The organism is Bacillus cereus (assembly GCF_007678085.1).
Taxonomy (GTDB): Bacteria; Bacillota; Bacilli; order Bacillales; family Bacillaceae_G; genus Bacillus_A; species Bacillus_A cereus_BE.
In genome coordinates, this window is the sequence record NZ_VEDW01000002.1 from 234,656 (window position 1) to 291,670 (window position 57,015).

Genomic DNA, 57,015 nt, shown 5'->3' on the forward strand with positions numbered 1-57,015 from the left:
GTAGGGAAATAAACTATGAAATAGTTATAGTTAGGATTCTTTATGCCTACCTGTCCTATTGATTTATTTTCTTACCTTTCAAAAAAGTGGTGGAGAAATCTTCTCCACCGTCTAAAATTAATCATACTTATGTCGATTTTCCGTAATTCGAATATACTCAATATCCATCAAATCTCTAAGCAGTGCACCGTTACTTAGTTCAACTCCATGTTTCTCTTTAAAATGAGTACGAATCGTATCTAACATTTCGATTTCTTTCCCATTCACATCTAAAATAATGCGTTCAGAATCATCCATGTAGCATCCTCCTTTATTAAACATATATATTTTGTCCGTCTATTTCTAAAAAATGTATGTTAATGTAATGTTAGGAAATAAGAAAGGGATGGAAAATGAGACGTATTTATTTTATAGGGCTAATTTTGTACACATTAATTGTATTACACGCTGCATTCCCAAACATCTTTTCATTTAAGGATTTAGAAACAGTACACGTTGGGATATTTATCTTTATTCTATTTATAGTAGACTGCTGTATTTCAATATGGCTTTCGAAAAGAAAACATGTACAAGATAAAAAAGAAATGCAACGAAAAAAGAGAAAACGTTCCTTTTGGATGATGACGTACTGTTTGTCTTTAGTGCTTACTGCTGTCTTTTTTAGTGAACATATTCCATTAGAAAGAGTAAATATTGGATTTGGGGCGTTCGTATTTGCATACTATTTTTTCATGCACTTTCTTCCTTATATGAAAGAAAAGCGAGAAGAAGAGGAAGATCCGCTTGTAGAAGAAGCGAGAGAACGAGAGCATAAGAGAATAGAAGAAGATATACAGAAACTTGGGGAACAAAAATGGTATTTGAAATCTAAAATCATATATGTTCTTTGCTTTATTACGCCGCCAATCGGTTATTTGTATGTATTCTGCCTTCGTAAAAAAATGACAGAAGATGCAAAGCAAGCATACTTAACAGTTGCGACGATTATGATGGCATTATGGTCTTTGAAGTTTCTTCCGCCTTATGTATTAGCAATTACTGTTGTTATTGTGGCTTGTCTTGTATTTATAGTGAAATATGTGAAATGAAAAACACCAAGCCCATGTGGACTTGGTGTTTTATTTATAAATTAAAGCTCACCTTGCTCCTCATCACCACGAACAACAAGGACATCGCATTTCGCATAGCGAATAATATGTTCAGAGACGCTACCAATTAGGAAACGCTCAACAGCATTTAAACCAGTTGCACCACACATAATTAAATCTACTTTATGGTTTGGAGCGATTTCTTTTGAAATTTTAGATTTAGGATTACCAAATTCTAATACAGTTTCAATTTTTTCAAGGCCAGCTTCAAGCGCAGTTTTTTTGTAGTCTTCTAATAAATCTTCTGCAAATAGATTGGCACGTTCAGCAATTGCACGGCTATAAGCTTCTACTGCTGAGTATGCTTTTACATCAACGATATGAGCAATTGTTAATGTTGCATTGTTTCGTTTAGCGACTTGAATTGCTTTTTTAAAGGCTTTTTCTGCTTCTTTAGAACCGTCCACCGCGATTAAAATATTTGTATATGTATTATTCATAGTAAATTCCTCCCAATCATTTTTATTACCTTTTACAACTTTATTATAAAACAAATTTTGGTAATGTGCTTATCGGAAACGTTACAGAATTTTGAAAACTTTGTTTCAATTCATTTTAGTTGTAATTGGTGCAAGAACTTGTTACATATGAACTATAGCAATTTAAAAGGGGGCAGTTTTGTGAGACATGCGCTCATTACAGCCGGTACGAAAGGTTTAGGAAAGCAAGTAACAGAAAAATTATTGGCTAAAGGCTATTCAGTAACAGTAACATATCATAGCGATATAACGGCTATGGAAACGATGAAAGAAACATATAAAAACGTAGAAGAGCGTCTACAATTCGTGCAAGCGGATGTCACGAAAAAGGAAGATTTACATAAAATAGTAGAAGAAGCGATAAGCCGTTTTGGCAAAATTGACTTTTTAATTAATAATGCTGGTCCATATGTATTTGAACGAAAAAAGTTAGTCGATTATGAAGAAGACGAATGGAATGAAATGATTCAGGGTAATTTAACAGCGGTGTTTCATTTGTTGAAACTTGTCGTTCCGATTATGAGAAAACAGAACTTTGGCCGTATTATTAATTACGGATTCCAAGGGGCAGATAGCGCACCGGGATGGATTTATCGTTCAGCTTTTGCAGCAGCGAAAGTAGGACTTGTTTCATTAACGAAAACAGTTGCTTACGAAGAAGCAGAATATGGTATTACTGCAAATATGGTATGTCCTGGTGATATTATTGGTGAAATGAAAGAAGCGACAATTCAAGAAGCACGTCAGTTGAAAGAACGTAACACACCAATTGGTAGATCTGGAACAGGTGAAGATATCGCAAGAACAATTTCGTTTTTATGTGAGGACGATTCCGATATGATTACCGGTACAATTATTGAAGTAACTGGTGCAGTAGATGTTATTCATAGACATCGATAGAGTAAAAAAAGAGAAGTTTCGAATAATTGGACAGTTTATCCTTTATGCTGATAGGTGCGGATAATACTGTCCTTTAATGTAAAATTAAATCTATCGGAAAACTTGTATTATTTTTTGTCAAATATTGAGATATTATGTTAAAATATAAGAGCGTAGAAAGCGCTTTAAAAAATGATTCAGGGGTCATTTCATAACTCAAGGGGGAACTAATAATGCGTATCGGTATTCCAACAGAAATTAAAAACAATGAAAACCGCGTGGCAATGACGCCAGCGGGAGCAGTACATTTAGTACAAAATGGTCATGAAGTTTTTGTTCAAAAAGGAGCAGGTTTAGGGTCTGGCTTTACGGATGAAGAATACGTACAAGCTGGTGCAAAACTTGTTGAAACTGCTGAAGAAGCATGGAATCAAGATATGGTTATGAAGGTAAAAGAGCCAGTTGCAAGTGAATACGGTTATTTCCGCGAAGGTTTAATTTTATTCACATACTTACACTTAGCTCCAGAACCAGAATTAACGAAAGCATTAATTGATAACAAAGTGGTATCAATTGCATACGAAACAGTACAATTAGACAATCGTTCTTTACCATTACTTGCACCTATGAGTGAAGTAGCAGGTCGTATGTCTGCACAAATCGGTGCACAATTCCTTGAGAAAAACAAAGGCGGTAAAGGTATTTTACTTGCAGGCGTTCCAGGGGTAAAACGCGGCAAAGTAACAATTATCGGCGGTGGTCAAGCTGGTACAAACGCAGCGAAGATTGCAGTAGGTTTAGGTGCAGATGTAACAATTATCGACTTAAGTGCAGAACGTCTTCGTCAACTAGATGACATTTTCGGTAACCAAGTAAAAACGTTAATGTCTAATCCATACAACATTGCAGAAGCTGTAAAAGAATCTGACCTTGTTATTGGTGCGGTATTAATTCCAGGTGCAAAAGCGCCAAAACTTGTAACAGAAGAAATGATTCAATCAATGGAACCAGGTTCTGTCGTTGTAGATATCGCGATTGACCAAGGTGGTATTTTCGAAACAACTGACCGTATTACAACTCACGACAACCCAACTTACGAAAAACATGGCGTTGTTCATTATGCAGTTGCTAATATGCCAGGTGCGGTTCCACGTACATCAACTCTTGCATTAACAAACGTAACAGTACCATATGCAGTACAAATTGCTAACAAAGGCTACAAAGAAGCTTGCCTAGGCAACACTGCATTATTAAAAGGTATTAACACATTAGATGGATATGTAACATTCGAAGCAGTTGCAGAAGCGCACGGCTTACAATACGCTGATGCGAAAGAGCTTCTTGAGAAAGCTCCTGCTTTATCATAATAGAAATACATGTAAGCCCCTCCTTTTGTAAGGAGGGGCTTTTTATTTAGGTTAATTGTCTAGTTTCTTTACAATTTTCAATCCGAACATCATTGTAAAGAAAAGAATGCCGAACAAGTAATATAAGGCATACTCAACCCGTATCATCGAATTTTTGTCAGTGATATATAAAATAAATAGTATCGCAGAGCCGACTAAATGAGAGAGGCCGAAAATTTGCGCCATAAGTTTTAAACTCATCTTCTCGATTCTTTCATCCATCTCAGGTAATGGATATTTCTCTGCATCGTTCTTTCTTTTCTTAAAGAATATCCGTTTCACTACGAATAGTATTAAGGCTAAGAGTATGTAGACGCCAACAAATAGAAGGACAGAACTAATCTTTTCTTCGTCATTACTATTGAAATAAAGAAAAGTTGAACCTAACAACAAAATGGTAAGATGCGAAATGAACTCTTGATTAAAAGTATTTTTCATTCTTTTTCCTCCCCAGTTTTATCTAATTGAAATAAATCTTCTACTTTACAGTTGAAAAACTCACATAATTTCAATGCTAATTCTAAACTCGGGTTGTATTTATTCTTCTCGATAGCGATGAGGGATTGTCTAGTGATTTGAACAGAGGAAGCTAATTGTTCTTGGGTGATGTCTCTAACGACGCGGAATTGTTTCACCTTATTTTTAATCAAATATACAAAGTCTCCTTTTTGTAAATTTGTTACATTTATTATATCCATTTTTAGGTAATAAGTAAATAAAACTTTACAAAAAGTAAACAAAACTTTACGCGAAATATAGCTTGTTATGATGTTGTTTTTTGTGATAATTTGGAATTGAATGAAAAAAGAAGTCAAAAGAGGAGATTCAATGGGGAGTAAAAAGAGAAAGAAAAAGCAAGCTAAAAGACAAAAGTATATAAAGAAAAAACAGGAACAGAACATACCTCTTTCAAAAAAAATAGTCATTATGATAGAGAAAACATTTCGATATATTTGTATGGCTCTGTATGTAATTTTGTGTATGTATTCATTTGGGGTGTTTTACAGTTTTGGGATAACCCCCAATATTATTGAGAGCATTTTAGAATTTACACTTGTCGTAATAGAATTAGCCTTATTTGTTATACTCTTTGCTACAGTATGGCCTAGTCATGAAAGTAAGAAAGATAAGCAAAGAAAAATGAGCAAAAAATCTTCATATGCTTCAAGCTCATCAAGTGTATTCGGTAACTACAGTAGCAACGATTGTAGCAGCTCAAGTGATAGTGGAGGAGATTGCGGAGGTGGTGGAGACTAAGTTGTTTTTTCAGAAGAACGACTAATGAAAGGGTGGGACGAAAGATGGAAACTGTGAACTTAATAGAATTAACAAAGGACATTCAAGATCAACATAAAAACTTCGTCGTTTCAAATGTAAATAGTCATTGCTTACGAATCGCTGTATTTACTGGTGAATATGATTGGCACTATCATTCTAATTCGGATGAATTATTCATTGTGCTAGAGGGAGAATTACTTATCGATTTTGAAGATGGAGAAACAGCAGTTTTAAAGCCGAATGATTCTATCTTAATTCCAGCATGCACGATTCATAGAACGAGAGCGTTAAAGAGAACAGTAAATCTTTGTTTTGAAAATATAGAAGCTGATACGATTAAAGTGGAGCAGTTATGAAAAAATTATCTGTAGCTGAGTATAGAAAAATCTTTCCGATTTTAGAAAGTCATACAAAAACGACGACGTTTGCTTATGCGGTATATGATCAAATGATAGATGGTGAAGTTTTTACAAACGAGAAGTTAACAGCAGGGTTAATTATTACAGCTAACGGTATCTATTATTTATTTGGTGATACGGATGATCAAAATTATAACGAAGATTTATTTGCATATTTAAAAATGGCTCTTGAAAAAACAGAGAAGAGATTTACACTCTTTACTTCAAGCGAAGAGTGGGAAATGATGATAGAAGAGCGGTTTAGTAATACACTTCGGAACATCCCGCGAATGAAATTTCAAAGCGTAACCTTTGAAGAGAGAAAACAAGATGCAAACAAAAATACATATGAAGTGAAGCGTATTGATAAAAGTAATATAGAACGAAGTAATGAATTTACAGAGGCATATTATAAAGAATATTGGGGATCAACTGAAGTATTTTTAAATAATGGCTTTGGATTTTGCATCGAGCAAGAGGGGATAATTGTAGCTGAATGTGTTTCGATATTTACCGGGAATGGGTTTGCTGAAATTGATATTGCGACGCATAAAGCATATCAAGGGAAAGGATTAGCTCAAGCTGTTGCAACAAGGTTTATTGAACATTGCATGCAAAATGATATTACACCGTGCTGGGATTGTTATGTAGACAATATTCCTTCGCAAAAATTAGCTAGTAAATTAAGTTTTCATCATCCAATAGAATATAGATTGTTTGCACGTAAGAAAACGGGGGAATAAAAATGAATGTAGAGTTAACGAGATTTAAAGTGAAACAAGGTAAAAGTCATCGTGTAGATGCATGGATGCAGCTTCTTAATGACAATATGAAAGAAGTGCTTTTGACACTAAACGACGAAAAGATGTACGTTGAGACAATTTTCCGGGAAATAAGAGATGGAGAAGAGTACTTATATTGGTATTCTGTGCAAGGAGAAGGCGGGGCTCTTGTCGAAAATTCTCATCATGAAATTGATAAAAAGCACTTAGCATTTTGGTATGAATGTATTGATGAAGAAGTACCGTCTGTTGATATGAAAACAGAAGTTGTTATGATTCAAGATGTTGTGAAGGAAGCGATGAAATAATAGATTGGTATTTTATAACCGTAACAAGGTCATCTTTTTGGTTGGAATATATATTATTGGAGATGCTGTAAGATGAGAATTAGTAATAAATATATCACTCTCGATGAAATAGAAATAATAAGAGAACCTTTAAATAAATTGCATGAATATCATAATAATAAATCAAAACATTTTTCTGGTGATTATCCAAGAATGACATTTGAGGAACGTATTGAAAATTATAAACAGAATTCAAAGTACGGAGAATATAGAATTGAATTATTAGTTGAGGCGGAAACAGATGATATATTAGGATTTTGTATAGCGTATAGTAAAAGTGTAAACGGAAAGATTGAAGTTTTATTCGTTGATGAAAAATATCGAAGAAACGGATTTGGTTTAAAATTAATGAATAGTGCAGTGGAATGGTTTAAAGCGAAGAAGATAGATGAAATTGAATTAACAGTAGTGTACGGGAATGAAGCTGTATCGTTTTATGAAAAGCTGGGGTTTTATCCTCGTTCAATTATTATGGCAACTAAGTCATAACGATAGTTTGGGGAGAGATGAGTGGGAGTTTTTGTTTCGAAAAATGATTCATATGTTACTAAAGTATATGTGTAGAGCACATCAAAATAGATGTGCTTTTTAGTATTAAACATTTAGAAAAGCTGTATTTGGATATCTTTAAGTGAAAATAAAAGGGGATATCACGAATCTTTTAGGACAAACTATAAAGAAATAAAAAACACAAAACCAAAAGACCTATCCATATACGGTGTAGTCGTAACAGGTAAAACAGAAGATTTACAAAGTTTACAAGGAGCACCATATATTAAAGCAGCTGTTAGAGGTGTAACAGTTGAGAAATATTTATCACAAGAGATTAATGTGAATAATCAGAAAATTTATGTTATAATATGGGAAAAGGAGGTTCATATGAGGCAAATACATGGAGCAATTTATATTTACATAACAATATTTTTCGTGGCGATATCCTATGGATTAGGGCACGTGTATTCGCATCCTATACTAACTTTTTTAAGCGGAGCATGTATGGCGTTTGCGCTTCTTGTCCACCTTTTCTCAGTTTGGATCGTGAAATTTCAATTAAATATTAGTGAAATAGAAGAAGGCACTTTTTAAGTGGCCTTCTTTTTTTAATAATATTTTGGAAGTTCTCGTAGCAATTTTTCAATTTCGTATTCTGTTTCTTTACATATAGACAGTGTACGTAGTCTGAAAAATAAGCTGCGCAAGAAAGATTTTATATTTCCGTATAGGTACTCGTACGATTGAATATGTAATGTTTGTTTTTGGAAGGGTAATTGAGCTACTAAATCATGAAGGGCTAATATGAGTGTTTCTTCCTTTAGACCACGTTGTAGCATTGCGACAATTGGATAAACGAGACGCTCGTCTTCTTCATATTGGTAGTAAATCGAATGGACACAAACTTTGTTTAATAAAGTTTGTAATATTTCTTCGTAATGTAAAGTTTCCAGTTTAGGACTACGAACAAGCGCTTCAAATGTATCGGAAGCATGAGCGATACTATGTGCCCAGCCGTGGTCTTGCACATATCCGCGGAAATCATGCTCGTGGTTCATATATATAATTAATTGATCTTTTACAGTTAAAATATCATTCTGCGATAAGAAATTATATTTTGTATCAGCATCAATAATGAGCGCGATTAATAATGTTGAAAATGCGCGGGTAAATACAGTATCTTCATCATCTGAATAAATTTTATACAATAAATATTTTTCGCTAATGCTTTCTAATAATAATTTCTGTAAGTGTGTATGTGAAATGTAGTCTTTGTTGATGAGATGATAAAAAGTAGAGTAAATAAGTTTGTCTCTTAAATAGCTATCGGTAACACCGATATGTTTAAGCAGATTGGAGCTTAAAGAATCAATGTTAAGAGTATTATCCATTATGTAATTATTATTACGAATGTCTTCTAACTGTTGTTGTAACATATAAACCTCCTATTTTAGAAAATTCTGTATTTTTATAATATAATAAGAGGAAGAAATAGACAATAAATAAGTGCTTTTGAATGGAGGGGCATGATGAAGAGAGTATTATTCTTTTTTATTACTATTTTCTTTTTAGGGAGTTGTTCGATTTGGTATGTTACTTTTTCTAGCGAGAGCAAAAGTTGGATGGGACAATATAAGGGCCATATTAAGGACGACAGTGAAGATGGAGTGTTTACGTTTCAGTACAAGGGTGGAGATGGGAATACAGAATTTAAGAATTTAGAGATCGCTATTAATGGAGCCTTTAGCACAATGACACAAACGTCAGAAGTTCATAAAGGAGCAAAGGTTGAAATGAAGTCTTCTTGTGTCAGTTGTGCGCCCCTATCCAAAGATGAACCGATAGAGGTTGTGATTAAATGGGATGATAAGTATGAGGAGAAGATGGTGTTAAATTTGAAATAGCCTAGAGTAAGGAGTTAAAAATGAATAGGTATATGAAAAACTTTATGTTTTTAAGTGTACTTTTAATCATATTATCAGCGTGTACTACAAAACGAGTAGAGCAAGTAGAGGTAAAAAAAGTACCTGAAGAAGGGTATGTCATACTAAGAAATGGTACGGTGTTTTTTGTCGGTGGTAAAACGTTTGAAACGAAAGTAGAGTTGCAAAATTATATAGAACAACAAATGAATAAAGATTATCCATCACATATAGTCCTAAGTTTTAAGGTTAAAGATGCATATAATAAACTAAAAACAGGGAGTAAAATAAAAGTATGATCTTCTCAAACGCTTGAAAGCTATCCAGCAAAAATGATTGTAGAGAAGTTTGAAGTAATAGAGAAATAGAAAAAGGCAGCAATCACACTGCCTTTTTTCTTATTTCACAAATTGTAATTCTTTCGGGAATTTCGTTAAAATTTCTGATCCGTCTTTTGTGATGTAAATATCATCTTCAATACGAACGCCACCTACGTTTGGTACGTAAATACCTGGTTCGATTGTGAAGACCATACCTTCTTTTAATGGAGACTCGTTACCAGCTTTTACATCTGGATATTCGTGTACGCTAATTCCAAGTCCGTGACCAAGGCGGTGTGGGAAGAAGTCCCCATAACCTGCATCTGCGATAACAGAACGAGCAGCGTTGTCGATTGCGCCAAGTGTAACACCTGGTTTACATGCTTCAACTGCTTGTAGTTGTCCAGCAAGTACAGTGTTATAAATGCGAGTTTGTTCTTCAGAAATGTCACCAAATGCCACTGTACGTGTAATGTCAGAGCAATAACCTTCAATGATTACGCCTAAATCAAATAGTACGAAATCGCCGCGCTTCATTTTGTTTGCACCTGGAATACCGTGTGGAAGAGCAGAGTTTGCACCTGCTAATACCATCGTATCAAATGACATTTTATGTATGCCTTTTGTTTTTAATTCGTGTTCAATAATTGCTAATACTTCTAGCTCGCTACGATCTTCTTTAATTGCATTTACACCAACTTCAACAGCGTAGTCCGCCATTTTAGCTGCTTCGCGTAAAATAGAAAGTTCTTTTTCATCTTTAATTAAACGAAGTTCACGAACTTTCTCCTCAGCTGATTTGAACGCTGCATTTGGGAATAATTTTGTTAATTCTTCGTAACGTTCTACGTTTAAATGTTCTTTTTCAATTGCAACTGCGTTTGCATTGATGCCGCGGTCTTTAATTGCTTTTGCAATCATATCCCATGGTCTGTCAGTATCAGTAAATCCGATAATTTCATGTGCCCAGCCAGCGTTACGCGCTTGACCTTCTTCCATTTTAGGGCAAATTAAAATAGGCTCTTTTTCTTGGAATACAAACATACCAAGGAGTCTTTCGTGTGGTTCACAGTGGAAGTTTGTCATGTAGAAAACGTTTGGTGTAGAAGTTAAGAACGCAGCTTCTACGTTTTTTTCTTTTAGCCATTGCATTAAATTTTCTAATCTAGCATTCATCGATTGGCACCCCCGAGATATTTAATTACAAATATAACTTTACATCGGAGGAAAGCGTTATGACAAGTAAATCGATGTTAGAAAAGACAGGGAATTGAAAAATCATGTAGAATAAAAAATGAGAATGTGAATAGGGGAGGAATGTAGTAATGAAAGTATCTTATCATGGGCATTCAGTTGTAAAGATTGAAACGAATGGAAAAGTGATTTTAATTGACCCATTTTTAACTGGAAATCCGACAACGGATTTAAGGGCTGAAGATGTAAAAGTAGATGCGATTCTTTTATCGCATGGACATGGTGATCATGTTGGAGATACAGTAGAACTTGCAAAGAAAAATAATGCAGTTGTTGTGGCACCATTTGAACTAGCGACATTTTTAAGTTGGCAAGGTGTAAATACACATCCGATGCATATTGGTGGTTCGCATGCATTTGACTTCGGAAAAGTGAAGTTTACACAAGCATTCCACGGTTCTAGTTATATTGATGAAGAAAATAAGACGATTACATATACAGGTATGCCGGCGGGTATTTTATTTACAGCAGAAGAGAAAACTGTGTACCATGCAGGAGATACCGCTCTATTCTCTGATATGAAATTAATTGGGGAACTGAATAACATTGATATAGCGTTTTTACCAATTGGTGATAATTTCACAATGGGACCAGAAGATGCTGTGTTAGCAGCAAAATGGGTTCAGGCGAAAACTGTTGTACCGATGCATTACAATACGTTCCCAGTAATTGAACAAGATCCATATCAATTTGTAGAAAAGCTACAAAATTGTACAGGGAAAGTATTAGAAGCTGGAGAAAGTATTACACTATAGAAAAGAAACCCTTCATTTGAAAAGACAAGTGAAGGGTTTTTACGTGTGTAGGACAGCTTTTAAAGTTTGTACTTGTTTTGGTGACTCTTTCCTTTTTGGAAGTGGCTGTTCAGGTGTTTCATTCAATTCCATTGCAACTTTTTTCCCGTCTACGAAAGCTAAAAATACAGCACCTACAACTTCTAATAATTTTTTCATCATGTATCCGCTCCTTTGTTTCATTTCTTGTCTTAATTGTATATGGAAGCGGCTGGACAAACTATCGAACGAGATGACAATACCATTACATTGTTGTAATAGAAGAAGTAGTATAATGTAAGGCGTATTTTGTTATAAAAAAAATAGTACAGACATACAAAGAGAGAGTGTAACAGTTTTGAAAATATAGTATACTGAAAATACAACACATGAAGAATTTAGGGAAAAGAAAGTATGGTGAAACCATTTGGCTACCAAGCATAACCAAATTTTAGAACATATTAATAGCCTGCCAGTAGGGCATAAAATTTCTGTAAGGCAAATTGCAAAAGATTTGAGTGTAAGTGAAGGGACAGCTTACCGTGCAATTAAAGATGCAGAAAATAAAGGATATGTTAGTACGATTGAACGTGTCGGAACAATTCGAATTGAACAAAAGAAGAAAGAGAATATTGAAAAGCTGACATACGCTGAGGTCGTTAACATTGTCGATGGTCAAGTACTTGGGGGCAGAGAAGGACTACATAAAACGTTAAATAAATTCGTAATCGGGGCAATGAAATTAGAAGCGATGATGCGCTATACAGAAGCAGGAAACTTACTGATTATCGGTAATCGTACGAATGCACATCAATTAGCGCTAGAAGCTGGGGCTGCGGTGTTAATTACGGGCGGATTTGATACGGAAGATCATGTGAAGAAATTAGCAGATGAATTAAAACTGCCGATTATTTCAAGTAGTTACGATACATTTACAGTTGCAACGTTAATTAACCGTGCGATTTACGATCAGCTTATTAAGAAAGAAATTGTACTCGTTGAAGATATTTTAACGCCAATTGAAGAAACGTTATATTTAAAACCAAATGATACAGTGCAACAATGGCATGCGTATAACGAAGAGACGATGCACGGAAGATATCCAATTGTTGATGAAAATAAAAAGGTATTAGGTATTGTAACTTCAAAAGATATGATCGGTGTTGCAAAAGAAACACCAATTGATAAAGTGATGACAAAACATCCAATTACGGTAAATGGGAAAATGTCTGTCGCAGCTGCGGCACGTATGATGGTGTGGGAAGGTATTGAGTTACTTCCTGTTGTTGATGAAGGAAATAAACTGCAAGGTATTATTAGCCGTCAAGATGTACTTCAGGCGTTGCAAATGATTCAGCGTCAACCACAAGTCGGTGAAACAATTGATGATATTGTTACGAATCAATTTATGACGCCGAAAGAAGCGAAAAATGAACATTTATATCAATTTTCAGTGACGCCACAAATGACGAATTCAATCGGAACGTTATCTTACGGTGTATTCGCAACAATTGTGACGGAAGCAACGAATCGCGTTATTCGTGCGCAAAAGAAGAGTGATTTAATTGTTGAGAACTTAACAATTTATTTCGTAAAACCAGTTCAAATTGACAATGTTGTATCGGTTCATCCGAAAGTATTAGAAATTGGACGTAAATTTGGTAAGGTGGATGTAGAAGTACATCATGAAGGTAATGTTGTCGGGAAAGCATTACTTATGGTGCAGTTGATCGATAAATAAAAAGATGGAGCAAGCCGCTTTGGTTTGTTCCATCTTTTTTTTAGAACGCTACAGTAGGGAGTTTTTAAATTTAGTTAGCAACTGAATCTACCAAGTTCTGTTTCATATTTATAAGTATGGGCATGCAATCACTTGAAGATACTTGAACAATAATTGTGGAGGTGTCGAATGGGAGTAATAGTTCTCTTTTTAGGGGGAGTATTTGCAATAACTTTTCATGTGTTAACACATAGAAGAATGGATGCAAAGAAAAAGAAATTGTATGTAGTAAGTTTGATTTTCGCTATTATTTGTTCCTTTATTCCTATAACTGGGGAAAATAAGAGCGATTTTCTTTACTTTGGTATACCAGTAGAAAATTTCATTTATTATGGCGGATGGGAGATTTCTTTTAATCCATTAGGCTTTTTTGTTAACTTTATTTTGTTTTATTTGGTTTTGAAATTAATAATTAAGCTACGTAAGAGTTCGGAGAGAGAAGTGAAAAAATAGAAGGATATGTATTTCAGAACCAGCCATTCGACTTGGGACTGCTTCAAGAATCTTTTATATGGCTGGAAAGATACCATTAAGGCTTGATATTGAACCTATTAGAAAAGATCCTCGCGCTTTTATTCGCCGATATATTCAGTATGCGGAGAGACAATTGTTTGATAAAAAAAACAGAATATTAATTCATTTGGATTCTAGACTATGGTATAATTGAATTGTAATAAAATGGATTTCTGGAAGGTGGTATGCATTATGTCATCAACAGTACTCTTTTTTGGTAGTATCGCACTATTTTACTTTCTTGTGATGATACCGCTTCAATATTTATACTTACAAGGATTACATGAAAAAAAGAAACGAACAGGATTATCTCAGCGAGAACTATATGAAAAAATGTCTTTTGAGGAAGAACAATTACATTTTCATGTGCAAGGCAACCCATTCAATATACCTTCTGCGTTTGTTGCATATATGATTTTGAAAGTTAGGGGACGTAAAAAAGCATCACAATGTTGATGCTTTTTTACGTTTCTTCAGGCAGATTCAGCTTCTTCCACTGCTAATGGTAAGAAATGTTTATATTGGCGAAATCCATTAAATACACTTGCACTACCAAATAGAACAAATAAAACACCAACGATAATACGAGCGGTTGAAAGTTCTAAAAAGAATTGGTTTATCCCGAAGAATAAGACGAATGAACCGAGTGCCATTGCGGATTTTCCAGAGAGCCAACCTTTCTCCATTGGGCGGTTTGTACGAAAGTATTTTGTTTTGTAGAAGAGATACAACATAAATGAGACGATAATACAGAAGACTAATACTGGCATAATGCACACTCCCATCGTTTTATGAAAAATAATAGTGGGGAAAATAAATATCTAAACTTTCTAACTTTTATTATAAAGCAATTGTTCGCATGTATGAAATACTTTCCGTTATAATGAAAGATAAAGTGAAGAAGTTGAGTAAAAAGGAGATTATACATATGCATGAGCAAATTTTAGGAGCAATTAAAGAGTTTGATACAATTATTATTCACCGTCATGTGCGTCCAGATCCAGATGCATTAGGTTCACAGGGCGGTCTTGGTACCATTCTACAAGAATCGTTTCCAGAGAAAAATATTTATACGGTTGGGTACAATGAACCGTCACTAGCATACTTACGAGTAATGGACGATATTGAAGATAGTGTATATGAAAATGCACTTGTCATTGTATGTGATACTGCGAACCAAGAACGTGTTGACGATCAACGCTATGCAAAAGGGAAGATGTTAATTAAAATTGACCATCATCCAAATGAAGATCCGTACGGAGATATTACGTGGGTAGATACGACAGCAAGTTCTACAAGTGAAATGATTTATGAGTTTTATAGTTATGGAAAAGATAAAGGATTACAGATAACGAAAGAAGCAGCTCGTCTTATTTTAGCGGGTATTGTTGGGGATACAGGTCGTTTCTTATTCCCGAATACAACAGCAAAAACACTTCGTTACGTGAGTGAGCTTGTCGATATGGATGTGAAATTCACAGATTTATACAATGAAATGTATAAGACGAAAGAAAAAATTGCTCGTTTGAACGGCTATATTTTACAAAACTTTACGATGGTAGAAGAAGGAGCAGCTTACATTAAATTAACGAAAGAAGTATTAGAAAAGTTTGATGTGCTTCCTTCCGAGGCATCTGGTGTTGTTGGAGCACTTGGTAATATCGATGGATTAAAGTCGTGGGTTCTATTTTTAGAGGAAGACGATGTGATTCGTGTTCGTCTTCGCTCAAAAGGACCAGTGATAAATAAATTAGCAATGCAATATAATGGCGGAGGGCATCCGATGGCTTCTGGTGCAAAAGCATCTTCTTGGGAAGAAGCGGATCGTCTTTTTGCTGATTTACGTGAGCTGTGTAGATAAGAGATTATATAGTAGAACAAAAAGAAGGAGCGGCGCTAAAGCCCTCCTTCTTTATTTTTCTTTTTCTATAGCAATGCTAATTTCAAGCACGGTATCAAAAGATATTGTATCGATTTTAAAGCGATATAGTCGATCGTAATGTTTGTACGTCTTGTTTTCAATTACCTTTTTGAGTAGGTCTTTATTTTTGGCGATACTTTGAATGTTTTTCGTTAAAAGGTGCTGGAGGTCATTATGGATAGAAGTAGTCATATTTTCGAGTGTAAGATTGTCTAAATCGTATTTTTCTCGATTTATTATTTTTATTTTAATCTCTTGAATGGTTAAGAGCCGTTTATTTTCAGTGTTCAATTTTTCTTGATCTTCGAGAAGGACATGGAGCTTTGCTTCTTGTTTTTCAATAATTTCTTTTTGTTCTGCTATTTTAATAGCTTGTTCTTCTTGAAAAACACCGTATATGTACAAAAAAACAAACCAGCTCAACACGCCTCCAACAGCAGCGCCAGCTAAAACTAAATACCATCTTTTTGCTGTATTGGCACTTGGTACTCTCATGCATGTTCCTGCGTTAGCCATTTAATAATAATAAGACCCGTTTGCATACCACCCGTTGCGAAAAAAATAAGGAGAATTTGTTTTACGATATCTTTCATATCCCCGCCAAAGAAACTTCTTTCAAAGCTATAAAAAGTATCAAATGTGCCGCCAATCGCTGCAACGAGTGCCCAAATTCTTAAATTTTGGGCGAATTGATTAATGTAAGTGAGAGTTGGTTTTCCGATAAGAAATGCACCAAATCCACCAATTAATGAACCACCAAGTATCACCCCAAAGGCAATAAAATAACTAATAATAAGCAGAGAGAAAAAAGTGTGTTCTCTTACATCCATCGTCATTCCCCTTTCTTCTTCATATATATGGACAAAGTATAAGAAGTATGTTTTGATTTCCGCTTTCCTCATCACCTATAATAAAAGTAGTCAGATTGGTAAAGAGAGGGTACAACAGTGAAGTTTGTGCATTTACAATGTCAAACCGTTTTTAGTTTATTAAAAAGTGCTTGTAAAATTGATGAGCTTGTAGTCAGGGCGAAAGAACTTGGTTTTTCATCACTCGCTATTACGGATGAAAATGTTATGTATGGCGTTATTCCGTTTTATAAAGCATGTAAGAAACATGGTATACAGCCTATTATCGGCTTAACAGCTTCTATTTTTAGTGAAGAAGAAGAAAGGGCTTATCCGCTTGTTTTACTTGCTGAAAATGAAATAGGCTATCAAAATTTATTAAAGATTTCTAGTAGCATTATGACAAAGTCCAAAGAAGGTATTCCGAAAAAGTGGCTTGCCCATTATGCAAAAGGATTAATTGCCATTTCACCAGGTAAAGATGGGGAAATTGAACAATTATTATTAGAAGACAAAGAGAGTCAAGCTGAAGAAGTAGCTCGCATGTATCAAAGTATGTTCCGCAATTTTTATATGAGTTTGCAGCATCATGCGATTCAAGATGAACTGCTTTTACAAGAAAAGCTGCCTGAATTTATTAATAAGGTAAATGTTCCAGTCGTTGCAACAAACGATGTACGCTACATCAATCAAAGTGACGCACTTGTTCATGAATGCTTATTATCTGTTGAAAGTGGAACGAAAATGACGGATCCAGATAGGCCGAGAATGAAAACGGATCAGTATTATTTAAAGTCAACGGATGAAATGGGAGCACTATTTTCGCATGCTGAGGAAGCGATTCAAAATACAATAAAAATCGCAGAACGTTGCAGAGTAGAAATACCATTTCATGTAAATCAATTACCGAAATTTCCTGTTCCAGCTAACGAAACGAATGATATGTATTTACGCCGCGTTTGTGAAGAAGGGTTACAGAAACGTTATGGTACGCCGAAAGAAGTACATATACAGCGTTTGAATCATGAATTAAACGTTATTTCTAGTATGGGATTTAGTGATTATTTCCTCATCGTATGGGATTTTATGAAGTATGCGCATGAAAATCATATTTTAACAGGACCAGGACGTGGATCGGCAGCTGGTTCACTCGTTTCTTACGTATTAGAAATTACAGATATTGATCCAATTGAATATGATCTATTATTTGAAAGGTTTTTAAACCCCGAACGTGTGACACTTCCAGATATTGATATCGATTTTCCAGATATAAGACGCGATGAGATGATTCGATATGTGAAAGATAAATATGGTCAGCTTCGTGTTGCTCAAATTGTAACGTTCGGGACGCTTGCAGCGAAAGCGGCAATTAGAGATATTGCACGTGTAATGGGGCTTCCGCCACGAGATATTGACATATTCTCAAAACTTATCCCATCAAAGCTTGGTATAACGTTAAAAGATGCATATGAGGAATCGCAATCACTCCGTGAGTTCATACAAGGGAATCTTCTGCATGAGCGTGTGTTTGAAATTGCAAAACGTGTAGAAGGATTGCCACGTCATACGTCTATTCATGCCGCGGGCGTTATTATGAGCCAAGAGCCGTTAACGGGAAGTGTTGCAATTCAAGAAGGGCATAACGATGTGTATGTTACGCAATATCCAGCGGATGCATTAGAAGAACTTGGTTTGTTAAAGATGGACTTTTTAGGATTACGTAATTTAACGCTACTTGAAAATATTATAAAGTTTATCGTGAAAAAGACAGGCACACAAATTGATATAAGAAATTTACCACTTCAAGATGAAAAGACGTTCCAATTGTTAGGTAGAGGGGATACAACAGGTGTATTCCAGCTTGAATCAGGTGGTATGCGAAATGTACTTCGCGGTTTAAAACCGAATGAATTTGAAGATATTGTCGCTGTTAACTCGTTATATAGACCAGGACCAATGGAACAAATTCCGACCTTTATTGAATCAAAGCATGGAAAAAGACAAATTGAATATTTACATCCGGATTTAAAGCCGATTTTAGAAAGAACATACGGTGTAATTGTATACCAAGAACAAATTATGCAAATTGCGTCGAAGTTGGCGGGATTCTCGCTCGGAGAAGCAGATTTATTACGCCGTGCAGTGAGTAAAAAGAATCGTGATATTTTAGATCAGGAACGTAAGCATTTTGTGCAAGGTTGTTTACAAAATGGTTATGACGAGACATCCGCAGAGAAAATTTACGATTTAATTGTAAGATTTGCGAATTACGGTTTTAACCGAAGTCACGCTGTAGCCTACAGTATGATTGGGTATCAGCTTGCTTACTTAAAAGCGAATTATACGTTGGAATTTATGACAGCATTATTATCAAGTGCAATTGGAAATGAAGATAAGATTGTGCAGTATATACGAGAAACGAAGCGGAAAGGTTTTCACGTTTTGCCGCCGTCTCTTCAGAGAAGTGGTTACAATTTCCAAATAGAAGGAAATGCGATACGTTACAGCTTACTTTCCATTCGAAACATCGGAATGGCTACAGTGACAGCGTTGTTAGAAGAACGAGAGAAAAAAATGTTTGAAGATTTATTCGAATTTTGTCTTCGTATGCCATCAAAGTTTGTAACAGAGCGAAATTTAGAGGCGTTCGTCTGGTCTGGGTGTTTTGATGATTTTGGTGTTTCGAGAACGAATTTATGGAAAAGCCTTAAAGGAGCGTTAGAGTACGCAAATCTTGCACGTGATTTAGGAGATGCTGTTCCGAAATCAAAATACGTGCAAGGAGAAGAGCTCTCTTTTATTGAACAGTTAAATAAAGAGAAAGAAGCACTAGGTTTTTATTTATCAAGCTATCCGACAGCGCAGTATGTGAAGTTAGCGAAAGAATTAGAAATTCCATCTCTCGCTCAGGCCATGCGACATAAGAAAAAAGTGCAAAGGGCTATCGTGTATATAACAAGCGTGAGAGTGATTCGTACGAAAAAGTTGCAAAAGATGGCGTTTATTACATTTTGTGATCAAAACGATGAAATGGAAGCAGTTCTGTTCCCTGAAACGTATATACATTTCTCGGATAAGTTACAAGAGGGAGCAATTGTATTAGTTGACGGCATGATTGAGCTTAGAAATCATAAGTTGCAATGGATTGTAAATGGACTATATCCGTTAGAAGAAATGGATGTGTATGAAGAAAAGAAAGATGCATCTGTTTACGTGAAATTGCCGTCTCAGTATGAGAAAAAGCTTTTAAATCAGGTTACTAAAATATTGTTTGACTATTCGGGTTTTGCGAAAGTACTAATTTATTATGAAAAGGAACATAAAATGGTACAATTATCTCGAAGTTTATCGATTCATCCAAGTGAAGAATGTTTAGGAGCACTTCGTGAAATTGTCGGGGAAGAAAATGTGGTTGTGAAAATATAATGGACAATTTCCCTACACTTCGATTATTATAGTAGTAGTGTTCGTGGTCAGACCACTTGGAGAAATTGATATCAGCTAGAATAATTTGAGGAGAGTGGATAGTTTGTCAACACTTCGTGAAGAAGCACTTCACATGCATAAAGTGCATCAAGGAAAATTAGAAACTGTATCAAAAGTAAAAGTAGAAAATGCAAAAGATTTAAGTCTTGCATATTCTCCAGGGGTTGCAGAACCTTGTAAAGAAATTTATGACGATAAAAGTAAGGTATATGAATATACGATGAAGGGAAATATGGTAGCAGTTGTGACAGATGGAACGGCTGTACTTGGTCTTGGTAACATTGGACCTGAAGCATCTCTTCCAGTAATGGAAGGTAAAGCTGTATTATTCAAGAGCTTTGCTGGTGTAGATGCATTCCCAATTGCCTTAAATACAAACGATGTAGATAAAATTGTTGAAACTGTAAAATTAATGGAGCCAACTTTTGGCGGCGTTAACTTAGAGGATATCGCAGCACCAAACTGCTTCATTATTGAAGAACGTTTGAAAAAAGAAACAAATATTCCTATCTTCCATGATGATCAACACGGAACAGCTATCGTAACAGTAGCAGGTCTTGTGAACGCGCTGAAATTAGTTGGAAAGAAAATGTCTGACATTAAAGTTGTCGCAAATGGCGCAGGTGCAGCAGGTATTGCAATTATTAAACTTTTATATCGCTATGGTGTACGCGACATTATTATGTGTGACCGTAAAGGGGCAATCTATGATGGTCGTCCTACAGGTATGAATCCGGTAAAGGATGAAGTTGCAAAATATACAAATAAGAATCGTATCGAAGGTTCTTTAGCTGATGTTGTACAAGGTGCGGACGTATTCATTGGTGTATCTGCAGAAGGTGCATTAACAGAAGAGATGGTTCGTACAATGAATGACGATGCAATTATTTTTGCAATGGCGAATCCAGTTCCAGAAATTATGCCAGAATTGGCAAAAGCAGCGGGCGCAGCTGTTGTTGGAACGGGTCGTTCTGACTTCGCGAACCAAGTAAATAATGTACTAGCGTTCCCTGGTATTTTCCGCGGTGCACTTGACGTACATGCGACACAAATTAACGAAGAAATGAAGATGGCAGCTGTACAGGCTATTGCTGAGCTTGTAGCAGAAGATGAGTTAAATGCAGACTATATCATTCCGGCACCGTTTGACGCGCGTGTAGCGCCTCAAGTGGCAGCTTACGTTGCGAAAGCTGCAATGGAGACAGGAGTAGCTCGCCGTCAAGTAGATCCAAATGAAGTTGCTGAGAAAACAAAACAATTAGCGCTGATTGGTAAAGAATAAGCGAGGAATTTCTATTGACATCATCAAACACAAAAGTATATCTCGAAATTGTAAAAAAAATCCGTTCCATTATGGAAGAGGATGGATTGGTAGCGGGGGATCGTTTGCCGTCTGAGCGTGAGTTAAGTTCACGTTTAAACGTAGGGCGTTCCTCTGTAAGAGAAGCATTACGTGCTTTAGAACTGGTAGGATTGATTGAAACGAGACGTGGTGAAGGGACGTTTATTCGAAACTTTTACGATAACGGTCTTGTACAATTGATTGCGCCGTTCTTGCTGCAAGATGAGAAAACAATTCGTGATCTATTACAAACAAAACGATTGCTTGAGAAAGATATGATTCGAATTGTATGTAATTTATCGAAAGAAACGTTTTCTAAAGTGCTAAGAAAATTACATCAAGTGCTTGAAGAAAATGAAAACTCAATTCCAATGCTTCATCAAACGTTCTTTAAAACACTTATTGAACAAGTCGATAATTATTTACTATATCGCATTTGGATGATCGTAAATGATTACGTATCAACTCTTTCTTGTAAAGTTTCAGGAGATTCTATCGATATGTATAGAAAGCTTTATGATACTTTGGAAGAGAGACAAGAAAATGATGCACTAAAAATTTACGATGAATTAGTAGAGAATATACAGTTTCACTCGTAATGTATAAAATTTGTCGAAATGACCATGACACGTTATGACAAACATTCTATCGCGTAGCGGTTAAAGTTAAACGTAAAGAGTGAGGTTATTAGACAGATTGAGAAGATAAGGCTAACATCAAATTTTGGTGTTAGCCCAATTTTCTTCTTGCGCTAACCTTAGCTCTCAACGAAGGGGGTCAAATTGTGCTAAGAGATTTATTCGTGAAAAAGAAAAAGTACGCTGCAATACCTTCAGAACAAGTACGAAAAGATGTACCAGATGGCGTTATGACAAAATGTCCGAAATGTAAAAAAATCATGTATACGAAAGAACTTCTAAAAAATTTAAAAGTATGTGTGAATTGTGGATATCATCATCCTATGAATGCATGGGAACGTCTTGATAGTATATTGGACGAAGGGTCATTCCGTGAGTATGACAAAGAAATGGTTTCATTAAATCCACTCGAGTTTCCAGGATATGAAGAGAAACTAGAGAGCGATCGTAAGAAGACTGAATTGAACGAAGCGGTTGTAACTGGTGAAGGAACAATTGATGACATGCTTGTTGTTGTTGCAGTAATGGATTCTCGTTTTCGAATGGGGAGCATGGGCTCTGTTGTAGGAGAAAAAATTGCCCGTGCGGTTGAAAAGGCATACGACTTACAAGTTCCATTTATTATCTTTACTGCTTCGGGTGGTGCCCGTATGCAAGAAGGGATATTAAGTTTAATGCAAATGGCAAAAACAAGCGTAGCTTTGAAAAAGCATAGTAATGCAGGAGGATTATTTATTTCTGTTATGACTCACCCAACGACGGGCGGGGTTTCAGCGAGTTTCGCTTCACTTGGTGATTATAATCTTGCAGAACCAGGGGCGCTTATCGGATTTGCTGGTAGACGTGTAATTGAACAAACAGTGCGTGAGAAGCTACCGGAAGATTTTCAAACGGCAGAATTCTTACTAGAACATGGTCAATTAGATGCCGTGGTGCATCGTGATGATATGAGAGAATCACTTCGCAAGATTTTAGAAGTTCATCAAGGAGGGGAAATGGCTGTATGGCAGAGCTAGAATTTGAGAAACCAGTTGTTGAGCTAAGAAATAAGATTCGTGAACTGAAAGACTATACGAAAAACAGCCAGATGGATTTCAGTGAGGAGATTCGTATTTTGGAAGACAAGCTAGAAAATTTAGAGGAAGATATATACGGCAATATGAAAGTATGGGACCGTGTTCAAATTGCTCGTCATGCTGAACGACCGACAACGCTCGATTATATTGAGCACTTATTTACTAATTTTTTTGAATGTCACGGAGATCGTCTATTTGGCGATGATGCAGCGATTGTCGGCGGCATTGCGAAATATAAGGGAATGCCTGTAACTGTAATTGGGCATCAACGCGGGAAAGATACGAAAGAAAATATTCGCCGTAATTTTGGGATGCCTCATCCAGAAGGATATCGAAAAGCATTACGTTTAATGAAGCAGGCGGAAAAGTTCAATCGTCCAATTATTTGTTTTATTGATACGAAAGGAGCTTATCCTGGTAAAGCTGCTGAAGAACGTGGTCAAAGTGAAGCTATTGCCCGTAATTTATTTGAAATGGCAGGTTTAACGGTACCTGTTATTTGTATCGTTATCGGCGAAGGTGGTAGTGGTGGTGCGTTAGGTCTTGGGGTAGGGGATTACATTCATATGCTAGAAAATTCCACTTATTCTGTCATTACACCAGAGGGGGCAGCGGCAATTCTTTGGAAAGATGCAGGAAAAGCAAAGGAAGCTGCAGAAGCGATGAGAATTACAGCTGCGGACTTGAAAGAATTAGGTGTAATTGACGAAATTATTCCAGAGACAAAAGGTGGAGCACACCGTAATGTGTTGAAACAATCAGAAAATATAGATTTAATGCTTAGAAAAACTTTTGAACAATTAAACGGAATTTCGAAAGATGAATTAATCGAAAAACGTTATGAAAAATATATGAAAATTGGGCAAGTTTCGTTTTCAAACGCTTCCATTGGGATAAAATAAGAAAAGCGTGCGTTCCTCTTCGCGAATGCACGTTTTTATTATGAAAAGACACATCTTCTCCATTGTGTTTTTATATTTTTTCGTGTTATTTTATTATAAGGCAAATAATCTTTATGAGGTGAGTACAAATGAAACGTATTGGTGTATTAACAAGTGGTGGAGATTCACCTGGTATGAATGCTGCCATTCGTGCAGTTGTTCGTAAAGCGATTTTCCATGATATTGAAGTATATGGTATTTACCATGGATACGCTGGTTTAATTTCTGGTCATATTGAAAAATTAGAACTTGGTTCTGTTGGCGATATTATCCACCGTGGTGGTACAAAATTATATACAGCAAGATGTCCTGAGTTTAAAGATCCAGAAGTACGACTAAAAGGTATCGAGCAATTAAAGAAACACGGTATCGAAGGACTTGTTGTTATTGGTGGAGATGGTTCTTACCAAGGTGCTAAAAAATTAACTGAACAAGGATTCCCATGTGTTGGTGTACCAGGTACAATCGACAATGATATTCCTGGAACAGATTTCACAATTGGTTTCGATACAGCTTTAAATACTGTTATTGATGCAATTGATAAAATTCGTGACACAGCTACATCTCATGAACGTACATATGTTATCGAAGTAATGGGACGTCATGCTGGAGATATCGCATTATGGGCTGGTTTAGCTGATGGTGCTGAAACAATTTTAATTCCAGAAGAAGAGTATGACATGGAAGATGTTATTGCTCGTCTGAAGCGCGGTAGTGAACGTGGTAAAAAACACAGTATTATCATTGTGGCTGAAGGTGTTGGAAGTGCAATTGACATCGGTAAGCATATTGAAGAAGCAACAAACTTTGATACTCGTGTAACTGTGTTAGGTCACGTACAACGTGGTGGATCACCAAGTGCACAAGACCGTGTATTAGCAAGTCGTCTTGGTGCAAGAGCAGTTGAATTGTTAATTGCTGGTAAAGGTGGACGTTGTGTAGGTATTCAAGATAATAAACTTGTTGATCATGACATTATCGAAGCGTTAGCTCAAAAGCATACAATCGATAAAGATATGTATCAATTATCTAAAGAATTATCCATCTAATCGGCTTAATGTCGGATATTTGGGAACGGTTTCATAATTTTCGGAGGTGCAATATGCGTAAAACTAAAATTGTATGTACTATAGGTCCTGCTAGTGAAAGTATTGAAAAATTAGAACAATTAATCGAAGCGGGTATGAACGTTGCTCGTTTAAACTTCTCTCATGGTAGCCATGAAGAGCACGGCGCTCGTATTAAAAACATTCGTGAAGCTTCAAAGAAAACTGGTAAAACAGTTGGTATCTTACTTGATACAAAAGGTCCAGAAATCCGTACTCACGACTTCGTAGACGGACAAGCTGAGCTTGTAACAGGTGCAGAAGTAGTTCTTTCTACTGAGCAAGTATTAGGTACTGCAGAGAAGTTCTCTGTATCTTATGCTGGTCTTTATGACGATGTAGACCCAGGTTCTCGTATTCTAATCGATGACGGTCTTATCGAACTAGAAGTAATCGAAAAAGCTGACGGAAACATCCGTACAAAAGTTCTTAACAGTGGAACTGTAAAAAACAAAAAAGGTGTTAACGTACCAAACGTAAGCATTAAGCTTCCTGGTATCACTGAAAAAGACGTAAAAGATATCATTTTCGGTATCGAGCAAAAAGTTGATTTCATCGCAGCTTCATTCGTACGTAAAGCGTCTGACGTACTAGAAATCCGTGAATTATTAGAAGAGCATAACGCTCAATACATCCAAATCGTACCAAAAATCGAAAACCAAGAGGGTATCGACAACATCGATTCAATCTTAGAAGTTTCTGACGGTTTAATGGTAGCTCGTGGTGATATGGGTGTAGAAATTCCACCAGAAGAAGTACCATTAGTACAAAAACGTCTAATCAAAAAATGTAACGTGTTAGGTAAACCAGTTATTACTGCGACACAAATGTTAGATTCTATGCAACGCAACCCACGTCCAACTCGTGCGGAAGCAAGTGACGTAGCTAACGCAATCTTCGATGGTACAGATGCAATCATGCTTTCAGGTGAAACAGCTGCTGGTCAATACCCAGTGGAAGCAGTAACAATGATGGCTAACATTGCAGTACGTGTTGAAAAATCATTACAGTATGAAGATATGTTCAAAAAACGTATTAAAGAGTTCACTCCAACAATTACAGATGCAATTAGCCAATCTGTTGCACATACAGCACTTGCTCTTGATGTAGCTGCAATCGTAGCTCCAACAGAAAGTGGATATACTGCGAAAATGATCTCTAAATACCGTCCAAAATCTCCAATCGTAGCTGTAACATCTGACGAGCAAGTAGGACGTCGTCTTGCACTTGTTTGGGGTGTACAAGCATTTATGGCTGGAAAACGTGCAGCGTCTACTGATGAAATGTTAGATACTGCAATTCAAACAGGTATGGATGCAGGTCTAATCGGACTTGGAGACACTGTAGTAATCACTGCTGGTGTTCCAGTTGCTGAAACTGGTACAACAAACTTAATGAAAATCCATGTTGTTGGTGAAGAAGTTGCAAAAGGACAAGGAATCGGTCGTAAAGCTGCAAAAGGTAAAGTAGTTGTAGCGAAAACAGCTGCTGAAGCTGTAGCGAACGTAAACAAAGGTGATATCCTTGTTACAACAAGCACTGATAAAGATATGATTCCTGCAATCGAAAAAGCTGCTGCTCTAGTTGTAGAAGAAGGCGGTCTAACAAGCCACGCGGCTGTTGTAGGTGTATCAATCGGTATTCCTGTTATCGTTGGTGTAAACGGCGTAACAGCAACTTTAAAAAATGGCCAAGAAGTAACAGTTGATGCGGCACGCGGAATTGTTTATAATGGACATGCGGAAGTGCTATAAGTAATACGGAGAGAAGGATCGGAGTCCTTCTCTTTTTTTTACACAAAAACGAGACAGAACTAGCTTGAAACGCCTGAATTCACTATTAAATGCCGCTTGTTACGAGGTTTAATAGGTAAAGCTGCTTAGTTTCTGTTTGATGTATATGGGCGCTCTTGGGGTGTTTAAAGTGATGCGTGAGAGGAGTGTGGAACTATGAAGTGGTTACTATTCTTGTTTATTTTAATACCGGCAATTGAGATTACAGTTTTAATTGGATCGAGTCATGTAATAGGTTTATGGTCTACGTTCGCCATGATTGTATTTACGGGTGTTGTAGGTGTGTATTTGGCGAAAAGGCAAGGATTTAAAGTGCTTGGAGAGATTCAATCTAAGTTGAATAGAGGAGAAATGCCGGGAGGGGCAGTACTCGATGGTATTTTTATCTTTGTAGGAGGTATTCTTTTGGTACTTCCTGGATATGTAACGGATATAATGGGTTTCATTTTCGTTATCCCGATGACGAGGGCTTTATTGAAGCCGTTTGTTATGAAGTGGATGGAATGGAAGTTTAGAAAGAACTCTACTATCATTGTGCAGAAATAGTGCTTAGATTATAGCGATCTAAGCACTATTTTTTTGCCTGTAAAAGGATGGAGGATGAATGAAGCTCTGTTAATTAAATTTTTGCTATATTATACCTTAAAATTTGGCGAGTGCGAAGGAGTTAAGTGGGAATCGGACTGCCTATGAAAGTTAGATTGGTGAAAGTTAATAATGGTGGTGGACAAAATCCTTACTAATTGTAGTTTTACCCTATTATATTTGCTGTGTATTTTTCGATTGGATATGTAGGTAGTTCTTAATGAGTGTGCTGTAGGGAAATTCATATGGCTTAAGCTTGTTTTTGTATATAAAAAGAATGAATTAGAATGGAAAAGTTGAATAAGAGCAGGGAAATTGGCAGTTCAAGTCTCATTCCGCCCTATTTTGTATATTTATTCATTTACATAAAAAGTAATAAATGTAAGTAATAATTATAAAAATAACAGAATAAATATGTAAAAACGCCTCGAAATATGCGTTTTTTATGCAAAAAACAAGAGAATTATCCTGTTTTTAGGGCAATTCTCTTGTTGTATGTAATGAGTGTAAAAAATAAGTAAAAGGAATAATCAGTGGGAAATTCCCACTGATTACATGTAAGTTTTTTGTTGAATATGAATTAGAAACTATTATTTTGAAGGTGAGCCTTTAATATATTTCCACAAATCATGAAATACACGAGCTTTGTGCAATGTATTAAGTAGTACTAAGGTGACTGGACCGATGATTAATCCTAAAAAGCCAAAAAGCTTAAAGCCGACAAATAGAGCGATCAGTGTTGCTAATGGATCGAGGCCGATATTAGATGAAAGTACTTTAGGCTCCATAATTTGTCTTTGGACAATCACGACGATGTATAAGATGAGAAGACCGATGGCGAAAGCAGTGTCGCCAGTGAAAAATACGTATATAACCCAAGGAACGAAGACAGCGCCTGTTCCTAAATACGGGAGTAAATCTACAACCCCTGTAATAATCGCAATAGTAATGGCGTATGGTACGCGTAATATTAAAAGTCCGATTAGTACAATGACAGTTGTCATAGATACGAGTGTAAGTTGCGCTTTAACAAAACCGAATAAAGCTTTTCTTAAATCGACAAAAATAGTTTTTCCATAGCCATGAACACGATTGGGCAAAAATTTTCTTACTTTCTGAGCAAGACGGTGCCAATCGTAACTAATGAAGAAAGTGGCTAATAAAACGAATACAAGGACAGTTAAAGTTGTTGGTAATGCACTAATGAAATTTGTTAACCCGCTTATAATTGCAGTTAAAAGTTCTTTCATTTGTGTCGTTGCTTCGGTTCCTAAATTTTGAATGTTTTGTGTAATCGTATAGCGCTGTGGTTCCCCAAGATGATTAAATTTAGAAATTAAATCATCATAGAGAGGCATAATATGATTAAGCGCAAATTGTTGAGCAAATGCAACGATATCCGGAAACTTTACTGTAACTAGTTGTAGTAAGTATGTTGTGGCAGATATTGCTTCTGTTACAAGATATGTAACGAGTCCGACGATAGCTCCGAATACGAGAATTAAGCTAACGAGTACTGCTAGTGCGCGAGGGAATTGTAGTTTTTGATTAAGGAAATTGACGACAGGATTAATCAAATAAGCAAATGCGAAAGCGATAATAAAAGGGTAGATAAGTCCTGACATATATAGTAATGCATAGAACCCGGCTACCGTTGCTACAATGACAAATACGAGTCGCAATATCATATATAGTAAGTTTCGGTTCAAAGATGTATACCTCCCATTCCAATTTGGATTATCCTAATTCGTTCAACTTATAACGAGTGTGCCCCGCTGATTAAAGTTTCACTTTACCCCGCTATTTGCGGGCAGTAAATCCGCTACCCAAAGTGCGGCTGGATCAAAGGAGTTAGATGGAGATAAACTGCCCGTAAAAGCCCGATTGGTGAAGGCTAATAATCAGTGGAAACTGACCCACTGATTAAAGTTTCACTTTATGTTATAGTGGAATGATGGATTTTTTTCTGCTTTTTCAGTGCATGAGTGACTGGAAAAGCTTGGTGTTGATGCTTCTACTATATGGTAAAAACTTCATTTTCTCTTCTTTTTATTTTACCTGTTTCTTATTAGAAAAGAAAGAAGAGACGACCGTTTTTAAAAATGTATACATGCTTAAATTTTTGATGGTGAAAGTCTTAGTTTGTCATTTTAAAATACATAAAAAAATGAAGTGGTTAGTGTTGAATATACATCGATATAGCATGTATAACGATAGGTTTAAAGGTATTTTTGTTTGGAAATGAGTTCATTATTTTCAGAAAGGAAGTGTAAACATGATTAGTCAGTCAACGTTATTTTTATTCATACTACTTATTATCGGACTTATTGCTAAAAATCAATCGCTTACTGTAGCCATTGGTGTGTTATTTTTATTGAAATTTACGTTTCTAGGAGATAAAGTCTTTCCTTATCTACAAACGAAAGGGATTAACCTCGGTGTTACGGTTATTACAATAGCAGTACTCGTACCGATTGCGACGGGGGAAATTGGCTTTAAACAACTTGGAGAAGCGGCGAAATCGTATTATGCATGGATTGCTTTAGCTTCAGGGGTAGCGGTTGCTTTGTTAGCGAAAGGCGGCGTGCAATTATTGACGACGGATCCTCATATTACAACTGCGCTCGTTTTCGGGACAATTATAGCGGTTGCGTTATTTAATGGAGTTGCTGTAGGGCCATTAATTGGGGCTGGAATTGCCTATGCAGTTATGAGTATTATACAGATGTTTAAATAAGGAATTTTATAGTAATATAAAAATTTTGAATTCTTTCTGTTCACAAAAGTCAGATAATTGTTTATAATAGGATTAGAAACTTTGAAAAGTTACATAACAGCAGAGACTTTACACCAGATAAAATAAAAACAACATAAAACAATTTTATAATGATATTGTTTTATGTTGTTTTTATCATAAAACTCTTCGGAATTAATTTTCCTCACTAACTTGTTGTTTTGAGCGTGAGGATTCGGGGAGACATTCACGCTCATGCTTTCCATGTAGACAATGGACATAAGAGGGGAACATCGCAACAAATTTGCATGATCGTGCATTTTGCTTGCCTAAAGAGTGAACGGGCGTTCATAATTCAAAAGGGGAGCAAATAGATATAAGGAGCAAGGTTGGGAGAATTTTCAGGAAAAGGAGAGAATGTCATGACTGTTATTCGAGGTTTAGAAGGGGTAGTAGCAACAACATCATCTGTGAGCTCTATTATTGATGATACATTAACTTATGTTGGGTATAATATTGATGATTTAGCGGAGAATGCTACATTTGAAGAAGTAGTGTACTTATTATGGCATCGCAAGCTTCCTAACGAACAAGAACTAGCGGAATTTAAAGAGATTGTATCGGAATACTATAAAGTGCCAGGTGAGATTTTAACATATTTGAAACAAGTAGATTTAAAAATTGCACATCCGATGTCTGTTTTACGAACTGCAATTTCCATGCTATCATTATACGATGAGAGCGCTGAAATTATGGATGAAAAGTCCAATTATTTGAAAGCGGTTAAATTGCAGGCTCAAGTGGGAACTTTAGTTGCTGCTTATGCAAGAATTCGTAAAGGTTTAGATGTTGTTGAGCCTAGAAACGATTTATCTTTAGCTGCAAACTTCTTGTACATGTTAAATGATCGCGAGCCAAATGAAGTTGAAATTGAAGCTTTTGATAAGGCGCTTGTACTTCACGCAGATCATGAGTTAAACGCTTCTACATTTACTGCACGCGTTTGTGTAGCTACACTATCAGATGTATATTCTGGTATTACAGCAGCAATCGGTGCGTTAAAAGGTCCTCTTCACGGCGGGGCAAATGAAAATGTAATGAAGATGCTAACTGAAATTGGCGAAGAAGAAAATGTAGAATCATATATTCATAATGCTCTTCAAAATAAAGTAAAAATCATGGGCTTTGGCCACCGTGTATATGAGCAGGGTGATCCGCGTGCAAAACATTTACGCGAAATGTCTAAGAGATTATGCGTGCTTTTAAGAGAAGACAAATGGTATAATATGTCTATCAAAATTGAAGACATTGTAACAAAAGAAAAAGGTCTTCCACCAAATGTTGATTTCTATTCAGCTTCTGTATACCATTGTTTAGGAATTGACCATGACTTATTTACACCTATTTTTGCAATTAGCCGTATGTCAGGCTGGTTAGCTCATATTCTAGAACAATATGAAAACAACCGTTTAATCCGTCCACGTGCTGATTATAATGGACCAACACATCAAGTGTACGTTCCAATTGCACAACGATAAGTGAAAAACACTATTTTGATAGTGAAAATACGCTTTCAAAAGTCTGATTTTTTTGGGAAGATATAATGATTAGAATATTTTAATTTGACTAACGGTTTGAACTGAGGGGTTATTCCCTCAGTTTCATACATATGAAATTTCAAACATGGGGGTTATCACATTGACGACAGGTGAAAAAATTACTGTAACTAATGGTGTTATGAATGTACCAAACAATCCGATTATTCCATTTATTGAAGGAGATGGAATTGGTCCTGATATTTGGGCAGCTGCATCTCGAGTACTAGAAGCGGCAGTTGAAAAAGCTTATGATGGTGAGAAGAAAATCGTTTGGAAAGAAGTGCTTGCAGGGGAAAAAGCATTCAACCAAACAGGCGAGTGGTTACCAGAAGAAACTTTAAATTTAATTCGTGAGTATTTAATCGCGATTAAAGGTCCACTTACAACTCCAGTTGGTGGTGGTATTCGTTCTCTAAACGTAGCACTTCGTCAAGAATTAGATTTATACGTATGTCTACGTCCAGTTCGTTATTTTGAAGGTGTTCCTTCACCTGTAAAACGTCCGGAAGATACTGATATGGTTATTTTCCGTGAAAATACAGAAGACATTTATGCTGGAATTGAATATGCACAAGGATCTCCAGAAGCAGAAAAAGTTCTTACTTTCTTAAAAGAAGCAATGGGTGTTAATAAAATCCGCTTCCCAGAAACATCTGGTATTGGTATTAAACCAATCTCAGAAGAAGGGACAAAGCGTCTTGTTCGTGCTGCAATTCAATATGCAATTAACGAAAAACGCTCTTCTGTTACATTAGTTCATAAAGGAAACATTATGAAATTTACAGAAGGTGCTTTCAAAAACTGGGGTTACGAAGTAGCGGAACAAGAATTCGGCGACAAAGTATTTACTTGGGCTGAATATGATCGTATCGTTGAGAAAGATGGTAAAGATGCAGCGAATAAAGCGATGGCAGACGCTGAAGTGGCTGGAAAAATCATCGTAAAAGATTCTATTGCAGACATCTTCTTACAACAAATTTTAACTCGTCCACGTGAGTTCGATGTTGTTGCGACAATGAACTTAAACGGAGACTACATCTCTGATGCACTTGCTGCACAAGTAGGTGGAATTGGTATTGCACCTGGTGCAAACATTAACTATGTGACTGGACATGCTATCTTTGAAGCTACGCATGGCACAGCTCCAAAATATGCAGGTTTAGATAAAGTAAACCCATCTTCAGTTCTTCTTTCTGGTGTATTATTATTAGAACACTTAGGATGGAACGAAGCTGCGAAATTAGTAACTGCTTCTGTTGAGAAAACAATTGCTTCAAAAGTAGTAACTTATGATTTCGCACGCTTAATGGAAGGTGCAACAGAAGTGAAATGTTCTGAGTTCGCTAATGAACTTATTAAAAACATGGATGTAGCGATAATCAAAAACGCATAATTAAAGCGGGGGGTAAATTATGACAATCAAACGCAAGAAAGTTTCAGTCATCGGTGCAGGATTTACAGGAGCAACAACAGCATTCTTATTAGCACAAAAAGAACTTGCAGATGTTGTATTAGTGGACATTCCACAACTGGAAAATCCAACAAAAGGGAAAGCGTTAGATATGTTAGAAGCGAGCCCAGTACAAGGTTTTGATGCTAACATTATTGGAACATCTGATTACGCAGATACTGCTGATTCTGACGTTGTCGTTATTACAGCAGGTATTGCACGTAAGCCTGGTATGAGCCGTGATGACTTAGTAGCAACAAACTCTAAAATTATGAAAAGTATTACGCGCGACATTGCAAAACATTCACCAAATGCGATTATTCTTGTATTAACAAATCCAGTTGATGCAATGACATATTCTGTATTTAAAGAAGCAGGATTCCCGAAAGAGCGTGTTATTGGTCAATCGGGCGTATTAGATACAGCTCGTTTCCGTACATTTATTGCACAAGAATTAAATCTTTCTGTGAAAGACATTACAGGATTTGTTCTTGGTGGCCACGGTGACGATATGGTACCTCTTGTACGTTATTCTTATGCAGGTGGCATTCCGTTAGAAACGTTAATTCCGAAAGAGCGTTTAGAAGCAATCGTAGAACGTACCCGTAAAGGTGGCGGCGAGATTGTAGGCTTATTAGGAAACGGTAGTGCATATTACGCACCAGCTGCTTCTTTAGTTGAAATGACAGAAGCAATTTTAAAAGATCAACGCCGTGTATTACCGGCTATTGCGTACCTTGAAGGGGAATATGGTTATAGCGACCTTTACTTAGGGGTACCAGTAATTCTAGGTGGTAACGGAATTGAAAAAATTATTGAATTAGAACTTCTTGCAGATGAAAAAGAAGCGTTAGATCGCTCTGTAGAATCTGTACGTAATGTTATGAAGGTTCTTGTTTAATAATTAAATATAAGTGGAAAAAGATTCGGGGCCCCGAATCTTTTTCTACTATATATGCAAATGTTTTTTTGAAATAATATGAAAACGCTGTCATTTGGTGTATCCTATAATGAAACTATAGATTTATACTATACATTGCCCTCATCATAGTAAATTTCGGATCAGGTATCGCTTTTAGTAGGATAATAAGGTGAAAAAATCGGAGGGGGTTGTAACATGTTAAAGAAAAAAGTTCAAATTGGTCGTAAAATGGATGAAATTACAGTAGGAGAGAAATTATCTATCACTGAAAAAATTGAGGATAAAGATTTGTTATTGTACTTAGGATTAACGAATGATGCCAATCCATTATATATTCAGCATGATTACGCATCCCAAACTCCGTATGAAAAGCCGATTGTACCAAGCATTATGCTAACTGGAATGATTACAACGGCAGTTACGAAATATTTACCAGGTCCAGGTAGTCATATTACGAGGAAGGACCTTACGTTCGTGAAGCACGTTCACCATTATGAAACGTTACAAATCCACTTTGAAGTTGTGGCTGTTTCTGAGGAGGAACATACAATTGATATGCTTGTATCTGCTCATGATGAAAAAGGAGAAACGGTTGTAAAAGGTTCATTAACAGTAACGCCGCCTTACAAATCAGTTTCTATTATGGAAAAAGCATTAGATAATTTTTAAAAAGTAAAAATATGAATAGCGCTAGCATACCTTTCTATAAGGGGGCTAGCGCTATTTTTAGTTGAAGAATCCTTGTGTAAATCCTTCGGCGAAATCGGAACAACCTGTTTTAATCGTGTCCCAGCTTGGGGCGTTGAATGTAAGAATGCAAGTTACTATTAAAGACAGAATAGGTAACACTAGTCGCATAATAGAGTCTCCTTATCTTTTATATTAGGATTTTTAGATTAACAATATTTACTATATCGTGATTTGATAATTAAAGTCAATTGAAGGAGTGGTTTTTTAAGATGAGATGGAAAAGAGAAGACGTTATCTTTGAAACGATGAGAGAAGCTGAAGTGTGGGCAGACGGGATCGCGAATGAAATGTATGGAAGAGTATTTGGTGGATATGAAACGCGGGACTATAAAATAGCGTATGCTCTTTCGTTCTTTCTAGCAAAAAATCACGAATTTAATATTCATACGGAAGTAGAATGGAATGAAAATATAGAAGTATATAAAGTATGGATAACAACACGTTAATTGGAGTAAATGAGTAATAACAATAGAACAATCTGAATCCATGTATAGACAATTATATTGAGAGGGACCTTGTTTTCTAGTATGATGAGAATAACGGGGAAAATACTAGGATGAAGAAGGTTTCAAGTCTATAACTTGGAGGAAAAGAATGAACAATCGTATTTTAGTAGTTGATGATGAGGAGTTTATCTTAACTTTAATTGAATTTAATCTACAACAAGCTGGGTTTGAAGTAATAACAGCGATGGATGGAGAAATGGCGCTTCAAAAAGCGACAACAGAACGCCCAGATTTAATTATATTAGATTTAATGCTTCCAAAAATGGATGGTATGGAAGTGTGTAAAGAATTACGATTGCAGCGCGTTATGACGCCGATTTTAATGTTAACAGCAAAAGATGATGAATTTGATAAGGTGCTAGGTCTTGAACTTGGGGCAGATGATTATATGACGAAGCCGTTTAGCCCAAGGGAAGTTGTTGCGCGTGTGAAGGCAATTTTGCGCCGCACGAAATTACAACAAGAAGAACAAGTTAAAGAAGCGTCAGATGAAGAAAGCATCACAATTGCTGAACTTAAAATTTTGCCGGAATTTTATGAGGCTTATTTCCAAGGAAGAAAGCTTGAATTAACACCAAAAGAATTTGAACTACTCGTTTATCTTGCGAAAAATAAGAGCCGTGTGTTGACACGTGATCAATTATTAAGTGCTGTATGGAATTATGATTTTGCTGGTGATACACGAATTGTGGACGTTCATATTAGCCATTTGCGCGATAAAATTGAAAAAAATACGAAAAAACCGGCGTACATTAAAACGATACGTGGTTTAGGATATAAATTAGAGGAGCCAAAAGGGGATGAATAAATTTCGTTCCAGGCTTCTTTTTACATTTGTTTCTCTTATTGTTTTTATATTAGTCGGACTAGGTTTATTACTGGAAACTGTGTTTGAAAACTACTATATAGATCATGCAAAAGAGAGAATGGTAAAAGAGACAGAGTATGTTGCGGTATTAGCAGAAGAACAAGGTTTTGATGATGTTTTAAAAAATCCGTACGTATTTGAAAAGTTAGAAGAAAAAATACAGGCGTCTATTGCATTTGTAGATGAAAAAAAGAAAGTTCAATATAGCGGAGGAGAACATTCTGCGTTTAGCCAAGAGATAATGAAAGAACTTTCTTCAGAAACAACGAAACAAAGAAATAAAGTCATTACGAAAGAAACAGATCAAAATAATGAATTTTATCATGCGGTGTTCGTTCAAGATGTAGCAGGAAAACAAGGGTACATTTTGGTAAAAAGTACAATTGAGCCTTTGAAAGCTGTTCATCAAAAAACGTGGGGATTATTAATTATCGGATTTGTTATCGCTTGTCTCGTAGTCGTATTTTTAGGTATGAAAATTACAGGGCAATATATTAGGCCGATTGAATCGGTTACGAAAGTTGCTATTGAATTAGCGAAGGGAAATTATAAAGCACGCGCTTATGAAAGTCATTCGGATGAAACGGGAATGTTAAGTAAAGCGATTAATATTTTAGCACGTAATTTACAAGAGATGACACTTGAACAAGAAATGCAACAAGATCGTCTGCATACGTTAATTGAAAATATGGGAAGCGGAATGATTTTAATTGATAGCCGCGGTTATATAAATCTTGTAAATCGTTCGTATAAGGAGACTTTCCACGTAACAGATGAAGAATATTTAGATCGTTTATATTATGAGTCGTTTCATCATACAGAAATTATAGAGCTCGTGGAAGAAATCTTTATGACAGAAGTGAAAGTACGTAAACAAATGTTATTGCCTCTTGGAATTGAGCGAAAGCATTTCGAAGTATATGGAGCACCGATTATCGGGACGAACCATGAATGGAAAGGGATTGTCCTTGTATTCCATGACATTACTGAGCTAAAGAAATTAGAACAAATGAGAAAAGACTTTTTAGCGAATGTTTCTCATGAACTAAAGACACCGATTACGTCTATTAAAGGTTTTTCAGAAACGCTCTTGGATGGAGCTATGGATAATAAAAAATTCTGCGAACATTTCTTGCACATTATTTTAAAAGAAAGTGAACGCATGCAAGGGTTAATTGAAGATTTATTAGATCTATCAAAGATTGAACAACAAGGATTTAAATTGAGTATGGGGACCGTTGATATGAAGGGGCTTCTTGAAGACATTCATATGGTGCTTGATAACAAAGCGGGAGAAAAAGAAATCTCTTTACAAGTAAATACGCTAAAACGGGTCTCTGTCATTGGAGATCCAAGTCGTTTGAAGCAAATCTTTATTAATTTAATGAATAATGCAATCGTATATACGCCGGCTGGAGGCGTTGTTTCTGTAGAATTAGCAGAAGATAAATATAATGCTTATATAAAAGTTACTGATACTGGAATTGGTATTAGTAAAGATGAAATTCCGCGTATTTTTGAACGCTTTTACCGAGTGGATAAGGCGAGAAGTAGAAATACTGGTGGTACAGGCCTTGGATTATCGATTGTAAAGCATTTAGTCGAGGCGCATCACGGTACGATTACAGTGGATAGTGAAGTTGGGGAAGGGACAACATTTACAGTTGTTTTACCAAAATCAGCAACTGAAAAATAGGATGAAGGATGTTTACAATATATTAACAATGGCTTAATTAAATATTAATAAAGCTCTGTTAATATAATACATGAAAACCCCTTCATCCAAGGAGTAATTTTGGACGAGAATAGTTATGCTGTTCTCGTCACTTCCCTTTTATATTAGTAAACGTTTGTATATATGATAGAAAATAGCCGTTATTTTTCTTCTCTCTATTAGTCATGTTAATATAGAGAGAGGAAAGGAACGGTTTTTTTCTGTGAAAAAAATCATTTCAAATTTGCATGGGGAGGTTTCTGATTTGGAAAAAAAGGTCGTATTAGTAGATGGTAATAATATCGCGTATCGTGCTTTCTTTGCACTACCGCTTTTAAATAACGACAAAGGTATACATACGAACGCAATTTACGGTTTTACAATGATGTTAATGAGAATATTAGAGGAAGAAAAACCGACGCATATGTTAGTAGCATTTGATGCGGGGAAAACGACATTCCGTCATAAAACATATAGTGAGTATAAAGGAGGACGTCAAAAGACTCCACCTGAATTATCAGAGCAATTCCCGTTTATTCGTGAGATGCTTGATGCATTCAATGTACCGCGTTATGAGCTTGAAAATTATGAAGCGGATGACATTATGGGAACGCTAGCAAAAGAAGCGAGTGAACAAGGAGCAAATGTAAAAGTTATTTCAGGAGATAAAGATTTACTTCAACTTGTTTCTGATAACACGCTCGTATGCATTCCTCGAAAAGGGATTACGGAAGTAGATGAATATACGACAGAAGCTTTATTTGAGAAATACAGCTTATCACCAACGCAAATTATCGATATGAAAGGTTTAATGGGAGACCAATCAGATAATATTCCAGGTGTACCAGGTGTTGGTGAAAAAACTGCGATTAAATTGTTAACACAGTTTGGAACGGTTGAAGCAGTGTATGAAAATATAGATCAAGTAAGCGGGAAGAAATTAAAAGAAAAACTGGAAGCAAATAAAGACCAAGCTCTTATGAGTAAAGATCTTGCAACTATTATTACAGATGCGCCGATTGCTGTGCATGTGGATGATATGGAGTATAAAGGATATGAAGCAAGTGATGTCATTCCGATGTTTGAGAATTTAGGGTTTACATCTCTTTTAAATAAATTAGGTGTTACGCCAGAAGAAACGGCTCCGGCTGAATTAGATGAGATTACATTTGATATTGTGGAAGAAGTTACAGAAGAAATGCTTCAGCAAGATAGTGCGCTTATTGTTGAAGTACAAGAAGATAACTATCATAAAGCAGATATTCAAGGCTTTGGTATTCAAAATGAAAATGGCTGTTATTTTATTCAAACAGACATCGCTCTTAAGTCAGACGCTTTTAAAGAGTGGCTTGCAGATGGGGAAATGAGAAAGTATACATTTGATGCGAAGCGTGCGATCGTTGCACTGAAATGGAATGATATAGATATGCAAGGGATTGACTTTGATCTATTAATCGCTGCTTATTTACTTGATCCGGCTGATACGGATAAAGATTTCCGTACTGTAGCGAAAATGAAAGAAACGCATGCTGTGAAATCTGATGAAGAAGTTTACGGAAAAGGTGCGAAGCGTGCTGTTCCAGAGCTAGACGTAGTAGCGGAGCATGTAGCTCGTAAAGTGCATGTATTATACGATGTAAAGCAAACATTCGTTGAAGAGTTAGAGAAGAATGAGCAATATGAGCTGTTTACAGAATTAGAATTACCACTTGCTCGTGTATTAGCTGATATGGAAGTAAAAGGTGTAAAAGTTGATACGGAGCGTCTTCGTAATATGGGAGAAGAACTTGCAGGTAGATTAAAGGAAATGGAACAGGAAATTTATAAGCTTGCGGGAACAGAATTTAATATTAATTCACCGAAGCAGCTTGGTGTTATTCTGTTTGAGAACTTAAACTTACCAGTTATTAAAAAGACGAAAACAGGTTATTCTACGTCAGCTGATGTACTAGACAAGCTTATGGATCATCATGAAATTATTCCAAACATATTACATTACCGTCAATTAGGGAAACTAAATTCAACTTATATTGAAGGTTTATTAAAAGTTGTACATGAAGACACATCTAAAATCCATACGCGTTTCAATCAAGTATTAACGCAAACGGGTCGATTAAGTTCAACGGATCCAAACTTGCAAAATATCCCGATTCGATTAGAAGAAGGAAGAAAGATTCGTCAGGCATTCGTTCCATCAGAAGAAGGATGGATTATGTACGCAGCGGATTATTCACAAATTGAACTTCGTGTATTAGCTCATATTGCAAATGATAAAGGGCTAGTTGAAGCGTTCCAACATGATATGGATATTCATACGAAAACAGCGATGGATGTATTTGGCGTTGAAAAAGATGAAGTAACTTCGAATATGAGACGACAAGCAAAAGCTGTTAACTTCGGAATTGTGTATGGTATTAGTGATTATGGTCTTTCGCAAAACTTAGGAATTACAAGAAAAGCAGCAGCGGAATTTATTGAAAAGTATTTAGAAAGTTTCCCTGGTGTACAAGAATACATGAATGACATCGTAAAAGATGCGAAACAAAAAGGATATGTGGCTACATTATTAAATCGCCGCCGCTATATTCCAGAAATTACGAGTCGTAATTTCAATTTACGCAGCTTTGCAGAGCGTACAGCTATGAATACGCCAATTCAAGGTACTGCAGCAGATATTATTAAAAAAGCGATGATTATTATGGCAGATCGTTTAGAAGAAGAAGGATTACAAGCGCGTCTTCTTCTGCAAGTACACGATGAATTAATATTTGAAGCGCCGAAAGAAGAAATTGAAAAATTAGAGAAGCTTGTACCAGAAGTAATGGAGCATGCAATTGAACTCGCAGTTCCGCTAAAAGTTGATTATTCTTACGGTCCAACTTGGTACGACGCAAAATAAGGAAGTGATGAAATGCCTGAATTACCAGAGGTTGAAAACGTCAGACGGACACTTGAAAATCTTGTAACAGGAAAAACAATTGAAGATGTTATTGTTACATATCCAAAAATAGTAAAACGACCGGATGATGCAGAAATCTTTAAAGAAATGCTTAGAGGCGAGAAGATTGAAAATATAAAGCGAAGAGGAAAGTTTTTGCTTTTATATGTAACGAATTATGTTATTGTTTCACATTTGCGTATGGAAGGTAAGTTTTTACTGCATCAAGAGGATGAGCCAATTGATAAGCATACGCACGTCCGTTTCTTATTTACAGATGGAACGGAATTACATTATAAAGATGTGAGAAAGTTTGGGACGATGCATCTCTTTAAAAAAGGTGAAGAGTTGAATCAAATGCCTCTTGCTGACTTAGGTCCGGAGCCATTTGATGCTGAATTGACACCACAGTATTTACAGGAGAGATTGCAAAAAACAAATCGCAAAATAAAAGTCGTATTATTAGACCAACGTCTTTTAGTGGGGCTTGGAAATATATATGTAGATGAAGTTTTATTCCGTTCACAAATTCATCCGGAACGAGAAGCGTCGTCTTTGACAACAGAAGAAATTGAACGAATTTATGAGGCGACTGTTACAACGTTAGGCGAAGCAGTGAAGCGTGGGGGAAGTACAATTCGAACGTATATTAACTCGCAAGGGCAAATTGGTTCGTTCCAGGAACTTCTAAATGTATACGGAAAAAAAGGAGAACCGTGTGTGACTTGCGGTACGATATTAGAAAAAACAGTTGTTGGCGGAAGAGGAACACATTACTGCCCGATTTGTCAGCCAAGAATATAGAAAAGAGATAACATCGGATAGGCATTTGTCATATACATACAGCAGAGCTATGTATAAGGGAGGAGCTTACCGATGTACCTTTATTTATCTCTTATTTTATTAGCTTTTACATTAAGCTTAGATAGCTGTAGTGTAGGGCTAACATATGGTTTAAGAAGTGTAAGAATTCCACTAAGATCAATTATAATTATCGGAATGTGTTCAGCGGCTGTTATGCTTGTTTCAATGGGAATTGGACATATGATCGCAAAAATATTTTCACCTGTTATCGCAACGCGTATCGGTGGGCTTGTTCTTATTGGAATAGGAATTTGGGTATTATACCAATTTTTTCGAAGTGAGAAAAAAGAAGAACCGAAGCAAGAGGAGAAGGTCTGGAAATTAGAGATTGCCTCGCTTGGGTTAGTAATTCAAATTTTACGGAAACCGACTGTAGCAGATTTCGATAAATCAGGCACCATTTCTGCAGGAGAAGCATTGCTTCTTGGTATCGCTCTTTCTGTAGATTCATTCGGTGCTGGAATTGGTGCGTCTTTATTAGGGTATGCACCTGCTATGATGGCGATATTAGTTGCAGTGATGAGTTCTTTGTTTTTATTTATTGGAATGAAACTTGGAACGGTTTTATCAAATATGAAATGGTTGCAAAAATTTACATTCCTGCCTGGGGTATTACTCATTATTATTGGAATTTGGAAAATGTAAGTACGGGCGTGGAACATTAGTTTCGCGCCTTTTATTATGAGGAGGATTATATGATGACAGTAGTAATTGGATTAACGGGAGGCATTGCAAGCGGGAAAAGTACGGTATCAGAAATGTTTCGTGAGTTAAGTATACCGGTTATTGATGCGGATATTATTGCAAGGGAAGTTGTAGAACGAGGAAAACCAGCATATAACAAAATAGTAGAAGTGTTTGGAACGGAAGTATTGCAAGAAGATGGAGAACTGGATCGTCCAAAATTAGGAAGTGTCGTTTTCTATAATGAAGAAAAACGATTGCAGTTAAATAAAATAGTTCATCCTGCAGTGCGTGAGGAAATGAATAGGCAAAAGGAAATGTACATAAAAGAAGGTGTGCAAGCGGTTGTGTTAGATATCCCTCTCTTATTTGAAAGTAAACTAACAAGTCTCGTTGACCGCGTTTTAGTTGTAGCAGTTAAGCCGCATACGCAATTAGAACGTTTAATGAAGCGAAATAATTTTTCAGAAGAAGAAGCAACAGCTCGTATTCAATCTCAAATGCCGTTAGAAGAAAAAGTGAAGAATGCAGATGAAGTGATAAATAATGATGGCACAATTATGGGAACGAAAACACAATTGCAGGTGATTTTAAAGAATTGGAACATTATTGACTAAAAAATTGTGAAATTAATGAAAATGCTTAGTGACATATCCCCTTTTTGTGTTATACTATTATTGGGATTGGAGATAAATAGTATAACGCATTCAAGGGGGATAACATATTATGACTCGTGTGGCAATTAATGGATTTGGACGTATTGGGAGAATGGTATTTCGTCAGGCAATAAAAGAAAGCGCATTCGAAATTGTAGCAATCAATGCAAGCTATCCATCTGAAACGTTAGCACATTTAATTAAATATGATACAGTTCACGGCAAGTTTGACGGAACAGTAGAAGCATTTGAAGATCACTTATTAGTTGATGGGAAAATGATTCGCCTTTTAAACAACCGCGATCCAAAGGAATTGCCTTGGACAGATCTAGGTGTTGAAGTTGTAATTGAAGCAACTGGTAAATTTAATTCAAAAGAAAAAGCAATTCTTCATGTTGAAGCTGGAGCGAAAAAAGTTATTTTAACAGCGCCTGGTAAAAATGAAGATGTAACAATTGTAGTTGGTGTGAACGAAGACCAATTAGATATTACAAAACATACTGTTATTTCAAATGCATCTTGTACAACAAACTGTTTAGCACCTGTTGTTAAGGTGTTAGATGAGCAGTTTGGAATTGAAAACGGTTTAATGACGACAGTTCACGCTTATACAAATGACCAAAAAAATATTGATAACCCACATAAAGATTTAAGAAGAGCACGTGCTTGCGGACAATCGATCATTCCGACAACGACGGGTGCTGCGAAAGCGCTAGCAAAAGTTCTTCCGCACTTAAACGGAAAACTTCATGGTATGGCACTTCGTGTACCAACGCCAAACGTGTCTCTTGTTGACTTAGTAGTAGATGTAAAACGTGATGTGACAGTTGAAGCTATTAATGAAGCATTTAAAACTGTTGCAAACGGTGCGCTAAAAGGCATTGTAGAATTCAGTGAAGAGCCTTTAGTATCGATTGACTTTAATACAAATACACACTCAGCTATTATTGACGGTTTATCTACAATGGTAATGGGTGATCGTAAAGTGAAAGTACTTGCTTGGTATGATAACGAGTGGGGCTACTCTCGTCGTGTTGTAGATCTTGTAACGTTAGTTGTTGACGAATTAGCGAAGCAAAAAAATGTGCAACATATTTAAGTAAATAACGGAGAGGGCAAGTGAATATTTGCCCTCTTTTTTTTATTTTTTTCTGAAAAGGAAAAAAATTATATAAGTATATTTTCGGAAGTGGACATACCACGAAACGTTGTGATTACTGTATTTGTGAATCATTTATTTTTTTTAGGGAAAAGTAAAGAGGAAAATATGACAGAAAATCGAAAAAACTGTTGTTGCAAAATGAAAATAAACAAAGTATACTAACACTCGTAAACTTAAGAGCTGAGGTACGTAGTCACTACTTAAAGGGTTAGGACCTCTCTGGACTAACTTTCCCCCGTGGTAGTGGAGCAAGCCAAATTGCAAATTAGTTTTCAATTCGAACAGTTAGAATAAATTTACAAGGGGGAACTGTAGAATGGATACTATGGATACGATGGGTCGTCACGTGATTGCTGAACTTTGGGATTGCGATTTCGACAAGCTTAATGACATGCCGTATATTGAACAATTATTTGTGGATGCAGCACTAAGAGCTGGTGCTGAAGTGCGTGAGGTTGCTTTCCATAAATTTGCACCACAAGGTGTAAGTGGAGTAGTAATTATCTCGGAATCACATTTAACAATTCATAGCTTTCCGGAGCACGGTTACGCAAGTATTGATGTTTATACTTGTGGGGATCGTATTGATCCAAATGTTGCTGCAGAATATATTGCAGAAGGTTTAAACGCGAAAACGCGTGAGAGCATCGAGCTTCCTCGAGGCACTGGTAGCTTCGAAATTAAGCAGAGAGAAACAAAAGCTCTTTAAAAAAGAACATAATTGATTTAAAATGTAAAGAGGTGTATAATGCACCTCTTTTTTAGTTTATAAAAAAGGGAAAATATAACGTGCTCGTTAGTTATATAAATGGAGCTCTTACGAATAAGTTAGCATCCGATCTATTGTCTTGTTTTTGAAAACGAGAGGATGAAATAATGTGCTTAAACTTAAAGTGGTAAGAGAGTTAGAATGAGTTATATAATAATGTATATATATTGTCAGATGAAGTAAGTAGAGAAAAAATAAAGAGTATAGTGTAAAGGAGTGAATATATTGCGTTGTCCATCCTGTTCTCATAATGGTACAAGAGTGTTAGATTCGCGTCCGGTAGACGAGGGGCGCTCTATTCGAAGAAGGAGAGAGTGTGAAAGCTGTTTAAGCCGCTTTACGACATTTGAAAGAGTAGAAGAGTCACCTCTTATCGTTGTAAAAAAAGAAGGCACACGTGAAGAGTTTAATAAAGAAAAGATTTTACGTGGTTTAATTAAAGCATGTGAAAAAAGACCAGTATCTTTAAGACAATTAGAAGAAGTAACTCAAAGTGTGGAACGTGAACTTCGTAATTTAGGTATATCAGAAGTGAAAAGTGATATGATTGGTGAAATTGTTATGGAAGAACTGCGTGATATCGACGATGTTGCTTACGTGCGTTTTGCTTCTGTATATCGCCAATTTAAAGATTTAAATGTATTTATTGAAGAATTAAAAGATATACTGCAAAAAGAAAGAGAGTAGAAGCTGGATTTTATTCTCTTTACATACGGTAAGTAATGAGATAAGAGAGCTAGAAGCGAAAGCTAATAGCTCTTTTTCGCTAAGAAATTATATAATGAAGATAGAACGAATGAAGTAGAGGATAGATTGGATGAGAGAAAGGAAAAGCAAGAATGGAAAAACAGTCATGGATGGAGCTATTGCCGATTGATCGTTATAAAGTAAGTGCGAAAGGGTTACTGCATAATTACGACCGAAAAGTGTTAACGATGTTGTATCAGCCATTAATAGGTAGTAGAGCTTTTAGCTTGTACATGACGCTATGGGGAGAGTTAGAGCAAGACCGTGTGTTTGGAAAAGAGAATACACATCATTCCCTTATGGTGACCATGCAAATGCAGCTTCCCGAAATATATGAGGAACGAGTAAAGTTAGAGGCAATTGGACTTTTGAAGATATATATTAAGAAAGAAAAAGATATTCGAATGTTTATATACGAATTGCAACCACCTTTATCTCCGAAGCAGTTTTTTGATGATATTGTGTTAAGTATCTTTTTATACAATCGATTGAGTCGGACAAAATATAATCAAGTAAAGCAATATTTCTTAGAAGAAGAATTTGATTTTGCTTCTTATGAGAATGTTACGCGTTCTTTCAATGATGTGTTCGGTTCGTTTAATCCAGGGCAGCTTGAGCATGCGCAAGAAGATCTTCGTATTCCAAAAACGACAGCTATGCCAAGTCGCGAGAAGGGAGACGCTCCGAAAGTTTGGAATGATTTCTTTGATTTCTCCTTATTTGTAGATGGCTTGTCCGCTCTTGTCCCTAAAAAGGCGATTACAGATCAAGTGCGAGAATGTGTCATTACACTTGCCTACGTGTATGATGTAGATGTGTTATCAATGCAAAATATCGTTCTTGGTGCAGTGACAGAAATGCAGACAATTGATATCGAAAGGCTTAGAAAAGGAGCGCGTGATTGGTATCAGTTTGAAAACGGTCAAGCGTTACCTGTATTAAGTGAAAGAGTACAGCCTCACGCTGCACGTATGATGAAAGAGAAAGAGCCTTCTACGCAAGAAGAGATGTTAATAAAGCAGCTAGAGGAAATCTCACCAAAACAACTATTGAAAGAAATCTCTGGTGGGGCAGAGGCGACAAAGGCTGACTTGCAAATCGTTGAAGATGTGATGATTAATCAAAAGTTAGCGCCAGGTGTTGTGAATGTACTTATTTATTACGTTATGCTACGTTCGGATATGAAACTTGCGAAAACGTATGTGGAGAAGATTGCTGGGCATTGGGCACGTAAAAAGGTAGGTACAGTAGCGGAAGCAATGGCATTAGCGAAAGAAGAGAATCGTCAATATCAAGAGTGGGCTGAGACGAAGAAAAAAGGTCGTACGTCGAAGAAAACGGTACGACAAGAAATGGTACCAGATTGGCTGAAAGAAGAGCCGAAAGAACAAGAGAAAGAAACAGTGAAGAAAGATATAAGTAAGAAAAAAGATGTAAGTACGTTAGATGATGAACGAAAACGGCTAGAAGAAGTGTTAAAAAAATATAAGCGTGATTAATAGAAGAGAATGAACGCTCTTTGAGGTGAGAAAATGGAGCATATTCAAAATTCATTTGCAAAGTTAATGGAAAATGAAAATTTTAAAAATAGATATGAAGTATTAAAGGCGGAAGTAATGGCACATCCGCGTGTGAAAGAATTTATAGACGAGCATAAAGGTGAAGTAACAACTTCTATGATTGAGCGCAGTCTTGTGAAATTATACGAATATATTGGGCAAAGTGTAGGTTGCGTAGATTGTCCGGATCTAGGTTCGTGTAAAAACATGCTGCAAGGATATGAGCCGAAGCTCGTTATCCAAGGGAAGATGATTGATATTCAATACGATCGTTGCGTTAGAAAAGTAGCATATGACGAGAGAAAGAAATATGAAAAACTCGTTCAAAGTGTATATATGCCAACTGACATTTTACAGGCAACGATGGAAAACTTAGATCCTTCAGATTTAGATGCCCGTATTGAGGCAATTGGCGCAGCTAATGAATTTTTAAGTACATATGAACCTGGTAAAAAAGTACAAGGTTTATATTTGTACGGTAAATTTGGTGTAGGGAAAACGTATCTGTTAGGAGCAATTGCGAATGAGCTTGCTCGAAAGAAAATAAGTTCGATGCTCGTATACTTCCCTGAATTTCTACGTGAAATTAAAAGTTCGATTCAAGATAATTCGATTGGGGAAAAGATTGATGCGGTAAAACGCGTACAAGTTTTAATGTTAGATGATATTGGAGCTGAAGCGATGTCAAGCTTTGTACGTGATGATGTGCTTGGCGCAATTTTGCAATTCCGTATGTTAGAAAACTTACCGACGTTCTTTACTTCTAACTTTGATTTTAAGGAATTGGAACATCATTTAACGTATACACAGCGTGGTGAAGCAGAACAAATGAAAGCAGCGCGTATTATGGAACGAATTAAATATTTAGCGAAGCCAATTACAATTGGCGGGAAAAACCGACGTCATAAGTAAAGGGCAAGCTGAGAAGCTTGCTCTTTTTTTCGTTTTGAACACTTTTCAGACTAGGTGAATTGCAAAACGAAAAGTTCTTATAGAAAATTCATTGTAGCTTGTATCATTTTTTTCTCTCTCCCTTAATATATATAAAATTAGCAAGCCATATCGAGTGGATTTTCTAACGCTAAGAAATGTAATTCTACTAAGAGTGAACTTCACGCGGAACGGACTCTTATAGGATTTGTAACGTATAGATACAATCCTTTAGAGCAGGGATAAAAGGGGGGACAAAAGTGATTGAAATTTGCTTCGAAGAAAAAAATGATGCTACGCATGTATATAGACAACTACTGAAAAGAGCGGAACTGTTATATAAGGAAACAAGTGTGTATTTACAGGAACAGAAGATTGTAATTCATATACCAGTATGTGAATCGAATTATATTGAAAAGATTTTATTGCCGGTAATGGTATATTTCATTGTGAATGTAAAGCAAAACGAGTGGATTTATACGATCTTAAAAGAGAAGTTTTTTTATGAAGAAGAGGAAGAGTGTCATCAAATATTGCATATGGCACATGAGATTTTAAAGGGAAGAAGAAAAGGGATTGCTCGAGAATTAACACGTCATACATTTGAATCATATATTAAAACCTCTTTAAATAACTGGCTTTGTGATCCGCTTTCGTTCTCGTTTTCATCATATGTTCGTTTTCGCCTTCGTACATATAGGGAAATGGTAGCTAAGCTTGCTGAAGTGTCGATTGATGAGTATAAGTTGGAACAAGAATATCAAATGTTTATTGAGACGCTAAGGCAACAAGTGCGCAGCCGAAAATCACGTTTGTCCTGTGTGCATCTTATTTTTGATGAAAGTTTTATTTTCTATGATGATAAAGGTAGACGTTTAAAACAGGAGAAATTGGTCCAATATATAGATGAGGAATTATTAAAACAAAAGGATGTATATATTGATACGAAAGTAATTGCACCACTTCTCTCTATTTCGCCGAAAAAAATTTATTTATATACGAAAGAACAAGACCATAATATGATTATTACTTTGCGAAATGTATTTCAAGAACGGGTACAATTACATGGATTACATGAGTTTGAGCGCAATGTGAAAAATTTAAAAAATAAAGGTAACGCCCTTGATTTTCTAAGTTTTTGAGCATATAATTACCTACATAAATGAAATATATTGAAATGTCATGATGAGGACATGAGTAGTTTTCTACGATTTTCAGAGAGGGAAGCCTTAGGGTGTGAGCTTCCTAGTACGGGATTATTACTTACCACCTCTAAACTTTAGCAGTGAACGTTTTTTCAAGTAATTGCTAACGGACAACACCGTTATGTTGAACTTGAGCAATTAACAACAAGGTTAATTGGAACAAGGGTGGAACCACGAATTCAACACTCGTCCCTTTTTACGGGATGAGTGTTTTTTATTTTGAAAAAAAGAGGAGTGACCAGTGATGGCAGATGTAGTTAAAATTACTTTCCCTGATGGAGCTGTGAAGGAGTTTCCAAAAGGCGTAACAACTGAAGAAATCGCAGCTTCTATTAGCCCAGGCTTAAAGAAAAAAGCTGTGGCTGGAAAATTAAACGATGAGATGATTGATCTTGTTACACCAATCGAAGAAGATGGTGCAGTTTCTATTATTACATTAGATTCTGAAGATGGCTTATACATTTTACGCCATTCAACAGCCCACCTTTTAGCACAAGCGTTAAAACGTTTATATAAAGATGCTAAGCTTGAGCTTGGCATTGGTCCAGTAATCGAAAATGGCTTCTACTATGATATTGATATGGAAGAAGCAATTACAGTTGAAGACTTCAAGAAAATCGAAAAAGAAATGCAAAAAATCGTGAACGAGAACTTAGAAATCGTTCGTCATGAAGTACCACGTGCAGAAGCACTTCGTCGCTTTGAAGAAATCGGCGATGAGTTAAAATTAGATTTAATTAACGATCTTCCAGAAGATGCAGTTATTTCAATCTATGAGCAAGGCGAATTCTTCGACCTTTGCCGTGGTGTTCACCTTCCATCTACAGGGAAAATCAAAGTATTTAAATTATTAAGCGTTGCAGGTGCTTACTGGCGCGGTGATAGTAATAATAAAATGCTACAACGTATTTACGGTACTGCATTCGTTAAGAAAGCAGAATTAGATGAGCACTTACGTATGCTTGAAGAAGCGAAAGAGCGCGATCACCGTAAATTAGGTAAAGAATTAAAACTATTTACTAATAGCCAAAAAGTAGGACAAGGTTTACCACTTTGGTTACCAAAAGGTGCAACAATCCGTCGTATTATCGAGCGTTACATCGTTGATAAAGAAGCGAGCTTAGGCTATGATCACGTATACACTCCAGTACTAGGAAGCAGAGAGCTTTACGAAACTTCTGGTCACTGGAATCACTACCGTGATGGTATGTTCCCATCAATGGAAATGGATAATGAAGAGTTAGTTCTTCGTCCAATGAACTGCCCTCACCACATGATGGTTTATAAAAACGATATTCACAGCTACCGTGAATTACCAATCCGTATTGCGGAACTTGGAACAATGCACCGCTATGAAATGTCAGGTGCGTTATCTGGATTACAACGTGTACGCGGAATGACTTTAAACGATGCGCACATTTTCGTTCGCCCGGATCAAATTAAAGAAGAGTTAAAACGTGTTGTAAACTTAACTCTAGAAGTGTACAAAGATTTCGGTTTAGAGAACTATTCATTCCGTCTATCTTATCGTGACCCAGCGGATACTAAAAAGTACTATGCTGATGACGAGATGTGGGAAAAAGCACAAGGTATGTTAAAAGAAGCTATGGATGAAATGGGTCTTGATTACTATGAAGCTGAAGGTGAAGCGGCATTCTACGGTCCAAAACTTGACGTTCAAGTTCGTACTGCTCTTGGAAAAGACGAAACACTTTCAACTGTACAATTAGATTTCTTACTTCCAGAACGCTTTGAATTAGCTTACGTTGGTGAAGACGGTAAACAACATCGTCCAGTTGTAATTCACCGTGGTGTTGTATCAACTATGGAACGTTTCGTAGCCTTCTTAATTGAAGAATACAAAGGTGCATTCCCAACTTGGTTAGCTCCAGTTCAAGCACAAGTAATTCCAGTTTCTCCGCAAGTACATTTAGACTATGCGAAGAAAGTACAAGATGAATTACGCCGTGCTGGTATCCGTGTTGAATTAGATACTCGTGAAGAGAAGATCGGTTACAAAATCCGTGAAGCACAAATGCAAAAAATTCCGTATATGCTTGTAGTAGGTGACAATGAAGTAACTGAAAACGGCGTAAACGTACGTAAATACGGTGAACAAAAATCAGAAACAATCGCATTAGATGCTTTTGTTGATATGATTAAAGTAGAAGGAAAACGATAAGAAATTGCCGCGGTATACCGCGGCTTTTCTATGTAATATAAATGAGAAAAATTAGAAAAAATAACCATGTAACACTTATCATAAAAAAGTATTGCAAGTATGTTAGTTGTTTGTTACAATATTTCTTGTTGTTAGTAAAACACATCGCGTCTTCTTGACAGACGTCATGTCCTATGATAAACTCATCAAGGATAATAGAATATTGTTTTGTGGAACAAGTAGAAGCACCCGCTTCTCACCTGATGGACGCATTCGCAGTTTACAGGTAAATGTATTTCTTACTTAAGATTTTACAAGTGTGGGTGTCGTATGCCCGCACTTTTTTTGTCGGGTTCTATGACTACAAAATATGTTCTGAGAAAACCTTGGAGGTGGCTTACTATTAGCAAGGATATGATGATTAACGAGCAAATTCGTGCACGTGAAGTACGTTTAGTTGGTGCAAATGGCGATCAACTTGGAATCAAGTCTCGTAATGACGCTTTAGACTTAGCTGCAAATCTTAATCTTGATTTAGTATTAGTTGCTCCAAATGCGAAACCGCCAGTATGCCGCATTATGGACTACGGTAAATTCCGCTTTGAGCAACAGAAGAAAGAAAAAGAACAGCGCAAAAATCAAAAAGTAATTAGCATGAAAGAAGTTCGTTTAAGTCCAACAATTGATGAACACGACTTTAACACAAAACTTCGTAATGCTATCAAGTTTTTAGAGAAAGGCGACAAGGTTAAAGCGTCAATTCGCTTTAAAGGACGTGCCATTACTCATAAAGAAATCGGTCAACGTGTTTTAGATCGCTTCTCAGAAGCTTGTGCTGAAGTTAGTACAATCGAATCTAAGCCTAAAATGGAAGGACGCAGTATGTTCTTAGTTTTAGCACCGAAAAACGATAAGTAATAGATAGAGGAGGAAATACCTATGCCTAAACAAAAAACTCATCGCGGCGCTGCAAAGCGTTTCAAAAAGACTGGATCAGGTAAACTGAAACGTTCTCACGCTTACACAAGCCATTTATTCGCTAACAAATCTACAAAAGCTAAACGTAAACTACGTAAAGCTGGTGTAGTAAGCGCTGGTGACTTCAAACGCATTCGTCAAATGCTTGACAACTTAAAATAAGTTCGGCTGATATATAGAACAATTAGGAGGTAATATTATGCCAAGAGTAAAAGGTGGTACAGTTACTCGTCAACGTCGTAAAAAAGTAATTAAATTAGCAAAAGGTTACTACGGTTCAAAAAATACATTATTCAAGGTTGCTAACCAACAGGTTATGAAATCTCTAATGTATGCATTCCGTGACCGCCGTCAAAAGAAACGTGACTTCCGTAAATTATGGATTACACGTATCAACGCAGCAGCTCGTATGAATGGTCTTTCTTACAGCCGCTTAATGCACGGTCTTAAAAATGCTGGCATCGAAGTTAACCGCAAGATGCTTGCTGACTTAGCTGTTCATGACGAAAAAGCTTTCGCTGAATTAGCAACAGTTGCAAAAAACAACATTAACTAATTAATTAGTTAAAACCTTAGAAGATTTTTCTTCTAAGGTTTTTTGTTTGTATACAAAGAGAGATATGTCGTTATCGATATGACAAAATCAATATAAAAGCTATAGCAATATAGAAGAATATACATATGAAGCCAGGAGAATCCTCCTGGCTTTTTTTAATTCTACCTCTTTGGAAAGAAGAGTATCTTTCCTACCTGAAACGACACTGCTATAATGGAAAGATGATATGGGACTTTCATCAGATAAAATAATATTTTTATTAGTGGGCAATCCACGTATAATGATTAACTACCACCAATCGGAGTGAAAAATCTAATAGTGATGATTGAAACGTATTTGTAAATTAAGGACAAGCTATTTTGTAAAGAGGTAAATGGCTGACTTATTAATAAGAAACGAAAAATAATAATGAACTTTGAGATGAAACAACATTGTTGCGTAAAATGCGATGTTGGAGGAGGACAATAGAATGGACTTACTACAACTATTTAAATTACAAAAAGAATTAGATGACCGTATTGCGAAAGAACATGACTTACAAACGAAAAAGTTGTTAAAAGAAAAAATGTTAGCTCTTCTTGTAGAAATTGGAGAACTTGCAAATGAAACACGTTGTTTTAAATATTGGAGCAACAAACCAGCATCAGAACGTGAAGTGATATTAGAAGAATACGTAGATGGTTTGCATTTTATTTTATCAATCGGAATTGATTTAGGTATTGATAAAAACTTCCTATTCTATAAATGTGCACAAACGAATAAAACACAAGTAGAAATTTTCTTAGACACATATGCGAAAGTGATTCGTTTTACAGATCAACCATCTATTACGAACTATATTGAATTATTTACAAGCTACCTTCGACTTGGACAAGCACTTGAGTTTGAACAAGAAGAGATTGAAAAGGCGTATTTAGATAAAAACGAAGTAAATCATCAGCGTCAAACACAAGGATACTAATTTAATTTTTGAATATTTCAATTTCATTTTGTATAATGAAGTGACTGAAGAAAAAGGAGGGTGTTGGCAATGGGAAAATTAGACGCGACATTGACAATGCTAAAAGAATTAACAGATGCACGTGGTATTGCGGGTAACGAACGTGAACCTCGCGAAGTAATGAAGAAATATATTGAGCCGTTTGCGGACGAACTTTCTACTGATAATTTAGGAAGTTTAGTTGCGAAAAAAGTAGGGGAAGAAAACGGCCCGAAAATTATGGTTGCAGGTCATTTAGATGAAGTTGGCTTTATGATTACGCAAATTGATGACAAAGGTTTCCTTCGTTTCCAAACAGTTGGTGGCTGGTGGTCACAAGTTATGCTTGCGCAGCGCGTGACAATTGTAACGCGTAAAGGAGATGTAACAGGTGTAATTGGTTCAAAACCACCGCACATTTTACCTCCAGAAGCGCGTAAAAAGCCAGTTGATATTAAAGACATGTTCATCGATATTGGTGCTTCTAGTCAAGAAGAGGCAATGGAGTGGGGCGTACGACCAGGAGATCAAGTTGTACCTTACTTTGAATTCCAAGTGATGAAAAATGAAAAAATGTTACTTGCAAAAGCATGGGATAACCGAATCGGTTGTGCAATTGCAATTGACGTATTAAAACAATTAAAAGATGAAAAGCATCCAAACGTTGTATACGGCGTAGGGACTGTACAAGAAGAAGTTGGCCTTCGTGGCGCGAAAACATCCGCGAATTATATTAAACCAGATATCGCGTTTGCGGTAGATGTTGGTATCGCTGGAGATACGCCAGGTGTAACGGCAAAAGAAGCGCAAAGTAAAATGGGCGATGGACCACAGATCATTTTATACGATGCTTCTGTTATTGGACATACAGGTTTACGTGACTTTGTAGTTGATGTTGCTGACGAATTACAAATTCCGTATCAATATGATTCAGTAGCGGGCGGTGGAACGGATGCAGGTGCAATTCATATTGCTGTAAATGGTATTCCGTCTATGGCAATTACGATTGCAACGCGCTACATTCATTCTCATGCGGCAATGTTACACCGTGATGACTATGAAAATGCAGTGAAGCTAATTGTAGAAGTTATTAAACGTCTTGATAGAGAGGCTGTACATAACATTACATTTAATTAATAGAAAAAGCGAAGGATATTCTCCTTCGCTTTTTTATGTTTTAAAAAGGTCTTTCTAATCCTGCGGCAGTATGAGCTCCCAAAATAATTAAACGAGTTAATTGCATAGCCATAAAATGCGGGGTATATATCATTCCTCTTTTTAACCATGACATAATCATTCCGATATGAGCTCCTGTCACATAGCTAATTAAAATATCACGAGGAACCATAAGATCTTTATCATCTGGTTGTGAAATAGACAAGCTTAATGTTAAATGAGTTTGTATTGTTTTCATCATTTTATAAGAGTAGTTTCCAGCAGCTTTATCGCCAAGCATAACGTTATAGAAGTTCGCATTTTCTGCAATATGTTCGAATAAGGCTAGAAAGGTTGGGTTTGGTGAATCAAATGTAAGTTGAAACTCTTCTTTATTTCTATTTTTTGGTTTAATAACTTCTGTTAGCTTCTCTAACATTTCTTCAATGCTTTTGTCTAATAAGTCATATTTATCATGGTAATGGCTATAAAACGTAGCACGATTTACAGGAGCGCGTTCTGCGATATGTTGAACAGTTACATTTTCAAAGCCCTTTTCGCCTACTAAAGCGACAAAAGCATCCTGTATGAGTTGTCTCGTCCGCTTTACACGTGGATCGTTTGTATTTTTAATAGACATTGTTACTTCTCCTCGTTTAATTTTTTATACTTAAACAACACGATGGTATTATATTGTTGTTTAAGCGACATTTCATACGGAAATTGTCGGTTGTAGTTTCAAAATAATTATTTATAATTATAAACGATAGTCCTTCAGAAATCAGCACCGCTCGCAGGTAGACATATTCTCGTTTACGCTGTAAATGGTGTGATTTTTTTGTTTAAAGGTTAATATAATTAACAATTAAACAGTCTAAACAATAAGGACGTAAATAGTTTAGAAAAAAATTATATGCGATATAAGGAGAGGAATGCAATGAATCAGTTTCGAAGAATGGTGATTATTAACATTATCACATTAATTGTACTAGTTGGCGGCGGTATTGGCGGTTATTACTATTACAATCAAGCGGAAAATTACTTAAAAACAGACAATGCAAAAATTGATGGAAAGGTAATTCCGATTGCATCACCAGTAGCAGGTAAATTAACTGACTGGAAAGCTGAAGTAGGTAAGAACTACAATGAGAACGATAAATTAGGTGCTGTGACTGTAGCGGCAGCAAATGGAGAACAAACAGTAGATGTAACAATTCCGCAAAATGCAACAGTTGTACAATCAAACGCGACGACAAATGCTTTCGTTGGAGCAGGTAGCCCAATTGCTTACGCATTTGATATGAACAATTTATGGGTAACAGCAAACATTGAAGAAACAGATGTTGACGATGTACAAAAAGGTCAAGATGTAGATGTATATGTAGACGCATACCCAGATACAACGTTATCAGGAAAAGTAGAGCAAGTTGGATTAACAACAGCGAACACATTCTCTATGTTACCATCAAGCAACGCAACAGCGAACTATACGAAAGTAACACAAGTAGTACCAGTTAAAATTTCTTTAGATCATAGTAAATCAGTAAATATTGTTCCTGGAATGAATGTGTCAGTTCGTATTCATAAGTAAGGGGGAGATGAGATGTCCTCAATTGCAATTGT

Annotated in this window: 62 protein-coding genes, 3 pseudogenes and 2 other annotated features (1 of these 67 running past the window's edge); of the genes and pseudogenes, 52 read left to right on the forward strand and 13 right to left on the reverse strand. The window is 36.3% G+C overall.

Annotated features, from left to right (window positions below; all coding sequences use genetic code 11):
• Positions 1-117: 117 nt before the first annotated feature.
• Positions 118-297 carry a ProA domain protein gene (locus tag FS742_RS10350; RefSeq protein ID WP_144612257.1) on the reverse strand — a complete coding sequence of 60 codons (180 nt, stop codon included), beginning with the start codon at positions 295-297 and terminating at the stop codon, positions 118-120.
• 95 nt (positions 298-392) lie between these two features.
• Here FS742_RS10350 and FS742_RS10355 point away from each other — a divergent pair, with 95 nt between their 5' ends.
• Positions 393-1,088 (forward strand): hypothetical protein, encoded by a 696-nt coding sequence (locus FS742_RS10355; protein ID WP_144612258.1) that lies wholly within the window; start codon positions 393-395, stop codon positions 1,086-1,088.
• A 41-nt stretch (positions 1,089-1,129) separates the two neighbouring features.
• On the opposite strand, the gene FS742_RS10360 is transcribed toward FS742_RS10355, so the two are convergent.
• Complete coding sequence (locus FS742_RS10360; protein ID WP_001066673.1) at positions 1,130-1,588, reverse strand: universal stress protein; 459 nt, start codon at positions 1,586-1,588, stop codon at positions 1,130-1,132.
• A 147-nt stretch (positions 1,589-1,735) separates the two neighbouring features.
• Between FS742_RS10360 and FS742_RS10365 the strand changes: the two genes are divergently transcribed.
• Both FS742_RS10365 and ald read left to right on the forward strand, forming a co-directional pair.
• Positions 1,736-2,527: an SDR family oxidoreductase gene (locus FS742_RS10365; RefSeq protein ID WP_144612910.1), complete on the forward strand. Its 792-nt coding sequence runs from the start codon at positions 1,736-1,738 to the stop codon at positions 2,525-2,527.
• Positions 2,528-2,739: 212 nt separating this feature from the next.
• Complete coding sequence (ald, locus tag FS742_RS10370; protein WP_016718657.1) at positions 2,740-3,873, forward strand: alanine dehydrogenase; 1,134 nt, start codon at positions 2,740-2,742, stop codon at positions 3,871-3,873.
• A gap of 51 nt (positions 3,874-3,924) precedes the next feature.
• On the opposite strand, the gene FS742_RS10375 is transcribed toward ald, so the two are convergent.
• Together FS742_RS10375 and FS742_RS10380 are read right to left on the reverse strand one after the other, a co-directional pair.
• Complete coding sequence (locus FS742_RS10375) at positions 3,925-4,350, reverse strand: hypothetical protein (RefSeq protein WP_144612259.1); 426 nt, start codon at positions 4,348-4,350, stop codon at positions 3,925-3,927.
• Positions 4,347-4,610 (reverse strand): helix-turn-helix transcriptional regulator, encoded by a 264-nt coding sequence (locus tag FS742_RS10380; RefSeq protein WP_002003636.1) that lies wholly within the window; start codon positions 4,608-4,610, stop codon positions 4,347-4,349. The genes FS742_RS10375 and FS742_RS10380 overlap by 4 nt, the downstream gene beginning before the upstream one ends.
• A gap of 130 nt (positions 4,611-4,740) precedes the next feature.
• On the opposite strand from FS742_RS10380, the gene FS742_RS10385 reads away from it, so the two are divergent.
• The 7 genes and pseudogenes from FS742_RS10385 (at position 4,741) to FS742_RS10415 (ending at position 7,803) form a co-directional block, all read left to right on the forward strand.
• The gene (locus FS742_RS10385) at positions 4,741-5,169 is read left to right on the forward strand and encodes a hypothetical protein (RefSeq protein ID WP_144612260.1); all 429 of its coding nucleotides are present in this window, start codon (positions 4,741-4,743) and stop codon (positions 5,167-5,169) included.
• Between the two features lie 44 nt (positions 5,170-5,213).
• Positions 5,214-5,546, forward strand: a complete 333-nt coding sequence (locus tag FS742_RS10390; protein ID WP_000450941.1) for a cupin domain-containing protein — start codon at positions 5,214-5,216, stop codon at positions 5,544-5,546.
• On the forward strand, positions 5,543-6,331 hold the full coding sequence (locus tag FS742_RS10395) for a GNAT family N-acetyltransferase (protein WP_144612261.1): 789 nt from the start codon (positions 5,543-5,545) through the stop codon (positions 6,329-6,331). The genes FS742_RS10390 and FS742_RS10395 overlap by 4 nt, the downstream gene beginning before the upstream one ends.
• Positions 6,332-6,333: 2 nt before the next feature.
• Positions 6,334-6,678, forward strand: coding sequence for a DUF6176 family protein (locus FS742_RS10400; RefSeq protein ID WP_144612262.1), 345 nt, complete (start codon positions 6,334-6,336; stop codon positions 6,676-6,678).
• A 72-nt stretch (positions 6,679-6,750) separates the two neighbouring features.
• Positions 6,751-7,206, forward strand: coding sequence for a GNAT family N-acetyltransferase (locus tag FS742_RS10405; protein ID WP_144612263.1), 456 nt, complete (start codon positions 6,751-6,753; stop codon positions 7,204-7,206).
• Positions 7,207-7,341: 135 nt separating this feature from the next.
• A pseudogene (locus FS742_RS10410) lies at positions 7,342-7,530 on the forward strand (anti sigma factor C-terminal domain-containing protein); the annotation flags it as partial.
• Positions 7,531-7,596: 66 nt separating this feature from the next.
• A complete protein-coding gene (locus FS742_RS10415) occupies positions 7,597-7,803 on the forward strand; it encodes a hypothetical protein (protein ID WP_048544386.1) in 207 nt (68 codons plus the stop codon).
• A 14-nt stretch (positions 7,804-7,817) separates the two neighbouring features.
• Here the strand turns inward: FS742_RS10415 and FS742_RS10420 are convergent, their stop codons facing one another.
• On the reverse strand, positions 7,818-8,645 hold the full coding sequence (locus tag FS742_RS10420; RefSeq protein WP_144612264.1) for a DUF2785 domain-containing protein: 828 nt from the start codon (positions 8,643-8,645) through the stop codon (positions 7,818-7,820).
• Positions 8,646-8,738: 93 nt separating this feature from the next.
• Between FS742_RS10420 and FS742_RS10425 the strand changes: the two genes are divergently transcribed.
• Together FS742_RS10425 and FS742_RS10430 are read left to right on the forward strand one after the other, a co-directional pair.
• Positions 8,739-9,113: a hypothetical protein gene (locus FS742_RS10425; RefSeq protein ID WP_144612265.1), complete on the forward strand. Its 375-nt coding sequence runs from the start codon at positions 8,739-8,741 to the stop codon at positions 9,111-9,113.
• Positions 9,114-9,133: 20 nt separating this feature from the next.
• Positions 9,134-9,499, forward strand: a pseudogene (locus FS742_RS10430) (DUF3221 domain-containing protein).
• Positions 9,500-9,529: 30 nt separating this feature from the next.
• Here the strand turns inward: FS742_RS10430 and pepQ are convergent.
• Positions 9,530-10,627, reverse strand: a complete 1,098-nt coding sequence (gene pepQ, locus FS742_RS10435) for a Xaa-Pro dipeptidase (protein WP_000994028.1) — start codon at positions 10,625-10,627, stop codon at positions 9,530-9,532.
• Between the two features lie 149 nt (positions 10,628-10,776).
• Here pepQ and FS742_RS10440 point away from each other — a divergent pair, with 149 nt between their 5' ends.
• Positions 10,777-11,460, forward strand: coding sequence for a metal-dependent hydrolase (locus FS742_RS10440; RefSeq protein WP_144612266.1), 684 nt, complete (start codon positions 10,777-10,779; stop codon positions 11,458-11,460).
• A 39-nt stretch (positions 11,461-11,499) separates the two neighbouring features.
• Here the strand turns inward: FS742_RS10440 and FS742_RS27545 are convergent, their stop codons facing one another.
• Positions 11,500-11,661, reverse strand: a complete 162-nt coding sequence (locus FS742_RS27545) for a hypothetical protein (RefSeq protein ID WP_000976299.1) — start codon at positions 11,659-11,661, stop codon at positions 11,500-11,502.
• A 244-nt stretch (positions 11,662-11,905) separates the two neighbouring features.
• Between FS742_RS27545 and FS742_RS10445 the strand changes: the two genes are divergently transcribed.
• The 4 genes and pseudogenes from FS742_RS10445 to FS742_RS10460 all read left to right on the forward strand — a co-directional run bounded on the left by FS742_RS10445 (position 11,906) and on the right by FS742_RS10460 (position 14,227).
• Positions 11,906-13,219 carry a CBS domain-containing protein gene (locus FS742_RS10445; protein WP_098545481.1) on the forward strand — a complete coding sequence of 438 codons (1,314 nt, stop codon included), beginning with the start codon at positions 11,906-11,908 and terminating at the stop codon, positions 13,217-13,219.
• Positions 13,220-13,387: 168 nt separating this feature from the next.
• Complete coding sequence (locus tag FS742_RS10450) at positions 13,388-13,711, forward strand: hypothetical protein (protein ID WP_144612267.1); 324 nt, start codon at positions 13,388-13,390, stop codon at positions 13,709-13,711.
• A 10-nt stretch (positions 13,712-13,721) separates the two neighbouring features.
• Positions 13,722-13,925 (forward strand): annotated as a pseudogene (locus tag FS742_RS28200) (hypothetical protein); the annotation flags it as partial.
• Between the two features lie 38 nt (positions 13,926-13,963).
• Entirely contained in the window at positions 13,964-14,227 is a 264-nt protein-coding gene (locus tag FS742_RS10460; protein WP_071756992.1) for a DUF3949 domain-containing protein, read from the forward strand.
• 17 nt (positions 14,228-14,244) lie between these two features.
• Here FS742_RS10460 and FS742_RS10465 read toward each other — a convergent pair whose 3' ends face one another.
• The gene (locus FS742_RS10465; protein ID WP_144612268.1) at positions 14,245-14,541 is read right to left on the reverse strand and encodes a YtpI family protein; all 297 of its coding nucleotides are present in this window, start codon (positions 14,539-14,541) and stop codon (positions 14,245-14,247) included.
• Between the two features lie 158 nt (positions 14,542-14,699).
• Here FS742_RS10465 and FS742_RS10470 point away from each other — a divergent pair, with 158 nt between their 5' ends.
• Positions 14,700-15,632, forward strand: a complete 933-nt coding sequence (locus FS742_RS10470; protein ID WP_071720484.1) for a DHH family phosphoesterase — start codon at positions 14,700-14,702, stop codon at positions 15,630-15,632.
• 51 nt (positions 15,633-15,683) lie between these two features.
• Here FS742_RS10470 and ytrI read toward each other — a convergent pair whose 3' ends face one another.
• Both ytrI and FS742_RS10480 read right to left on the reverse strand, forming a co-directional pair.
• Entirely contained in the window at positions 15,684-16,187 is a 504-nt protein-coding gene (gene ytrI / locus FS742_RS10475) for a sporulation membrane protein YtrI (protein ID WP_144612270.1), read from the reverse strand.
• Complete coding sequence (locus FS742_RS10480; RefSeq protein ID WP_142286670.1) at positions 16,184-16,597, reverse strand: YtrH family sporulation protein; 414 nt, start codon at positions 16,595-16,597, stop codon at positions 16,184-16,186. The genes ytrI and FS742_RS10480 overlap by 4 nt, the downstream gene beginning before the upstream one ends.
• 42 nt (positions 16,598-16,639) lie before the next feature.
• On the opposite strand from FS742_RS10480, the gene dnaE reads away from it, so the two are divergent.
• The 8 genes from dnaE (at position 16,640) to FS742_RS10520 (ending at position 27,468) form a co-directional block, all read left to right on the forward strand.
• A complete protein-coding gene (gene dnaE / locus FS742_RS10485) occupies positions 16,640-19,966 on the forward strand; it encodes a DNA polymerase III subunit alpha (RefSeq protein ID WP_144612271.1) in 3,327 nt (1,108 codons plus the stop codon).
• 133 nt (positions 19,967-20,099) lie between these two features.
• Positions 20,100-21,308 (forward strand): NADP-dependent malic enzyme, encoded by a 1,209-nt coding sequence (ystJ, locus tag FS742_RS10490; protein ID WP_001970845.1) that lies wholly within the window; start codon positions 20,100-20,102, stop codon positions 21,306-21,308.
• A gap of 14 nt (positions 21,309-21,322) precedes the next feature.
• Complete coding sequence (locus tag FS742_RS10495) at positions 21,323-21,967, forward strand: FadR/GntR family transcriptional regulator (protein ID WP_144612272.1); 645 nt, start codon at positions 21,323-21,325, stop codon at positions 21,965-21,967.
• 185 nt (positions 21,968-22,152) lie between these two features.
• Positions 22,153-23,022: an acetyl-CoA carboxylase, carboxyltransferase subunit beta gene (gene accD / locus FS742_RS10500; protein WP_000942865.1), complete on the forward strand. Its 870-nt coding sequence runs from the start codon at positions 22,153-22,155 to the stop codon at positions 23,020-23,022.
• A complete protein-coding gene (accA, locus tag FS742_RS10505) occupies positions 23,010-23,984 on the forward strand; it encodes an acetyl-CoA carboxylase carboxyl transferase subunit alpha (protein WP_144612273.1) in 975 nt (324 codons plus the stop codon). Before accD ends, accA begins: the two co-directional genes overlap by 13 nt.
• Positions 23,985-24,112: 128 nt before the next feature.
• Positions 24,113-25,072, forward strand: a complete 960-nt coding sequence (pfkA, locus tag FS742_RS10510; protein ID WP_000821161.1) for a 6-phosphofructokinase — start codon at positions 24,113-24,115, stop codon at positions 25,070-25,072.
• 53 nt (positions 25,073-25,125) lie between these two features.
• Positions 25,126-26,883, forward strand: coding sequence for a pyruvate kinase (gene pyk / locus FS742_RS10515; RefSeq protein WP_001232676.1), 1,758 nt, complete (start codon positions 25,126-25,128; stop codon positions 26,881-26,883).
• Positions 26,884-27,078: 195 nt separating this feature from the next.
• Entirely contained in the window at positions 27,079-27,468 is a 390-nt protein-coding gene (locus FS742_RS10520) for an FxsA family protein (protein ID WP_140970166.1), read from the forward strand.
• A 629-nt stretch (positions 27,469-28,097) separates the two neighbouring features.
• On the opposite strand, the gene ytvI is transcribed toward FS742_RS10520, so the two are convergent.
• Positions 28,098-29,216, reverse strand: a complete 1,119-nt coding sequence (gene ytvI / locus FS742_RS10525; RefSeq protein ID WP_001081397.1) for a sporulation integral membrane protein YtvI — start codon at positions 29,214-29,216, stop codon at positions 28,098-28,100.
• Positions 29,217-29,782: 566 nt separating this feature from the next.
• Here ytvI and FS742_RS10535 point away from each other — a divergent pair.
• From FS742_RS10535 to FS742_RS10560, 5 genes are all read left to right on the forward strand, one after another.
• Positions 29,783-30,244: a DUF441 domain-containing protein gene (locus FS742_RS10535; RefSeq protein ID WP_000625507.1), complete on the forward strand. Its 462-nt coding sequence runs from the start codon at positions 29,783-29,785 to the stop codon at positions 30,242-30,244.
• A gap of 386 nt (positions 30,245-30,630) precedes the next feature.
• On the forward strand, positions 30,631-31,779 hold the full coding sequence (citZ, locus tag FS742_RS10545) for a citrate synthase (protein WP_186327166.1): 1,149 nt from the start codon (positions 30,631-30,633) through the stop codon (positions 31,777-31,779).
• 160 nt (positions 31,780-31,939) lie between these two features.
• The gene (icd, locus tag FS742_RS10550; RefSeq protein ID WP_000206903.1) at positions 31,940-33,232 is read left to right on the forward strand and encodes an NADP-dependent isocitrate dehydrogenase; all 1,293 of its coding nucleotides are present in this window, start codon (positions 31,940-31,942) and stop codon (positions 33,230-33,232) included.
• Between the two features lie 19 nt (positions 33,233-33,251).
• Entirely contained in the window at positions 33,252-34,190 is a 939-nt protein-coding gene (gene mdh, locus FS742_RS10555; protein WP_144612276.1) for a malate dehydrogenase, read from the forward strand.
• 216 nt (positions 34,191-34,406) lie between these two features.
• Positions 34,407-34,880 carry a MaoC family dehydratase gene (locus FS742_RS10560; protein WP_000914181.1) on the forward strand — a complete coding sequence of 158 codons (474 nt, stop codon included), beginning with the start codon at positions 34,407-34,409 and terminating at the stop codon, positions 34,878-34,880.
• 57 nt (positions 34,881-34,937) lie between these two features.
• Here FS742_RS10560 and FS742_RS28020 read toward each other — a convergent pair whose 3' ends face one another.
• On the reverse strand, positions 34,938-35,069 hold the full coding sequence (locus FS742_RS28020; protein ID WP_001241581.1) for a hypothetical protein: 132 nt from the start codon (positions 35,067-35,069) through the stop codon (positions 34,938-34,940).
• Between the two features lie 101 nt (positions 35,070-35,170).
• Between FS742_RS28020 and FS742_RS10565 the strand changes: the two genes are divergently transcribed.
• The 19 genes from FS742_RS10565 (at position 35,171) to FS742_RS10655 (ending at position 55,374) form a co-directional block, all read left to right on the forward strand.
• Entirely contained in the window at positions 35,171-35,407 is a 237-nt protein-coding gene (locus FS742_RS10565; RefSeq protein ID WP_144612277.1) for a hypothetical protein, read from the forward strand.
• 148 nt (positions 35,408-35,555) lie between these two features.
• Positions 35,556-36,275, forward strand: a complete 720-nt coding sequence (gene phoP, locus FS742_RS10570; protein ID WP_144612278.1) for a two-component system response regulator PhoP — start codon at positions 35,556-35,558, stop codon at positions 36,273-36,275.
• Positions 36,268-38,031 carry a sensory box histidine kinase PhoR gene (gene phoR / locus FS742_RS10575; protein WP_144612279.1) on the forward strand — a complete coding sequence of 588 codons (1,764 nt, stop codon included), beginning with the start codon at positions 36,268-36,270 and terminating at the stop codon, positions 38,029-38,031. Before phoP ends, phoR begins: the two co-directional genes overlap by 8 nt.
• Positions 38,032-38,314: 283 nt before the next feature.
• Positions 38,315-40,948: a DNA polymerase I gene (gene polA, locus FS742_RS10580; RefSeq protein ID WP_144612280.1), complete on the forward strand. Its 2,634-nt coding sequence runs from the start codon at positions 38,315-38,317 to the stop codon at positions 40,946-40,948.
• A gap of 12 nt (positions 40,949-40,960) precedes the next feature.
• Positions 40,961-41,791 (forward strand): DNA-formamidopyrimidine glycosylase, encoded by an 831-nt coding sequence (mutM, locus tag FS742_RS10585; RefSeq protein ID WP_144612281.1) that lies wholly within the window; start codon positions 40,961-40,963, stop codon positions 41,789-41,791.
• A gap of 72 nt (positions 41,792-41,863) precedes the next feature.
• A complete protein-coding gene (gene ytaF, locus FS742_RS10590) occupies positions 41,864-42,496 on the forward strand; it encodes a sporulation membrane protein YtaF (protein ID WP_000281740.1) in 633 nt (210 codons plus the stop codon).
• A gap of 53 nt (positions 42,497-42,549) precedes the next feature.
• On the forward strand, positions 42,550-43,152 hold the full coding sequence (gene coaE, locus FS742_RS10595; protein WP_144612282.1) for a dephospho-CoA kinase: 603 nt from the start codon (positions 42,550-42,552) through the stop codon (positions 43,150-43,152).
• Positions 43,153-43,261: 109 nt separating this feature from the next.
• The gene (locus tag FS742_RS10600; protein ID WP_000198978.1) at positions 43,262-44,290 is read left to right on the forward strand and encodes a glyceraldehyde-3-phosphate dehydrogenase; all 1,029 of its coding nucleotides are present in this window, start codon (positions 43,262-43,264) and stop codon (positions 44,288-44,290) included.
• A 388-nt stretch (positions 44,291-44,678) separates the two neighbouring features.
• Positions 44,679-45,062, forward strand: coding sequence for an adenosylmethionine decarboxylase (gene speD, locus FS742_RS10605; protein ID WP_002003660.1), 384 nt, complete (start codon positions 44,679-44,681; stop codon positions 45,060-45,062).
• A gap of 285 nt (positions 45,063-45,347) precedes the next feature.
• Complete coding sequence (gene nrdR, locus FS742_RS10610; protein ID WP_001203687.1) at positions 45,348-45,809, forward strand: transcriptional regulator NrdR; 462 nt, start codon at positions 45,348-45,350, stop codon at positions 45,807-45,809.
• Positions 45,810-45,961: 152 nt separating this feature from the next.
• Positions 45,962-47,368, forward strand: a complete 1,407-nt coding sequence (locus FS742_RS10615) for a replication initiation and membrane attachment family protein (protein ID WP_144612283.1) — start codon at positions 45,962-45,964, stop codon at positions 47,366-47,368.
• A 33-nt stretch (positions 47,369-47,401) separates the two neighbouring features.
• A complete protein-coding gene (gene dnaI, locus FS742_RS10620; RefSeq protein ID WP_144612284.1) occupies positions 47,402-48,340 on the forward strand; it encodes a primosomal protein DnaI in 939 nt (312 codons plus the stop codon).
• Positions 48,341-48,618: 278 nt separating this feature from the next.
• On the forward strand, positions 48,619-49,500 hold the full coding sequence (ytxC, locus tag FS742_RS10625) for a putative sporulation protein YtxC (RefSeq protein WP_144612285.1): 882 nt from the start codon (positions 48,619-48,621) through the stop codon (positions 49,498-49,500).
• Between the two features lie 31 nt (positions 49,501-49,531).
• Positions 49,532-49,760, forward strand: a binding site (T-box leader).
• A 47-nt stretch (positions 49,761-49,807) separates the two neighbouring features.
• On the forward strand, positions 49,808-51,745 hold the full coding sequence (thrS, locus tag FS742_RS10630) for a threonine--tRNA ligase (protein WP_000786073.1): 1,938 nt from the start codon (positions 49,808-49,810) through the stop codon (positions 51,743-51,745).
• Positions 51,746-51,955: 210 nt separating this feature from the next.
• Positions 51,956-52,076 (forward strand) — a sequence feature (ribosomal protein L20 leader region).
• A 62-nt stretch (positions 52,077-52,138) separates the two neighbouring features.
• Complete coding sequence (gene infC, locus FS742_RS10635) at positions 52,139-52,642, forward strand: translation initiation factor IF-3 (protein ID WP_000973214.1); 504 nt, start codon at positions 52,139-52,141, stop codon at positions 52,640-52,642.
• Between the two features lie 21 nt (positions 52,643-52,663).
• On the forward strand, positions 52,664-52,864 hold the full coding sequence (gene rpmI / locus FS742_RS10640) for a 50S ribosomal protein L35 (protein ID WP_001125945.1): 201 nt from the start codon (positions 52,664-52,666) through the stop codon (positions 52,862-52,864).
• 37 nt (positions 52,865-52,901) lie between these two features.
• Positions 52,902-53,258, forward strand: coding sequence for a 50S ribosomal protein L20 (rplT, locus tag FS742_RS10645; protein ID WP_001138362.1), 357 nt, complete (start codon positions 52,902-52,904; stop codon positions 53,256-53,258).
• A gap of 469 nt (positions 53,259-53,727) precedes the next feature.
• Positions 53,728-54,219 (forward strand): dUTP diphosphatase, encoded by a 492-nt coding sequence (locus FS742_RS10650; protein ID WP_144612286.1) that lies wholly within the window; start codon positions 53,728-53,730, stop codon positions 54,217-54,219.
• Positions 54,220-54,288: 69 nt separating this feature from the next.
• A complete protein-coding gene (locus FS742_RS10655; protein ID WP_144612287.1) occupies positions 54,289-55,374 on the forward strand; it encodes a M42 family metallopeptidase in 1,086 nt (361 codons plus the stop codon).
• 40 nt (positions 55,375-55,414) lie between these two features.
• On the opposite strand, the gene FS742_RS10660 is transcribed toward FS742_RS10655, so the two are convergent.
• On the reverse strand, positions 55,415-56,032 hold the full coding sequence (locus FS742_RS10660; RefSeq protein WP_000023671.1) for a TetR/AcrR family transcriptional regulator: 618 nt from the start codon (positions 56,030-56,032) through the stop codon (positions 55,415-55,417).
• A gap of 297 nt (positions 56,033-56,329) precedes the next feature.
• On the opposite strand from FS742_RS10660, the gene FS742_RS10665 reads away from it, so the two are divergent.
• Together FS742_RS10665 and FS742_RS10670 are read left to right on the forward strand one after the other, a co-directional pair.
• Entirely contained in the window at positions 56,330-56,983 is a 654-nt protein-coding gene (locus tag FS742_RS10665) for an HlyD family secretion protein (RefSeq protein ID WP_048531600.1), read from the forward strand.
• Positions 56,984-56,995: 12 nt separating this feature from the next.
• Positions 56,996-57,015, forward strand: partial view of a DHA2 family efflux MFS transporter permease subunit gene (locus FS742_RS10670; RefSeq protein ID WP_144612288.1) — the beginning only. 1,780 nt of this gene lie beyond the right edge of the window; 20 of the gene's 1,800 nt are visible here — the first part of the coding sequence; the start codon lies at positions 56,996-56,998; its stop codon lies off the right edge, out of view.

What these genes read in the sequence shown, in the direction of transcription:
- FS742_RS10560 (WP_000914181.1), top strand. Translation starts at nt 34,407, where the DNA reads ATGTTAAAGAAAAAAGTTCAAATTGGTCGTAAAATGGATGAAATTACA.
- FS742_RS10655 (WP_144612287.1), top strand. Translation starts at nt 54,289, where the DNA reads ATGGGAAAATTAGACGCGACATTGACAATGCTAAAAGAATTAACAGAT.
- FS742_RS10405 (WP_144612263.1), top strand. Translation starts at nt 6,751, where the DNA reads ATGAGAATTAGTAATAAATATATCACTCTCGATGAAATAGAAATAATA.
- FS742_RS10365 (WP_144612910.1), top strand. Translation starts at nt 1,736, where the DNA reads ATGAACTATAGCAATTTAAAAGGGGGCAGTTTTGTGAGACATGCGCTC.
- thrS (WP_000786073.1), top strand. Translation starts at nt 49,808, where the DNA reads ATGGCAGATGTAGTTAAAATTACTTTCCCTGATGGAGCTGTGAAGGAG.
- FS742_RS10360 (WP_001066673.1), bottom strand. Translation starts at nt 1,588, where the DNA reads ATGAATAATACATATACAAATATTTTAATCGCGGTGGACGGTTCTAAA.
- FS742_RS10350 (WP_144612257.1), bottom strand. Translation starts at nt 297, where the DNA reads ATGGATGATTCTGAACGCATTATTTTAGATGTGAATGGGAAAGAAATC.
- coaE (WP_144612282.1), top strand. Translation starts at nt 42,550, where the DNA reads ATGACAGTAGTAATTGGATTAACGGGAGGCATTGCAAGCGGGAAAAGT.
- FS742_RS10355 (WP_144612258.1), top strand. Translation starts at nt 393, where the DNA reads ATGAGACGTATTTATTTTATAGGGCTAATTTTGTACACATTAATTGTA.
- FS742_RS10465 (WP_144612268.1), bottom strand. Translation starts at nt 14,541, where the DNA reads ATGCCAGTATTAGTCTTCTGTATTATCGTCTCATTTATGTTGTATCTC.
- mutM (WP_144612281.1), top strand. Translation starts at nt 40,961, where the DNA reads ATGCCTGAATTACCAGAGGTTGAAAACGTCAGACGGACACTTGAAAAT.
- FS742_RS10600 (WP_000198978.1), top strand. Translation starts at nt 43,262, where the DNA reads ATGACTCGTGTGGCAATTAATGGATTTGGACGTATTGGGAGAATGGTA.
- infC (WP_000973214.1), top strand. Translation starts at nt 52,139, where the DNA reads ATGATGATTAACGAGCAAATTCGTGCACGTGAAGTACGTTTAGTTGGT.
- FS742_RS10390 (WP_000450941.1), top strand. Translation starts at nt 5,214, where the DNA reads ATGGAAACTGTGAACTTAATAGAATTAACAAAGGACATTCAAGATCAA.
- ald (WP_016718657.1), top strand. Translation starts at nt 2,740, where the DNA reads ATGCGTATCGGTATTCCAACAGAAATTAAAAACAATGAAAACCGCGTG.
- rplT (WP_001138362.1), top strand. Translation starts at nt 52,902, where the DNA reads ATGCCAAGAGTAAAAGGTGGTACAGTTACTCGTCAACGTCGTAAAAAA.
- FS742_RS10450 (WP_144612267.1), top strand. Translation starts at nt 13,388, where the DNA reads ATGGGAGTAATAGTTCTCTTTTTAGGGGGAGTATTTGCAATAACTTTT.
- FS742_RS10460 (WP_071756992.1), top strand. Translation starts at nt 13,964, where the DNA reads ATGTCATCAACAGTACTCTTTTTTGGTAGTATCGCACTATTTTACTTT.
- FS742_RS10665 (WP_048531600.1), top strand. Translation starts at nt 56,330, where the DNA reads ATGAATCAGTTTCGAAGAATGGTGATTATTAACATTATCACATTAATT.
- ytaF (WP_000281740.1), top strand. Translation starts at nt 41,864, where the DNA reads ATGTACCTTTATTTATCTCTTATTTTATTAGCTTTTACATTAAGCTTA.
- FS742_RS28020 (WP_001241581.1), bottom strand. Translation starts at nt 35,069, where the DNA reads ATGCGACTAGTGTTACCTATTCTGTCTTTAATAGTAACTTGCATTCTT.
- FS742_RS27545 (WP_000976299.1), bottom strand. Translation starts at nt 11,661, where the DNA reads ATGATGAAAAAATTATTAGAAGTTGTAGGTGCTGTATTTTTAGCTTTC.
- FS742_RS10380 (WP_002003636.1), bottom strand. Translation starts at nt 4,610, where the DNA reads ATGGATATAATAAATGTAACAAATTTACAAAAAGGAGACTTTGTATAT.
- FS742_RS10375 (WP_144612259.1), bottom strand. Translation starts at nt 4,350, where the DNA reads ATGAAAAATACTTTTAATCAAGAGTTCATTTCGCATCTTACCATTTTG.
- pyk (WP_001232676.1), top strand. Translation starts at nt 25,126, where the DNA reads ATGCGTAAAACTAAAATTGTATGTACTATAGGTCCTGCTAGTGAAAGT.
- FS742_RS10415 (WP_048544386.1), top strand. Translation starts at nt 7,597, where the DNA reads ATGAGGCAAATACATGGAGCAATTTATATTTACATAACAATATTTTTC.
- FS742_RS10520 (WP_140970166.1), top strand. Translation starts at nt 27,079, where the DNA reads ATGAAGTGGTTACTATTCTTGTTTATTTTAATACCGGCAATTGAGATT.
- mdh (WP_144612276.1), top strand. Translation starts at nt 33,252, where the DNA reads ATGACAATCAAACGCAAGAAAGTTTCAGTCATCGGTGCAGGATTTACA.
- phoR (WP_144612279.1), top strand. Translation starts at nt 36,268, where the DNA reads ATGAATAAATTTCGTTCCAGGCTTCTTTTTACATTTGTTTCTCTTATT.
- FS742_RS10400 (WP_144612262.1), top strand. Translation starts at nt 6,334, where the DNA reads ATGAATGTAGAGTTAACGAGATTTAAAGTGAAACAAGGTAAAAGTCAT.
- FS742_RS10395 (WP_144612261.1), top strand. Translation starts at nt 5,543, where the DNA reads ATGAAAAAATTATCTGTAGCTGAGTATAGAAAAATCTTTCCGATTTTA.
- FS742_RS10660 (WP_000023671.1), bottom strand. Translation starts at nt 56,032, where the DNA reads ATGTCTATTAAAAATACAAACGATCCACGTGTAAAGCGGACGAGACAA.
- FS742_RS10440 (WP_144612266.1), top strand. Translation starts at nt 10,777, where the DNA reads ATGAAAGTATCTTATCATGGGCATTCAGTTGTAAAGATTGAAACGAAT.
- FS742_RS10535 (WP_000625507.1), top strand. Translation starts at nt 29,783, where the DNA reads ATGATTAGTCAGTCAACGTTATTTTTATTCATACTACTTATTATCGGA.
- dnaI (WP_144612284.1), top strand. Translation starts at nt 47,402, where the DNA reads ATGGAGCATATTCAAAATTCATTTGCAAAGTTAATGGAAAATGAAAAT.
- FS742_RS10420 (WP_144612264.1), bottom strand. Translation starts at nt 8,645, where the DNA reads ATGTTACAACAACAGTTAGAAGACATTCGTAATAATAATTACATAATG.
- ystJ (WP_001970845.1), top strand. Translation starts at nt 20,100, where the DNA reads ATGCATAAAGTGCATCAAGGAAAATTAGAAACTGTATCAAAAGTAAAA.
- FS742_RS10615 (WP_144612283.1), top strand. Translation starts at nt 45,962, where the DNA reads ATGGAAAAACAGTCATGGATGGAGCTATTGCCGATTGATCGTTATAAA.
- FS742_RS10425 (WP_144612265.1), top strand. Translation starts at nt 8,739, where the DNA reads ATGAAGAGAGTATTATTCTTTTTTATTACTATTTTCTTTTTAGGGAGT.
- FS742_RS10470 (WP_071720484.1), top strand. Translation starts at nt 14,700, where the DNA reads ATGCATGAGCAAATTTTAGGAGCAATTAAAGAGTTTGATACAATTATT.
- speD (WP_002003660.1), top strand. Translation starts at nt 44,679, where the DNA reads ATGGATACGATGGGTCGTCACGTGATTGCTGAACTTTGGGATTGCGAT.
- FS742_RS10650 (WP_144612286.1), top strand. Translation starts at nt 53,728, where the DNA reads ATGGACTTACTACAACTATTTAAATTACAAAAAGAATTAGATGACCGT.
- ytrI (WP_144612270.1), bottom strand. Translation starts at nt 16,187, where the DNA reads ATGAGAGTACCAAGTGCCAATACAGCAAAAAGATGGTATTTAGTTTTA.
- pfkA (WP_000821161.1), top strand. Translation starts at nt 24,113, where the DNA reads ATGAAACGTATTGGTGTATTAACAAGTGGTGGAGATTCACCTGGTATG.
- FS742_RS10565 (WP_144612277.1), top strand. Translation starts at nt 35,171, where the DNA reads ATGAGATGGAAAAGAGAAGACGTTATCTTTGAAACGATGAGAGAAGCT.
- rpmI (WP_001125945.1), top strand. Translation starts at nt 52,664, where the DNA reads ATGCCTAAACAAAAAACTCATCGCGGCGCTGCAAAGCGTTTCAAAAAG.
- pepQ (WP_000994028.1), bottom strand. Translation starts at nt 10,627, where the DNA reads ATGAATGCTAGATTAGAAAATTTAATGCAATGGCTAAAAGAAAAAAAC.
- FS742_RS10385 (WP_144612260.1), top strand. Translation starts at nt 4,741, where the DNA reads ATGGGGAGTAAAAAGAGAAAGAAAAAGCAAGCTAAAAGACAAAAGTAT.
- phoP (WP_144612278.1), top strand. Translation starts at nt 35,556, where the DNA reads ATGAACAATCGTATTTTAGTAGTTGATGATGAGGAGTTTATCTTAACT.
- accA (WP_144612273.1), top strand. Translation starts at nt 23,010, where the DNA reads ATGGCAGAGCTAGAATTTGAGAAACCAGTTGTTGAGCTAAGAAATAAG.